Raw genomic sequence first — 57,671 nt, 5'->3', positions numbered from 1 at the left:
GCAAATCTTCCGCAACTCCGGCCGCCACTGGATCGGCAAGGCCCTGACATTCGTTCTGTTCGGTCTGCTCATCGTGTCGTTCGCGATCTGGGGCGTGGCCGACTGGATCACCAATCCCGGCGGCAGCACGGTGGCGAGCGTCGGGAACAGGACGATTTCCGTGCAGGAGATGCGCGACGCCTATCTCAACCAGTTGCAGAACGTGCAGCGGCAGCTGCGCACGCCCGTCAGCCCGGAACAGGCGCGGGCGATGGGCCTCGACCAGCAGGTGCTGGGCCAGCTCGTGGGGCAGGCCGTGCTCGACACCAGCGCCGACGACCTGCGCCTCGCCGTGCCGGACGCGACCATCGTCGCCATCGTCATGCGCGAGCCGCAGTTCCGCGACGGCGACGGCAATTTCAACCGCGCCGCCTTCGACGCCGCGCTGCAGAACGCCGGCATCAGCGAACCGGCCTTCGTGCGGGAGCAGCGCGCCGTGCTGCCGCGCCGCCAGATCGCCGAGAGCCTCACCGGCGACATCGCGCCCCCCCTGCCCATGCAGGCGGCCTTCCACCGCTATGGCGCGGAACGGCGCGAGGCGCTTCACGCCACGCTCGCCCCCGCCGCGGCCGGCGCGGTCGACGATCCCGACGACGCGGCGCTGGAGGCGTGGTTCAAGGAGCGCACCGCGCTCTTCCGCCTGCCGGAATTCCGCGCCCTTTCGGTGCTGACCATCGACCCCGAGACGCTGGCGAAGCCCGAGGAGGTGAGCCGCGAGGCGGCGCTCGCCCGCTACGAGGCCGACAGGGAAAGCCGCTACGGCACGCCCGAAACGCGCCACCTGCAGCAGCTCGTGTTCCCCAACGAGACGGAGGCCGACGCCGTCCACCGGCGCCTGACGGCCGCCGCGACCGCGGACGGCGCCAACGCCGAGCAGGCGCTGGCGCAGGCTTTCGAGGCCATCGCCGCCGAGCGCAAGGTGGCCGAATCCGATTACGACCTCGGCCTCGTGGCACGCAACGCGGTGTTCGATCCGGCCGTCGCCGAGGCCGCCTTCGCCCTGGCGGAGCCGGGCATCAGCGCGCCGGTCAGGGGACGCTTCGGCGCGGTGATCGTGCGGGTGGTGTCGATCACGCCGCCGTCGGTCCAGTCCTTCGGCGAGGTCGAGCAGTCGGTGCGCCTCGCGGTGGCCATCGACGCGGCGCGCGCCGCCGTCGAGGCCCTGCACGACCGCATCGAGGAGGCGCGCGCCACGGCGCGGCCGCTCGGCGAGATCGCGGCCGAGAACGGGCTCCCGTTCCAGACCGTGCCGGCCGTCGACCGCAACGGGCGCGGGCGCGACGGCGCGCCCGTCTCTGACCTGCCGGAAGCCGACGCGCTGATCGCCGCCGCCTTCGCCTCGGACGTGGGGGCCGACAACGCGCCGCTGCGCCGGCAGACCAGCACCGGCACGGGCTATGTATGGTTCGATGTCACCGACGTCGCGCCCGAGCGCGACCGCACCTTCGAGGAGGCGCGCGCGGACGCGCTGGCGCGCTGGCGCGAGGAGGCCGTGGACGACAGGCTCGCGGCGGTCGCGGGCGAGATCGTGGCGCGGCTCGACGGCGGCGAGGCGTTCGAGGCCGTCACGGACTCGCTGCCGGCGGGCGCGCTCGCCTCGCCGGTGTCGACGGCGAGCGACATCGCCCGCGTCGGCGAGGCCCCCGGCCTTGCGCCGGCCGTGGTGCAGCAGATCTTCGCCACCCACAGGGGCAAGGCGGGATCGGCGGCGGTGCCGGGAGGGCGCGTCGTGTTCCAGGTCACCGGCGCGGTCACGCCGCCGCTCGACGCGGCATCGCCGCGCGCGGTCGCGGTCGCCGAGCAGCTCAGCGCCGTCATCGCCGAGGACCTGCTGACGGAATACATCGGCAGGCGGCAGGCGGAGCTGCGCCCCACGGTCAATCCGCAGGCGCTCGCCACCGCCACTGGCCTTTAAGGTAGCGGACATGACCGATACGCACTTTTCGGCGGATTTCGCCGCCCGCTACGACGCCGGGGTGGCGGACGTCGTCTCCGTCACGCTGGTGGCGGACCTGGAGACGCCGGTCGCGGCCTATATCAAGCTGCAGGCGATCGCGCGCGGCCCCTCGCTGCTGCTCGAATCGGTCGAGGGGGGGGCGGCGCGCGGGCGCTATTCCATCATCGGCCTCAACCCGGACGTCGTCTGGCGCTGCCGCGACGGCGCGGTGGAGGTGGCACGCGACGGGGCGCCGGCGGAAGCGGATCCGCACCCGCCGCTCGACAGCCTGCGGGCGTTGCTCGCCGAGAGCCGCCTCGACCTGCCGCGCGGCCTGCCGTCGATGGCGGCGGGCGTGTTCGGCTATCTCGGCTACGACATGGTGCGCCAGATGGAGCGCCTGCCCGCCCCGCCGCCCGACGCGCTGCACGTGCCGGACGCGGTGATGGTGCGCCCGACGCTGATTGCGGTGTTCGATTCCGTCACCGACGCGCTGTCGCTGGTGACGCCGGTGCGTCCGCGCCCCGGGGTGAGCGCGCGCCAAGCGTTCGAGGCGGCACTGGCCCGGCTCGACGAGGCGGTGCTGGCGCTCGATGCGCCGCTGCCGCACGATCCGCCGGTCGATGTCGGCGCGATCGCCCCGCCCGAGCCGGTGTCGAACACGCCGCCCGACGATTTCCGCGCCATGGTGACGCGGGCGAAGGAATACATCAAGGCCGGCGACATCTTCCAGGTGGTGCTGTCGCAGCGGTTCGACGCGCCCTTCGCGCTGCCGCCGCTGTCGCTCTACCGGGCGCTGCGCCGCTCCAACCCCTCGCCCTATCTCGCCTATCTCGACTTCAACGATTTCCAGGTGGTGTGCTCCAGCCCGGAGATCCTGGTGAAGGTCGCGGGCGGCGAGGTCACCATCCGCCCCATCGCCGGCACGCGCCGGCGAGGCGAGACGCCTTCGGCCGATGCCGCGCTCGCGGCGGAGCTCCTCGCCGATCCCAAGGAGAGGGCCGAGCACCTGATGCTGCTCGATCTCGGGCGCAACGACGTCGGGCGGGTGTCGTCCATCGGCACGGTCCAGGTGACGGACAGCTTCTACCTCGAATACTACAGCCAGGTCATGCACATCGTCTCGAACGTCGTGGGGCGGCTCGATCCGCGTCACGACGTCATCGACGCGCTGGCGGCGGGCTTTCCGGCGGGCACGGTCTCCGGCGCGCCGAAGGTGCGGGCGATGGAGATCATCGACGAGCTGGAGCGCGAGAAGCGCGGCCCCTACGCCGGCTGTATCGGCTATTTCGGCGCCGGCGGCGAGATGGACACCTGCATCGTGCTGCGCACGGCGGTGATCAGGGACGGCCGCATGTCGGTGCAGGCGGGGGCGGGCATCGTGCACGATTCCGACCCCGAGAGCGAGCTGCAGGAGTGCATCAACAAGGCGCGCGCCCAGTTCCGCGCCGCCGAGGAGGCCGTGCGCTTCGCGACAAGGGCGCAGCGCGGTCAGTGATGGGCGGCGGGGCGGCGGAGACGATCGCGCTCGATCTGTGCGGGCTGAAATGCCCGCTGCCGGCGCTGCGCACGCGCAAGGCGCTGGCGCGGGCCGTGCCCGGCGCGGTGCTGACCGTCACCTGCACCGACCCGCTCGCCGTGGTCGACATCCCGCATCTCGTGAGCGAGACCGGCCACCGCCTCGAGGCCAGCACCAGCGACGGCCGCGTGCTGACGTTCGTCATCCGGGTCGCGCCCGGCGCATAGAGCGTGCCAGCGTTTCCGTGAAACGATGGCACGCTCTAACTCTTTGATTTTGAGCGAGTTCTTGTCGATCAGATGATACCATCTGATCGGAAAGCGCTTTAGGCCGCGCCAGCGGGGATCTCGCGCCGGCCGTCGCTGTAGACGGTCTGCAACACCTCGAAGCCCTCGAACTGCGGGTGCCCGGCATAGAGCGGCTTGTGCTCGCCGGCATCGCGATGGCTGGCGCGGAACGCCTCCGAGCGGGTCCAGGCCTCGAAATCGGCCCTGGACCGCCAGACCGTGTGGGAGGAATAGAGCGTGTGCTCCTCGTCCCCGGGGCCGCGCAGCAGGTGGAACTCGACGAAACCCGGCACCGTGTGCAGGTGGATCTCGCGCGACAGCCATACCTGCTCGAAAGCCTCCTCCGAGCCCTTGAGCACCTTGAACCGGTTCATGGCGATGAAGGGGATATGCTGGGTATCGGACATGTCGGGCCTCACCTTTCGCGGAACGAAGTCGTCACCGCTTCTGTAAGGGGGCGCGTCAGATAGTCAAGCACCGTGCGCTCGCCGGTGGGGAAGATGATGTCCGCCGGCATGCCGGGGCGCAGACGCGTCTTGAGATCCCCCGGCAGGTCGGTGTCGCGCACCGCGACCAGCGCCAGATAGTAGGGCACGCCGGTCTTCTCGTCGGTCAGGCGGTCGCGGGAGATGTCCTGCAGCGTGCCCATGATGAGCGGCGTGGTGCGGCTGTGGAAGGCGGGGAAGCGCACTTCCGCCTCAAGGCCCGTGTGCACCCTGTCGATGTCCGTGACCTCGACATGCGCCTCGACCACGAGTTCGTCGTCATCGGGGACGATCTCCAGCAGCGTGTCGCCGGGGCGCACGACGCCGCCGACCGTGAACACCTTGAGGTTGTGCACGACGCCGGAGCGGGGCGCGACGACGTCGATGCGGTTGCGCACATCCTCGACGACGCGGATGCGCTCCTGCAGGTCGCCGAGCTTGAGACGCACGTCGGCGAGGCTTTCGCTCACCTGCTCCAGAAACTGCTGCTGCACCTGGCGGATCTGGATCTCGATCTCGCCGATGGCGTTGCGCGCCTTGGCGCTGTCGGCCTGGTTGCGGCCGATGACGCCGTCGAGACGGGCCTTCTCACGCTCAAGCGACGATTCGCGGGTCTTGGAAACGAGGCCCTTCTTGGCCAGCATCTTCACGCCGACGAGTTCGTCGTCGATGAAGAAGAGCTGCTGCTGCGCCGACTCGCGCTCGCGTTCAAGACCGTCGATCTCGGCCCCGTACTGGTTGATGCGGTTCTTCATCACGGAGATCTGCCCGTCGAGCGACGCCCGGCGCTCGCGGAACTGGGTGAGCTGATCATCGAGGGTGCGTGCCACCTCCGGCTCGTTGTTGCGGTGCTGCAACGTCTGCGGAAAAACGATCTCGGGCAGCGAGTCCCGCTCGGCGACGAGGCGCGCCTCGGTGGCCAGCGCCATGTCGAGCTGGTGCCGGGTGGCGGCGTAGTTGGCATCGGAGGACGTGGGGTCGAGCCGGAAGAGAACCTGCCCGAAATCCACCCTGTCGCCGTTGGTGACGTTGATCTCGCGCACGATGCCGCCTTCGAGGTGCTGCACCGCCTTGCGCTTGCTCTCCACCGACACGACGCCGGTCGCCACCACGGCGCTGTCGATGCTGGCGAGCGCCGCCCAGCCCCCCAGCAGCCCGAACGTCAGCACGATCACCGCGTAGCCGAACCGGGCGACGGGCCGATAGTCGCTTGAAAACTTGGGAGCTTCGTCATTCATATCCGGTACTTCCTGCTACCTTGGGAACCCGATCCGATCCCGCCGGACCGGGCCCTGCGATGCTTCGATGTTCGGCCGGCTTCCGGCTGGCGGATGAGCGCCCCCGGATGCGGCTCAGCCCTGCGCGGTTATCGGCCGGTTCGTGGCGACGGTGGCGTCGGAGACGGCCTGCTGGCCACCGGCGGGCTGGGGCGTCACCACCCGCGGCCCCATGACGCGCGCCAGCACTTCGTCGCGCTTGCCGAAGGCCTGCACCGTGCCGTCCGCGATCATCAGGATCGCGTCGCACATGGTCAGGATGTTCGTCTTGTGGGTGACGAGGACGACGGTCCGCTTCGCCGTCTTCAGCGCGCGGATGGTGTTCATCAGCGTCTGCTCGCCGGCCGCGTCGAGGTTGGCGTTCGGCTCGTCGAGCACGATCAGCGCCGGCAGCCCGTAGATCGCGCGGGCGAGGCCGATGCGCTGGCGCTGCCCGCCGGAAAGCGTGTGCCCGCCGTCGCCGATCTCGGTGTTGTAGCCCTGCGGCAGATGCTGGATCATCTCATGCACGCCGGCCATCTGCGCGGCCTGGACGACCTGCGCCTCCTCGATGGAGTCGAAACGGGCGATGTTCTCGGCGACGGTGCCGCCGAAAAGCTCCACGTCCTGCGGCAGATAACCAAGCGAGCGGCCGAGCTGCTCGGGATCCCAGTGCTTGAGATCGGAGCCGTCGAGGCGCACGGAGCCGGCAAGCGCCGGCCAGACGCCGACGATGGCGCGCGCGAGGCTCGACTTGCCGGCGGCGCTCGGGCCGATCACGCCGAGCACCGTGCCCGCCTGCACGCCGAAGGACACGCCCTTGAGCACCGGCAGCTCGCGGCCGGGCGCACGCACCACCAGCCCCTCGACCACGAGCTGGCCCTTGGCGTCGGGCAGGCGCATGCGCTCGGGGCCGGGCGGCACCATGCGCAGCAGCGCCTGCACGCGCTTGAAGGCGCCGCGCATGCCGACGAACCCCTTCCAGTTGCTGATCGCCACCTCGATGGGCTGGGTGCAGCGCCCGACGATGATGGAGGCCGCGATCATCATGCCGGGCGAGATCTCGCGGTGGATGGCGAGATAGGCGCCGATGCCGAGAATGAGGCTGCCCGAGAACGTGCGGTGGAACTTGCTCGCCGCCAGCAGCAGGCCGCCGCGGTCGGACGCATCGGCCTGCCAGCCGAGCGCGGCGTCGCGGCTCGTCTCCCAGCGGCGGCGCAGGCGCCCCACCATGCCCATGGCCTGCAGCACCTCGGCGTTGCGGAACGTGGCCGCCGCCTGGCCGTTGGCCACGATCGAGGCCCGGGTGGCCTTGTCGAGCGTCGGGCGCGTGGCGCGGTCATTGGCGACGGCGATGATACCCGAGATGATGCAGGCGACGATGGCGAAGAAGCCGTACCAGGGATGCAGCAGGAAGGCGACGACCACGTAGATCGGCACCCACGGCAGATCGCAGCCGGCGATGATACCGGCGCCGGTGAAGAACTCGCGCACCGTGTCGACGTCGCGCAGCGCCTGCGTATGTCCCTGCGACGGCTGCTGGATGGTGGCGCGCTGCACGGCGTCGAACGCCTCCGTCTTGACCTCGGCATCGAAGGCGATGCCGCCGCGCACCAGCACCTTCGTGCGCACGGTCTCCAGAATGGCGCCGGTGGCGAACAGCAGGGCGACGATCAGCGTCAGCAGCAGCAGGGTCGTGACGTTGCGGCTCGACAGCACGCGGTCGTACACCTGCATCATGTACAGCGGCCCGACGAGGCCGAGCACGTTGGTGAACAGGCTGAAGAACACCGCGGTGAGGATGGCCGGGCGCGCCGCGCGCAGCGCGGCGTCGAGCGCGCTCTGGCCCTTGCGGCGTGCCGTGGCACCAGAAGCCCCGTCCGCGGCGACAAGCGCACGCCCCTCGCCGGAGGCGCGGCCGGCCCTGCCGCCCCACGTCTGCCCGAACCAGCGCGCAGCCTGCCCGCGTAACCCTACGATATCGATTGCCATATGGAACGCATCCCGCTGTCCAGACCCCATGAACGCCACGCAGACGGCAAGCGCAACAGGGGGAACGCCCCGGACGCCACACGATGCCCAGCCACCACTCTATATCAAATAATAAGCGATCGATGCAACCGACGCAACCAAATGCACTTATTGCAATGAACATTATGTTCAAATCATACTGAATTTTGTATAATAGTATGTTTCGGATCTATATAAACATTTAGCGAACTCACAACGGAGATGCCAGATCGAAATTTTTTACGACTCACTGACGCGAATCGAATTCAATAATTTCAATTTCGACAAATTTCTTTCCTTCAATAAATTTTATTGTACTGTTGACAAATTTAATATACTTGTTATTGATATGTAATTCTGGTCGACTGCTGTTTTTCATGTCGGTCTGCTGGTCCGGGGCGTCGGTGCCGTCCGGTTTCCCGGCATGGAGCGGCAACTTTCTGTTTCGTCTGACATTTTCTCATTCGGTTCCGATGGAACCGCGGGCATCGGCGAGGGTCTGCCGGGGCAGGAAATCGAGGCAGGAGATTCGAGGCCGGAGCGCGAGGCCCGACCCGACCGGATCGGGCGCCGGTGGGGCGTTGCGAAAGGCGGTTCGGAGCGGGGCAAGATGAGCGACAGGGTGATTTTTCCGCCGCAGGAATTCTGCGGCCGACCGGGATGGAGCGCCGGTGACCTGGACGAAATCCGGCAGGCGATACAGCAGCTTGCCCAACCCGACGCAGCGATCGAAACGGGCTGGGGAACATCCGACGAGGGCGACCCGTGGTTCGCCGTCACCGATGCGGGAACCGGCGAACTGATCCTCCATCTCACGCGCCTCAACAATTCCTTCACCGCCATCGCGCCCGGCCTCGGCGGTTCCCTGCATGCGCGCGACCTTCGAACGCTGATCACCGAATCAGTCCGCCGCCTGCTGCACCAGCGCGCGGACGCCTCCCGCCCCGCCTGAGAGCGCTACTCCGAGATGCGCGACAGCAGAACGGACGCGCGACAGCAGAACGGCAAGGCGGGGCGGCGAAAGGCTTACGCAATTCGGGAGACTTGTCCTGATTAGAAAAATAAAGTAATGTATTGATAATTAATCATATACGTAGCGTAACACATGATGCTCGACGTCCACTGGCGCCTGATCATGAAAGAACAATGTCATGCAGATAGTAAGTACAAGTTTCGGACATACGCGGCGCCTGTTAAAATATATAAGTGATAATTTTTATGATATCATTTTTTTGTGAGGATTAAATGTATACGAACCAGAGACAGAACCAGGATACGAAAGAACTCCGCCGCCTCGGCGGCAGGTGGCTGAAGGAGAGGCGGGAGAGCGCCGGCCTGTCGCAGCGGCAACTGGCTGAAATTCTTGGCGTCGAATATTATACTTTCATTTCGCAGATCGAGACGGGGCATGGCCGCATCCCGCCCGACCGTTACGAAGCATGGGCGGGCGCGATCGGGCTGGAACTGGCGGATTTCGTCCGTGAAATCTTGCGTTACTACGATCCGGTGACGTTCTCCATTCTTTTCGGCGCCCCGGCACAGACGGCGGGCAGCGGCCCGACGCGGAGCACGCTCGTCGAGGACACGCGCGCCCGCGACGCGCTCGCCTCCGACAACCGCCAGCTCCAGGAGCAGGTACGGGAGCTGCAGCGGCTGCTCGGCAAGAAGACCATGGAGCTCGAGCAGGTCCGCGAGAAACTGGCCGGCGCCGCGGGCAGGCAGGCCGCCGTCGCTTCCCCCGACCGGCACGCCGCCGCATTCGATATCGACGCCCCCGCCCGCGCGCCGGCGAGCCGCAGGAATGCGGCCGATGTCGCGGCGGTGGCCGGCGAAGCCCCGCCTTATGGAGAGGCCGGCGACTGAAGGAGCTCCCCGAGGCGGGCGCCATCGGGCACCGCGGCCGGCGGCGGTGTCTGGCGGAAAATGCCGGGGCAGTTCCCGTCGTCTTTTACTGCAATCGCCGCCGCCTGTTGCGCGAATTCAACAAACAGGTCTCGCGTTTTTCGGTTCATGCTGTAGTGTGCGGCCGGGAAACTGGTCTGCGCAAATCGATCTTCACACGTCAATCAACGCCGAACGACTAACCTGGCCGAGCGCCGTTGCCGACGCCGGGTTTTTCCGTTGGGCTTTTCATTCGAAGCAGCATGCATGAACGACACGGCTCCGGATAATGGCGACGCGCCGGGTGCGCCTTCATGGACGAAGCGAACCTTGCGGCTCGTGCCGCAACTATGGTTCCGGCTGGGGCTGGTGCGGCTGTGGCGGCTCATCCCGCGCCGTCTGCGCCGGCGCATCGTCGCGCGGCTCATTCCCCTGCCCCGGCGCGCCGGGCAACGGCTGGAGGGGCCGCGCGCGCCGGTCTTCATGTGCGGCTTCCTGTCGAGCCCGCTCGGCCTCGGCTGGAGCGCGCGGCTTAACCGTGCCCTCATCGCCGAAGCGGACATTCCCATCCGCGACTTCGACATCGGCCACGCCTTCGCCACCGGCGAGAAGGGCGCGCTGCCGGAAGCTCGCGGGCCGGCCACCGTGATCTTCAACTTCAATCCGGGACAGTTCGGCTATGCGCTGAATTTTCTGCCCGCGAGCATTCTCGCCGACAAGTACATCATCGGCTACTGCGTGTGGGAGCTGGCGCGCATTCCCGAGGACTGGCTGGAGCCGCTGTCGCTCGTCGACGAAGTGTGGGTGCCGACCGAATTCGTACGCCAGGCCTTTCTCGGCACCGGCGTCACGCAGCCGGTCCGCGTCGTGCCCCACATCATGCGCGCGCCGGTGCACCTCGCGCCCGACCGCCGGCGCTTCGGCCTGCCGCCGGATGCGTTCGTGGCCACCGTCGTGGCGAGCCTGCGTTCGAGCCTCGCGCGGAAAAATCCGCTGGCCGCCGTCGATGCCTTCAGGCGGGCCTTTTCGGCGGCCGACAACGCGGTGCTGGTGCTCAAGCTCGGCGACGCCCATCTCGAGGCGCAGGCGCTGGCGCAGGTGCGCGCCCATATCGGCGACGATCCGCGCATCCGGCTGATGCTGGACACGCTCGACGACGACGCGATGTGGGCGCTGCTCGCCTCCTCCGATGCCATCGTCTCGCTGCATCGCGCCGAGGGTTTCGGCCTCGTGCCGGCGCAGGCGATGCTGGCCGGCCGGCCCGTCGTCGCGACCGCGTGGTCCGGCAACACCGACTTCATGACGCCCGAGAGCGCCTGCCTCGTGCCGGCCCGGCAGGTGCCGGTGAACGATCCGAGCGAGCTCTATGTCGCGCCGGGCCTCACCTGGGCCGATCCGGACATCGACGCGGCGGCGGCGGCGCTGCGCCGCCTCCATGGCGATCCGGCGCTGCGCGAGGCGATCGGCGAACGCGCCAGAGCGCAGATCGCCTCCTACTTCGAGCGCGCGAAGGCGCCGGTGGTTGAATCGATCCGGCAATGGCCGTGCGCGACGACCGGCGCCGGCCCGCGCGTTCAGCCCGAATAACCGGCCCGGTATCGCAATTGTTACAGCCTGCGCCGAATCCGACAACAAAGGGCCTTATTCGACAACAAAGGGCCTTATTGAAGACACACGGGTCTGTCCAAATATCCATGCATGACACGTTGGCGGATCGATTTGTCTCCGTCGCCTTTTCGACAGGGCACGCCGCCGACGGTCCGGAAAACCTTACGTCTCCCGCCTCTGGCCGGGAGCGAGCAGTGGGGAAGTTTTCGTGATGCATGTCCTGACGCATAAACCGTTTGGCTCGAGCCCCGTCCCGCCGCCGCTGTGGCGGCGCGTGGCGCGGGCCGGCCTCGTCGTCCTTCCCGCGCTGGCGATGTCCTTCCTGCCGCTGGCTCACGCCAGCGCCCAGTCCGCCAACGCCCGGCCCGTCTCCGCGACGGTCCAGAACGCCGGCTTCTCCGGCTCCGGGGATTTGCCGATCGTCAATGTCCAGTATCGCCGCCATGGGCCGCCGCCGGGGTTTCATCGCCGTCACGGCCCGCCGCGGGGATACTATGGGCCGCCGCGGCATTTCCGCGGCCACTACCCGCCGCCGCGCTGGCACCGGGGGCCGCCCCGCGGTGCCTGGGTCCCGGCGCCGCCGCCGCGCTACTACTATCACGGCCCGCGCCGCCATTCCTACAATCCCGGCGCGGCCGCTGCGGCCGGCGTCGTCGGGCTCGCGGCGGGAGCCATCCTCGGCAGCGCGCTGGCTCAAGGCGCACCGCCGCCGCGGAGCGATTCATGGCTGAGCTATTGCGCCAGCAAGTACCGCTCGTTCGACCCGGCGACGGGCACCTATCTGGGGTATGACGGCAGGCGCCATCCCTGCCGGTGATGGTGGCCGCCGATCAGCCGAACCGGCGCTCGATGTAATCGTTCACGAGCGCCTTGAATTCGTCGGCGATGCCAGCGCCCTTGAGCGTCATGGCCTTCTCGCCGTCGATGAACACGGGCGCGGACGGCGTCTCGCCGGTGCCGGGCAGGGAAATGCCGATATCGGCGTGCTTCGACTCGCCCGGCCCGTTGACGATGCAGCCCATCACGGCGACGTTGAGCCTCTCGACGCCCGGATAGCGCGTCTTCCAGTCCGGCATCGACGCCGTGATCCAGTGCTGGATGTCGCGCGCCAGTTCCTGAAACACGGTCGATGTCGTGCGCCCGCAGCCGGGGCAGGCGGCGACCAGCGGCACGAACGTGCGGAACCCCATCGTCTGCAGCAGTTCCTGCGCCGCGCGCACCTCGAGCGACCGGTCGCCGCCGGGCTCGGGCGTCAGCGAATAGCGGATGGTGTCGCCGATGCCTTCCTGCAGCAGGATGCCGAGCGCCGCCGACGAGGCGACGATGCCCTTCGAGCCCATGCCGGCTTCCGTCAGCCCCAGATGCAGGGCGTAGTCGGAGCGGCGCGCCAGATCGCGGTAGACGGCGATGAGATCCTGCACCGCCGATACCTTGGCCGACAGGATGATACGGTCGCGCGCAAGGCCGATCTCCTCGGCGCGGGCAGCCGACAGCAGCGCCGACTGCACCAGCGCCTCGCGCGTCACCGCGCGCGCGTCGAGCGGCGTGTCGCTTTTCGAATTGTCGTCCATCAGCCGGGTGAGCAGTTCCTGGTCGAGCGAACCCCAGTTGGCGCCGATGCGCACCGGCTTGCCGTTCTTCGCCGCGAGCTCGACAATGGTCGAGAACTGCCTGTCGCGCTTGTCCTTGAAGCCGACGTTGCCGGGGTTGATGCGGTACTTCGCCAGCGCCTCGGCGCAGGCCGGATGGTCGGCGAGCAGCTTGTGGCCGATGTAGTGGAAGTCGCCGACGAGCGGCATATCAACGCCCTTCACCATCAGCGCGTCGCGGATATAGGGCACGGCGCGCGCCGCTTCGTCCCGGTCGACGGTGATGCGCACCAGCTCCGACCCCGCGCGCGCCAGCGCCGCCACCTGCCTGACGGTGGCGGCGACGTCGGCGGTGTCGGTATTCGTCATGGACTGCACCACGATCGGCGCATCGCCGCCCACGATGACGCCGCCGACATCGACGGCGACGGTGCGATGGCGGGCAGCCGGGCGGGCCTCTGCGGCGAGGGAGGCGGTGGCGACGTTCATCGGCGGTCGAACCTGCAAGGCGGTCTGCAAGGAAGTCTGTAAGCCGTCATCCCGGCAGGGAGGATGAGTCTCTATCTCTATCGCTCATTCAGGCGTGCTCGGCAACCGAATCATCGCGGTTCTCCGCCTTGCCGCCGCAATGGGCGCAGATGCCGGCGATCTCCACCACCCTGGCGCGCGGCGCGAAGCCCGCCTGGGCCAGCACGCGCGCCAGCGAGCCGCTGAAGGCGGGTGACGACACCTCGTCCACGCCCCCGCAGACCTCGCAGATCAGGAACGCCACGAGCTCGCCCGGCTCATGGACGTGGGGGCAGGCGATGAAGGCATTGCGGGTTTCCAGCTTGTGCACGAATCCCTGCTCCAGCAGGAATTCGAGCGCCCGGTAGATGGTGATCGGCGCCACCCGCCGTTCCGCCTCGCGGGCCATGATGTCCGCGATGTCGTAGGCGCCGAGCGGCCGGTGGGTGGCGTAGAGGGCCGAGAGCACGTCGCGCCGGATCGGCGTCAGCCGCACGCTGCGCTCCGCGCAGACCGCCTCCGCCTGGGCCAGCGCGTCGGCCGCGACGGCGGCGCGCTTCGTCGCGTGATCGCAATCGCCATCGTGCGGATGGTCATGGTCATAATCATGGGCATGAGGCCGGCCGGGGCCGGGCGAACTGCCGGAGGCGGGGCGAGCGTTCACGCCTGTTTCCTTCCCTTTCGCCAACCGATCGGCGACGCGCCGATCGCTCAAGGCATACACTATCCATATATGGTATCATAATTTCTGCCGCCATGCGGCCCGCGCGCCGATCCGAGATTGACGCAAGCGTCACATAACGACGGGAAAACAGGCCTATGATGGGCCCGCTGCCCTCGACCACGACGGGCCGATACTGTAACCGGCAATCATTTTGGAGTGCGTTCCGATCGGACGGAATCATCTGATCGACAAGAATTCGCTCCAAATCAAAACGTTGGAGACCGTCATCGTTTCCGTGAAATGATGACATGCTCTGAGGGGTTGTCTTTTCGGTCGGTCTCGGCAAACTCCACCGGGGTCGATCGTGCCCCGGCAGGCGGCGCGGCTCTGTGGCTGGCTGCACCGGACCATTTCCACGGAAAGCCAAGGAGGCTTCTGCACATGTCCCTGAAATCGCGTACCGCCGTCGTCACCGGCTCCACCAGCGGCATCGGCCTCGCCATCGCCCGCGCCTTCGCGCGCGAGGGCGCGAACGTCGTCATCAACGGTTTCGGCGATGTGGCCGACATCGAGAAGGAGCGCCTCGGCATCGAGGACGAGTTCGGCGTCAAGGCCTTCTACTCGGCTGCCGACCTCTCCAAGGCCGATGAGGCGTTCAACCTCGTGGTCGAGGCCGAGAAGGCCTTCGGCAGCGTCGACATCCTCGTCAACAACGCCGGCATCCAGTTCGTGTCGCCGGTCGAGGAGTTCCCGGTCGAGAAGTGGGACCTCATCCTCGCGCTCAACCTGTCGGCGGCGTTCCACACCAGCCGGGCGGCCATTCCGGGCATGAAGGAGCGCAAGTTCGGCCGCATCATCAACACGGCCTCCGCCCACGCGCTCGTCGCCTCGCCCTTCAAGTCGGCCTATGTCTCGGCCAAGCACGGCATCGCCGGCTTCACCAAGACCGTGGCGCTGGAGACGGCGACCTTCGGCATCACCGCGAACGCCATCTGCCCCGGCTACGTCTGGACGCCGCTCGTCGAGAAGCAGATCCCCGACACCGCCAAGGCGCGCGGCATCACCGAGGAGCAGGTGAAGCGCGACGTGCTGCTCGCCGCCCAGCCGACGAAGGAATTCGTCACGGTGGACGAAGTCGCGGCGCTCGCGGTGTTCCTCGCCTCCGACAACGCCCGGTCCATCACCGGCGCCATCATCCCGATCGACGGCGGCTGGACTGCCGAGTGACCCGGATCGTCAGACCGCGCCGGAGCCTGCTGTTCGCTCCCGCCTCCAATACCCGCGCGCTCGACAAGGCGCGCGGCCTCGCGTCCGACAGCATCATCATCGACCTCGAGGACGCCGTCGCGCCCTCGGCCAAGGAAACGGCGCGCGCCGACGCCGGGCGGGCGCTCGCGCAAGGATTCGGCCGCCGCGAGACGGCGCTGCGCATCAACGGGCCGGAGACGCCGTGGTTCGAGGCCGATCTCGCGCTCGCCGCCCACGCCACGCCCGATGCGGTGGTCGTCCCGAAGGTCTCGTCGCCGGATACCGTCCGCCATGTCGCCGCCAGACTCGACGCGCTCGGCGCGCCCGCGAAGGTGCGCGTGTGGACGATGATCGAGACCGCCCGCGGCGTGCTCGACGCCGACGCCATCGCCCGCACGGCGCTGGAACCCGGAAGCCGCCTCGCGCTGTTCATCGTCGGCGCCAACGATCTCGCGCGCGAAACCGGCGTGCGCCCCGGTGTGCACCGCACGCCGCTGATCGCCTGGCTGCAATCGGTGCTGCTCGCCGCGCGCGCCAGCGGTCTTGCGGTCATCGATTCGGTCTACAACGATTTTCGCGATGCGGCGGGCTTCGCAGCCGAATGCGCACAGGGCCGCGATCTCGGCTTCGACGGCAAGTCGCTGATCCATCCCACGCAGATCGAGGCCGCCAATGCCGCATTCGGTCCGACAGCCGCGGAAATCGCCGAGGCGCGCGCCGTGATCGCAACCTTCACCGCGCCCGAAAACGCCGGCAAGGGGGCCGTTGCCCTCGACGGGCGCATGATCGAGGATCTGCATGTCGCCATCGCCCGGCGCACGCTTGCGCTGGCGGACGCCATCACGGCGCTGCATGAACCACAAAGCGCCGGCTGAGGGAGCCGACGCTTCGGGGCGGATCAAACAGTCCCAAAAGAATCACATATGGATGGCGCGCTTGTCGACGGCGAGCGCGGCTTCCTTCACCGCTTCCGAGCGCGTCGGGTGCGCGTGGCAGGTGCGCGCCAGATCCTCGCTGGAGCCGCCGAACTCCATCAGCACCGCCGCCTCGTGGATCATCTCGCCCGCTTCCGGCCCGATGATGTGGACGCCGAGCACCCGGTCGGTGACGGCATCAGCGAGAAACTTCACGAAGCCTTCCGACTGGTGGTTGACCTTGGCGCGCGCATTGGCGGTGAACGGGAACTTGCCGACGTTGTAGGCGATGCCGGCTTCCTTCAGCTCTTCCTCGGTGCGGCCGATGGAGGCGACTTCCGGCGTGGTGTAGATCACCGCCGGGATGACGCCGTAATTGACGTGGCCCGCCTTGCCGGCGAGGAGTTCCACGGCGGCGATGCCCTCCTCTTCCGCCTTGTGGGCGAGCATCGGGCCGGCGATCACGTCGCCGATGGCGAGAATCCCCGGCACGCTGGTGCGATAGTGGTCGTCCACCACCACGCGCCCGCGCTGATCGAGCGCCACGCCGACCGCTTCGAGGCCGAGACCGGCCGTATAGGGCACGCGGCCCGTCGCCACCAACACGATGTCGGCCTCGATCACCTCGGCCGCGCCGCCGGCGACCGGCTCGACCGTGACCTTGGCGCCCGAACCCGTGTTCTCGACGCCCGTCACCTTGGTGGCGAGCTTGAACACAAAACCCTGCTTGGTGAGGATGCGCTGGAACTGCTTCGCCACCTCGCCGTCGTTGCCGGGGATGATGCGGTCGAGGAACTCGACCACCGTCACCTCGGCGCCGAGCCGACGCCAGACGGAGCCGAGTTCGAGCCCGATCACGCCCGCGCCCACGACCACGAGCTTGCCCGGCACCTTGTCGAGGGTCAGCGCGCCGGTGGAGGAGACGACGATCTTCTCGTCGATCTCGACGCCGGGCAGCTTCGCCACGTCCGAGCCGGTGGCGATGAGGATGGTCTTCGCCGCCACGGTCTGCTTGGCGCCGTCGTCCGCCGTCACCTCGACCTTGCCGGCCGCCTCGATGCGGGCGGTGCCGTGGAAGGTGTCGATCTTGTTCTTCTTGAACAGGAAATCGACGCCCCTGACATTGGCGTCGACGCCCTCCTGCTTGAAGGACTGGAGCTTGGCCACGTCGATCTCGGGCTGCGACACCTTGATGCCGAAGTCGGCGAAGGCGTGCCCCGCTTCCTCGAACTTTTCGGAAGCGAACAGCAGCGCCTTGGAGGGAATGCAGCCGATGTTGAGGCAGGTGCCACCGTGGGTCTTGCGCTTTTCGACAACGGCGGTCTTCAGGCCGAGCTGGGCGGCGCGAATGGCGGCGACGTAGCCGCCGGGGCCGGTGCCGATTACCACGAGATCGTAAGACATGCGATTTTCCCGTATGCCGCAGGTCCCACGCGCAGCGGTCGTGCAGCGGTCCTGTCGGTGGTTCAGATGAGACGCGGTTGCACGCGCACGCGATCAGAGGTCGAGCACCAGGCGCGCCGGATCCTCGAGGTTTTCCTTGATGCGGACGAGGAAGGTCACCGCCTCCTTGCCGTCGATCACGCGGTGATCGTAGGAGACCGCCAGATACATCATCGGGCGGGCGACGATCTGTCCCTTGTGGACCACCGGCCGCTGCTCGATGCGGTGCATGCCGAGGATGCCGGACTGGGGCGCGTTGAGGATCGGCGTCGACAGCAGCGAGCCGTACACGCCGCCGTTCGAGATGGTGAACGTGCCGCCCTGCATCTCCTCGATCTTGAGCTGGCCGTCGCGGGCGCGGCGGCCGAAATCGGCGATCTGCTTCTCGATGCCGGCGACCGAGAGCTGGTCGGCGTCGCGCACCACCGGCACGACGAGGCCCTTCTCGGTGCCGACCGCCACGCCGATGTGGTAATAGTTCTTGAAGATGAGCTCGGTGCCGTCGAGTTCCGCGTTGACGGCGGGCACGTCCTTGAGCGCCTGCACCGTGGCCTTGACGAAGAAGCCCATGAAGCCGAGCTTGACGCCGTGCTTCTTCTCGAACACGTCCTTGTACTGGTTGCGCAGATCCATGACGTTGGTCATGTCGACGTCGTTGAACGTGGTCAGCATGGCCGCGTTCGCCTGCGCCTCCTTGAGGCGCCGCGCGATGGTCTGGCGCAGCTTCGTCATGCGCACACGCTCCTCGCGCGCCTCGTCGGCGGGCGCGACCGGCGCGCGCAGCGTCGGGGCCGGCGCGGGGGCGGGTGCGGGCGCCTGCGAGAAGGCGAGGATGTCGCCCTTGGTCACGCGCCCGTCCTTGCCGGTGGCGGGGACGCTCGCCGGGTTGATGCCGGTCTCGGTCGCGATGCGCTGCACGGCCGGGCCATGGTCCAGATCGGCGGCCTTGGCGGGCGCCGCCGCGGGGGCGGCGGGAGCGGCAGCAGGAGCGGCGGGCGCCGGGGCCGGCGCGGGCGCAGCCTCGGCCTTGGGCGCCGCGGGAGCGGCGGCAGCACCGGCGCCGCCGGCGTTGAACGTGCCGAGCAGCGCGCCCACTTCCACCGTCTCGCCTTCCTTGACGGTGACCTCCGCCAGCACGCCGTCCGCGGGAGCGTTGACCTCCAGCGTCACCTTATCCGTTTCGAGCTCCACCAGCGGCTCGTCGGCCTTGACGGCGTCGCCCACCTTCTTGAACCATTGGCCGACGGTGGCCTCGGTCACGGATTCGCCCAGCGTGGGCACGCGGATTTCGGTCGCCATGATCTGTTATCCATTAAGGCCAGCGGCCTGTTACTCGTTGCGGCCCGCACCGTTCGACTGGCGCAGCGCCGGTTGATTGGCAGGATGAAGGCCCGGCCGACACGGGCGGCCGGGCCGGAACGTCAGACGGAGAACGCCTCGTCGAGGAACGCCTGCAATTGCGCCAGATGCTTCGACATCAGCCCCGTCGCGGTGGCGGCGGAGGCCGCGCGTCCCGCGTAACGCGGGCGCTTGGCCTTGATGCCCGAATGGCCGAGCGCCCATTCGATATAGGGCTCGACGAAGGTCCAGGAGCCCATGTTCTTGGGCTCTTCCTGGCACCATACGACATCGGCGTTGCGGAAGCGCGACAGCTCGCCGATCAGCGACTTCACCGGGAAGGGGTAAAGCTGCTCGACCCGCAGCAGATACACGTCGTCGATGCCCCGCTTCTCGCGCTCCTCGTAGAGGTCGTAATAGACCTTGCCGGCGGAGATGACGACGCGGCGGATCTTGTCGTCCTTGACGAGCTTGATCTTCTCCTTGGCGAGCCGCTCGGCGTCGTCGCGGATGATGCGGTGGAAGGAACTCGCTTCCGTGAACTCCTCCAGCCGCGACACGGCCCGCTTGTGGCGCAGCAGCGACTTCGGCGTCATCAGGATCAGCGGCTTGCGGAAGTCGCGCTTCAGCTGGCGGCGCAGGATGTGGAAGTAGTTGGCCGGCGTGGTGACGTTGGCCACCTGCATGTTGTCCTCGGCGCACATCTGCAGATAGCGCTCGAGGCGCGCCGACGAGTGCTCCGGCCCCTGCCCCTCATAGCCGTGCGGCAGCAGCACCACGAGGCCCGACATGCGCAGCCACTTGCGCTCGGCCGAGGAGATGAACTGGTCGAACACCACCTGCGCGCCGTTGGCGAAGTCGCCGAACTGCGCTTCCCACAGGATGAGCGCGTTGGGCTCGGTCAGCGAATAGCCGTACTCGAAGCCGAGCACCGCCTCCTCCGACAGCATCGAGTTGATGACCTCGAAATAGGCCTGCCCCTCGGACACGTGGTTGAGCGGGATGAACCGGCGCTCGTCCTTCTGGTCCACGATCACCGAATGGCGCTGCGAGAACGTGCCGCGCTCGACGTCCTGGCCGGACAGGCGCACGGCGTTGCCCTCCTTCAGCAGCGAGGCGAACGCGAACGCCTCGCCCGTCGCCCAGTCAATGCCCTCGCCGGTCTCGATCGCCTTGCGGCGGTTGTCGAGGAAGCGCTGGATGGTGCGGTGGACGTTGAAATCGCTCGGCACGGTGGTCAGCTTCTCGCCGAGCTGCTTGAGCTCGTCCACCGACAGGCCGGTGGCGCCGCGGCGGGGGTCGTCCTCGTCCTCGCGCACGGCCTTGAGGCCGGCCCAGCGGCCGTCGAGCCAGTCGGCCTTGTTGGGCTTGTAGGCCTGGCCCGCCTCCAGCTCCGATTCCAGATGCGTGCGCCACGCGGCGCGGCGCTCCTCGATCTCGGCCTCGGTGATCACGCCCTCACTGACGAGCTTCTTCGAATAGATCTCCAGCACCGTCGGATGGTTGCGGATCGCCTGGTACATCAGCGGCTGGGTGAACGCCGGCTCGTCGCCCTCGTTGTGGCCGAAGCGGCGGTAGCAGAACATGTCGATGACGACCGGCTTGTGGAACTGCTGCCGGAACTCGGTCGCGATCTTGGCGGCGAACACCACCGCTTCCGGATCGTCGCCGTTGACGTGGAACACCGGCGCCTCGACCATCTTCGCCACGTCCGACGGATAGGGCGACGAGCGCGAGTTGCGCGGGTTCGTCGTGAAGCCGATCTGGTTGTTGATGATGAAGTGCACCGAGCCACCGGTGCGATGGCCCCTGAGGCCGGAGAGGCCGAGGCATTCCGCCACCACGCCCTGGCCGGCGAAGGCCGCGTCGCCGTGCAGCAGCAGCGGGATCACCGACGAGCGCGTCTCGCCGTCGCCGAGCTGGTCCTGCTTGGCGCGCGCCTTGCCGAGCACCACCGGATTGACGATCTCGAGGTGCGACGGATTGGCGGTCAGCGACAGGTGCACCCGGTTGCCGTCGAACTCGCGGTCACTGGAGGCGCCGAGATGATACTTCACGTCGCCCGAACCCTCGACGTCGTCGGGAGCGACGGAGCCGCCCTTGAACTCGTGGAACAGCGCCCGGTGGGGCTTCGCCAGCACCTGCGTCAGCACGTTGAGGCGGCCGCGGTGGGCCATGCCGAGCACGATTTCCTTCACGCCCAGATTGCCGCCGCGCTTGATGATCTGTTCGAGCGCCGGGATCAGCGACTCGCCGCCGTCGAGGCCGAAACGCTTGGTGCCGGTATACTTGAGATCGAGGAACTTCTCGAAGCCCTCGGCCTCGATCAGCTTGTTGAAGATCGCCCGCTTGCCCTCGGGCGTGAAGGTGATTTCCTTGTGCGGCCCCTCGATGCGCTCCTGGATCCACGCCTTCTCGGCCGCGTCCGAGATGTGCATGAACTCGACGCCCAGCGTCCGGCAATAGGTGCGCTTCAGGATCGTCAGCATCTCGTTGACGGTGGCGAACTCAAGCCCGAGCACGTTGTCGATGAAGATCTTGCGGTCGAGATCGCCGGGGCCGAAGCCGTAGCTCGACGGATGCAGCTCCTCGTGGTCGCGTTGCGGCCCTAGCTTCAGCGGGTCGAGATCGGCATGCAGGTGGCCGCGCATGCGGTAGGCGCGGATCATCATGATGGCGCGCACGCTGTCGCGCGCCGCCTGCTGCACGGCCGCGGGAGACAGTTCGACGCCGCTCGTCTGCGCCTTCTGCTTGATCTTGTCGCCGGCCGCCTTTTCGGACGCCGACCAGTCGCCGTCGAGCGCCGACACCAGTTCGCCATTGGCGTGGATGGGCCAGTTCGGCCGCTCCCAGGATGCGCCCTTCGCGTTCTTCTCGACGAGTGTCTTGTCCTCGCTCAAGCCGGAGAAGAACGCGCGCCACTGGGCGTCGACCGACTGGGGATCCCGCTCGAAGCGCGCGTAAAGCTCATCGAGATAGGCGCCGTTGCCGCCGTAGAGAAAGGAGGTTTGAGCAAATGCGTCGTTCAAATCCTGACGTGCCATGACCCTGTATCCTGCCGGAACCCGGAAATACGCCCGGGCGATCGGGCCTCAAAGGCCCTGAACCCATCGCCCCCGGAACGGCGACGGGATGGATGAGCCGCATGATCTGGCGATATGCAGGCCCCGGTTGCGAACCCGGATATGCTTTTCGACAGAAACACATACAGCTTGCCAGAGGCTTAACCGCCCCCTTGCGCCCGGCCGGACCCTCCGCGATCCGGCCGTCCCGACGCGGCATAAGCGCGTCATCGTTAACAGCCGGTTGCGGAGATGCCATGCGGAACGTAACACCTGTGGCGGCAAGGCTCGCCCCATGGACTTGCCGCCCGATTGCGACCTGAACGTGGCGGGAAAGCCCCGGGCGCCTCATATGGGGGCTGTGGGACAATTCCGCCACAGTATTTTCGATACCGGGATCCGCGCACGGATATCCGCGCGGCGGCCCCAGGAGAACTCAGCCCGAACTCAGCCCGAACTCAGCCCTTCAGCACCTCGACCAGCGTCTTGCCGAGACGCGCGGGCGAGGGCGACACGCGGATGCCCGCCTCCTCCAGCGCGGCGATCTTGTCTTCCGCGCCGCCCTTGCCGCCGGAGATGATCGCGCCCGCGTGGCCCATGCGGCGGCCGGGAGGGGCCGTGCGGCCGGCGATGAAGCCCACCGTCGGCTTCTTCCGCCCGCGCTTCGCCTCGTCCTTCAGGAACTGCGCCGCATCTTCCTCGGCCGAGCCGCCGATCTCGCCGATCAGGATGATCGACTCCGTCCTGTCGTCCGCGAGGAAGAGCTCCAGCACGTCGATGAACTCGGTGCCCTTGACCGGGTCGCCGCCGATGCCCACCGCCGTCGTCTGGCCGAGGCCCTCCTGCGTGGTCTGGAACACCGCCTCATAAGTCAGCGTGCCCGAGCGCGACACGATGCCGACGGTGCCGGGGCGAAAGATGTTGGCCGGCATGATGCCGATCTTCGACTCGCCCGCCGTCACCACGCCGGGGCAGTTGGGGCCGATGAGGCGCGACTTCGAGCCGTCGAGCGCACGCTTCACCGTCACCATGTCGAGCACCGGAATGCCCTCGGTGATGCAGACGATGAGCGGGATCTCGGCGTCGATCGCCTCCAGGATCGCGTCGGCCGCGCCGGGCGGCGGCACGTAGACGACGGAAGCGTCGGCACCCGTGGCCTCGCGCGCTTCCGCGACGGTGTCGAACACCGGCAGGCCGAGATGCGTCGAGCCGCCCTTGCCGGGCGACGTGCCGCCCACGACCTGCGCGCCATAGGCGAGCGCCTGCTCGGAATGGAACGTGCCGTTCTTGCCGGTGAAGCCCTGGGTGATGATCTTCGTCGACTTGTCGATCAGGATGGACATCAGGCTGCTCCCTTGACAGCGTTGACGATTTTCTGGGCGGCATCATCGAGATCATCGGCCGGGACGACGTTGAGGCCGGATTCGCTGATGATCTTCTTGCCGAGTTCGACGTTGGTGCCCTCGAGGCGCACGACGAGCGGCACGGTGAGGCCGACTTCCTTCACGGCGGCGATGACGCCCTCTGCGATGACGTCGCACTTCATGATGCCGCCGAAGATGTTGACGAGGATGCCCTTCACGTTCGGGTCCGAGGTGATGATCTTGAACGCCGCCGTCACCTTCTCCTTGGAAGCGCCGCCGCCGACGTCGAGGAAGTTCGCCGGCTCCTCGCCGTAGAGCTTGATGATGTCGAGCGTCGCCATGGCGAGGCCCGCGCCGTTGACCATGCAGCCGATGTTGCCGTCGAGCGCGATGTAGGCGAGGTCGTACTTCGACGCCTCGATCTCCTTGGCGTCCTCTTCCGTGGTGTCGCGCAGCTCGAGGATGTCGGCGTGGCGGTATAGGGCGTTCGAGTCGAACGACACCTTGGCGTCGAGCGCCACGAGCCGCTCGTCCTCGGTGACGATCAGCGGGTTGATCTCGAGCAGGCTGATGTCCTTGTCGAGGAAGGCCGCATAGAGGCTCTCGACCAGCTTGCCCGCCTGCTTGGCGAGATCGCCGGAGAGGCCCAGCGCCTTGGCGACCTTGCGGCCGTGGAACGGCTGCACGCCGGTGGCGGGGTCGATGGAGAAGGTGACGATCTTCTCAGGGGTGTTGTGGGCCACTTCCTCGATGTTCACGCCGCCTTCCGTCGAGACGACGAACGCGACGCGGCTCGTGGTGCGGTCGACCAGCGCCGAAAGGTAGAATTCCTTGGCGATGTCAGAGCCGTCCTCGATGTAGAGGCGGTTCACCTGCTTGCCGGCAGGACCGGTCTGCTCGGTCACCAGGGTGCGGCCGAGGATCTGGCGGGCGAATTCCTCGACCTCCTCCACGGAGCGGGCGAGACGCACGCCGCCCTTCTCGCCGGCCTCAGGCTCCTTGAACTTGCCCTTGCCGCGGCCGCCGGCATGGATCTGGGACTTGACGACCCACAGCGGCCCGCCAAGTTCTGCTGCTGCGGCGGCGGCCTCGTCGGCGGAGAAGATCGCCTTCCCGCGCGACACCGGAACACCGAATTCCTTCAGTACGGCCTTGGCCTGATATTCATGAATATTCATTTCGTCGTCCCAAATGGCTCGGCAAATGACTCTGGATGATGGTGATCGTCGGAGAGTCCGGGATGGCGAAACGGCGGCCCTTGCGGGGCCGCCGTCCTGGGATCAGCCGGCGAGCGCCGGATTGATGGTTTTGGAGGCCTCGATCAGCGTCTTGACCGAGGAGACCGACTTGTCGAACTCGGCCTTTTCGGCCTCCGACAGCTTGATCTCGACGATGCGCTCGACACCGTTCTCGCCGATCACCACCGGCACGCCGACGAAGAGATCGCTGTGGCCGTACTCGCCCGACAGGTAGGCGGCGGCCGGCAGCACGCGCTTCTGGTCCTTCAGATAGCTCTCCGCCATGGCGATGGCGGAAGCGGCGGGCGCGTAGAAGGCCGAGCCGGTCTTCAGCAGGTTGACGATCTCGCCACCGCCCTTGCGGGTGCGCTCGACGATGGCGTCGAGCTTCTCCTGGGTGGTCCAGCCGAGTTCGACGAGGTCGGGCAGCGGGATGCCGGCGACCGTGGAATAGCGGGTGAGCGGCACCATGTCGTCGCCGTGGCCGCCGAGCACGAAGGCGGTCACGTCCTTCACCGACACGTTGAACGCGTCGGCGAGGAAGTGGCGGAAGCGGGCCGAGTCGAGCACGCCGGCCATGCCGATGATCTTGTTCTTCGGCAGCCCGGACGCCTTCTGCAGCGCCCAGACGGCGGCATCGAGCGGGTTGGTGATGCAGATAACGAAGGCGTTGGGCGCGTTCTCGCGGATGCCCTGGCCGACGGATTCCATTACCTTCAGGTTGATGCCGAGCAGGTCGTCGCGGCTCATGCCGGGCTTGCGCGGCACGCCGGCGGTGACGATGATCACGTCCGCACCCGCGATGTCGGCGTAGGAGTTGGCGCCCTTGAAGGCCGCGTCAAAGCCGTCAACCGGCGCCGACTCGGCGATGTCGAGGGCCTTGCCCTGGGGAATGCCTTCGGCGATGTCGAACAGCACGACGTCACCGAGTTCCTTCAAACCGACCAGATGGGCGAGCGTTCCGCCGATCTGTCCGGAGCCGATCAGAGCGATCTTCTTGCGGGCCATTGAAACCAATCCTTGAACTGGAGGGATGAAAAACCCCGTTAGCGCCGTCTACTTGACTCAAAGCGTCGCAGCCTTCAAGCGGGCCTCGGGGGGGCGAAGACGACCGGCCCGTGACGGAGATCCGGAACCGATCGCGAAAGCATTGGCAATCTTCCTTCATACACAAGGCGTTGAGGGAGATCATGACCGACGGATGACATCTCGTTACACCAGAAACCGCCGAGTTTCAAAATTTGTTTTCTGTAACTCTGCTGCAAAAACCCCATTCGGCCGGATGACGCCCCCGGGCGCGCGCCTCAGACGAAGCCGCCGACCAGCGTGCGAAGCGCGACGTTGATCAGCACCGAGAAGCGCTGCTCCATCACCTCGCGCGGCCGCCCGATGTCGAGCAGGATGGCGGAGGGATGGGAAAACCGGAACAGGATGTCGGTCAGGAACGACATCGCCGTTTCCCGGTCCCGCAGCCGGAAGACGCCGATGCCCGCGCCCTCGTCCACCACCCGCTCGACGAACATGAACACCCGCCCCCTGTGCCGGCGGGCGACGGAGCGGTTCTCGGCGGCGATGTCGGCGTAGAGCTCGAAGATCGCCCGGTCCTTCTCGGCGAGGTCGCGATAGGCGTGCGCCAGCGCCACTGTCAGACGCTCCAACTTGTCATCGGCCGGGTCCGGCGCGCCGGCGATGTCGGCCATCATCAGCTCGACGGGCTTCAGCGCATCGGCGACCACGGCATCGATCAGCGCCTCCTTGGAGGGGAAGTACCGGTAGACGTTGGCGTGGGTCATGCCTGCCTCCCCGGCGATGCCGACCACCGTCACGCGCCGCGCCCCGACCCGCCGGATGTGCTCGGCCGCGATGGTGACGAGGCGCACGTCGACCCGTTCGGGCACCGGCTCCAGCGTCCGGCGCAGATGGCTCATGTCTCGACCAGCCCCGTGCTGTCGCCCGACGCCCGCGAGTCGCCGCGCCCGTGCGGCAGCGCCAGATAGTCCTCCGACCGCATCTCGATGAGGCGCGAGACCGTGCGGTCGAACTCGAACGCCTCGCGCCCGTCCTCGGCGAGATAGAGGCCGGCGGCGTCCGCCTCCGCCGAGGCCACGAGCTTGACATGGCGGTCGTAGAGCGTGTCGATCAGGGTGATGAAGCGCTTGGCCTCGTTGCGCCGGTCCCCGTTCAGCACCGGAATGTCGTCGAGCACGATGGAGTGATAGAGCTGGGCGAGATAGAGATAGTCGGCCGCGCCCAGCGCTTTCGAGCACAGGTCGGCGAAGGAGAAGCGGGCGACGCTCCCCGCGGCGAGCGGCACGTGCAGCTTGTGGCCCTTGACGTCGAGATCCACCGGCGCGGCCTGCGCCCCCCCGGCGAGGCGCCGGAACGCCTCGTCGAGCGCCGCGCGCGCCGCCGCATCGTTGGGCGTATGGTAAACATCGGCGCCCGAGAGCTTCTCCAGCCTGTAGTCGGTGCGCGAGGCGAGCTCGACGACCTCCATCCGCTCCGTCAGCAGGGCGATGAACGGCACGAACAGCGCCCGGTTGAGGCCGCCCTCGTAGAGCCTGTCCGGAACGACGTTGGAGGTGGCGACGATCGTCACCCCGAGCCCGAACAGGGCGGAGAAGAGCCGCCCCAGGATCATCGCGTCGGCGATATCGGTGACCGTGAACTCGTCGAAGCACAGCAGCGTGGCTTCGGAAGCCAGTTGTGCCGCGACCCGGGGGATGGGGTCGGTGTCCTTCTCCTTGCCCTCCCTGACGCGCTGGCGGAAGCGGAAGATGCGCTCGTGGACGTCGCTCATGAAGTCGTTGAAATGAGCGCGTCGCTTGCGTTCCACGGGAGCGGCCTCCATGAACAGGTCCATCAGCATGGTCTTGCCGCGCCCCACGGACCCCCAGACGTAGAGGCCGCGCGCCGGCTCGGTCCTGGCTTCGCGTCCGCCGAGCAGGCGGGCGAGCCGGCCGCCGCGGACCGGGCGGGGAGCCTTGAGCGCCGCGACCAGCTCGTCCAGCCGCCCGACGAGCCGTTCCTGCGCCGGATCGCGCTCGATCGCGCCCGACGCCACCAGCGCCTCATACCGCGATCGCACCGGGGCGGAAGCTGTCGTCGAGGACGCGGAGACCCTGGCCGTCATGCAATAATCCTTGCAGTAATCCTTGCCGAAACCCTTGCAATAACCCTTGCGTCCATGCGTGCAATCGCTCCTTGCTGGCGCCCTGGGCACGGGCCGTCCGCGGGGTGGCGAACGGGCCGCTGCCCGCCTGCTGTAAACCTTCGCCACGACAACCGCAATGCCGCGGAACGGGATTTCTATATTGTACATAGTAAAAAAGATGAATTAACGCGCTGCAATACTTAAATCTTTTATGGATACTCCAACCCGTACTCCAAGCCGTACTCCATGTCGCGCGGGTTCGACGCAACCGCAACATGCCGTGCGGCATTGCGGTAACAGGGCGGCGAAATCCGCCCCGTGGCGTCGGGGGCGCGCCCGTCGCCATGTCATTGGCACCGGGACCACCCTATGATATGCAGCGCGGCCCCGTGACGGGTGTTGTCTCGAAAGGTGTCCGATGGCGGAAAACGTCGCCGATCCGGCGGACAAGGCGGATTCCCAGTCCGAGAGGGCCGAAACGGCGCCGCAACGGCTGCGCGTGCTCGTGCTCGGCGCGATCGGCGTCGTCTTCGGCGACATCGGCACGAGCCCGCTCTATGCGCTGCGCGAGTCCGCGCTCGCCGCCTCCGACGGCGGCCCGCTGCTGCGCTCGGCGGTGGTGGGCGTGCTGTCGCTGATCCTGTGGACGCTCATTCTCGTCGTCACCTGCAAATACGTGCTGATCCTGCTGCGCGCCGACAACAAGGGCGAGGGCGGCACGCTGACGCTCGTGGCGCTGGCGCAGCGGGTGATGGGCCGGGGGCGGCGCTCCATCCTGCTGCTCGGCATGCTGGGGGCGGCGCTGTTCTACGGCGACGCCATCATCTCGCCGGCCATGTCGGTGCTCTCCGCAGTGGAGGGCGTGAAGCTCGCGACGCCGGCGCTCGACCCCTATGTCGTGCCGCTCACGATGCTGATCCTGCTCGTGCTGTTCGTCTCCCAGCGCTACGGCACGGCGCGGGTCGCAGCGTTCTTCGCCCCGGTGATGGTCGTGTGGTTCCTCGCCATCGGCATTGCCGGGCTCATCCACATCCTGGACGATCCGGGCGTGTTCGCGGCCTTCAACCCGTATTTCGGCGTGCGCTTCCTCTTCCAGCATCCCGACGTCGCCGTCGTGGTGCTCGGCGCGGTGTGTCTCGCGGCGACGGGCGCCGAGGCGCTCTATGCCGATCTCGGCCACTTCGGCCGCAAGCCGATCAGCACCGCCTGGCTCTACTTCGTGTTTCCGGCGCTCGCGCTCAACTATCTGGGCCAGGGCGCCATGCTGATGGCGCGCCCGGAGGCCATCGACAACCCGTTCTACCGCATGGTGCCGGAATGGGCGCTGCTGCCCTATGTCGTGCTGGCGACGCTCGCGACCGTCATCGCCTCGCAGGCCGGCATCACCGGTGCCTATTCGCTCACCCGGCAGGCGATCCAGCTCGGGCTCCTGCCGCGCATGGAGATCCGCTACACCTCGGAGGAGCACGCGGGGCAGATCTACATGCCGAACGTCAACCGCCTGCTGCTCATCGGCGTGCTGGCGCTCGTCGTGTCGTTCCAGACGTCGAGCGCGCTCTCGCACGCCTATGGCATCTCGGTGTTCGGTGCCATGCTGATGGACGGGCTGCTCGCCATCCTCGTGGTCTGGAAGGGCTGGAAATGGGGCCTCGCGGCCGCGCTGGCGCTGCTGCTGCCGTTCGTCGTCATCGATGCCTCGTTCCTTGCCGCCAATCTCGGCAAGCTCGTCTCCGGCGGCTGGGTGCCGGTGGTGCTGGCGGTCTTCCTCGTCGTCCTCATGTCGACGTGGCGCAGGGGCACCGCCATCCTGTTCGCCAAGACGCGCAAGACCGACGTGCCGATGCGCGAGCTCGCCGACATGCTGAAGGCGAGCAAGCCGCATCGCGTGCCGGGGCTCGCCATCTTCCTCACCAGCGACCCGCAGACCGCGCCCTCCGCCCTGCTGCACAACCTCAAGCACAACAAGGTGCTGCACGAGCGCAACGTCATCCTCACCGTGGAGACCGACGACACGCCGCGCCTGTCGGACAGCGAACGGGTGTCGCTGGAGCCGCTCAACGAGGACTTCTGGCTGGTCACCATGCGTTTCGGCTACATGGAGACGCCCAACATCCCGCGCGGCCTCACCATCCTGCGCAAGCTCGGCTTCAAGTTCGACATCATGTCGACGTCGTTCTTCCTGTCGCGCCGCTCCATCCGCCCGGCGGCGAAATCGGGCATGCCGCTGTGGCAGGACCACCTGTTCATCTCGCTGGCGCGCAACGCCGCCGACGCCACGGACTTCTTCCAGATCCCGACCGGCCGCGTCGTCGAAGTGGGCACGCAGGTGACCGTGTAGACGGCAAACCGCGCGAGAATGCTGTGCATAGATGAAGGACGCGCCCGCCGCGTGCTTTCCTGTCATGCGCCATACGTAAACGAATGCTTATCGTTGGTCGCAATATCGTGTTAGAATGCGAGCCGGTGATGAGTGGGGGCCTTCCTCAAAACGCATTGCAAAGCTGGAACGTGAAGAAAAAAGTATACGTCAAATCATACGGCTGCCAGATGAACGCCTACGACGCGGAACGCATGGCGGACGTGCTCGCCCCCCAGGGCTTCGTCGAGACGGACAGCGCGGAAGAGGCCGACCTCATCGTTCTCAACACCTGCCACATTCGCGAGAAGGCCGCCGAGAAGGTCTATTCGGAGCTCGGCCGCCTGCGCGTCATGAAGGACGAGCGCAAGGCTGAGGGGCGCGACGCCACCATCGTCGTCGCCGGCTGCGTGGCGCAGGCCGAGGGCGACGAGATCCTGAGGCGCGCGCCGGCGGTCGATCTCGTCGTGGGGCCGCAGAGCTATCACAACCTCCCCTCCCTGCTGGCGAAGGCGAAGGCCGGGCCGGTCGTGGACACCGAATTCCCCGTCGAGGACAAGTTCGACCACCTCCCCGCCCCCTCGCGCGACAAGATCCGCTCGCGCGGCGTCTCGGCCTTCCTCACCATCCAGGAAGGCTGCGACAAGTTCTGCACCTTCTGCGTCGTGCCCTACACGCGCGGGGCGGAGGTGTCGCGGCCTGCGGTCAAGATCCTGGCCGAGGCCGAGCGGCTGGCACAGGCGGGCGTACGCGAATTCACCGTCATCGGCCAGAACGTCAACGCCTATCACGGCGAGGGGCCGGACGGGCGCATCTGGTCGCTGGGGCGGCTGCTGCACCGGCTCGCCGAGGTACCCGGCGTCGCGCGCCTGCGCTACACCACGAGCCACCCGCGCGACATGGATGACGACCTCATCGACGCCCATCGCGATCTTGACGCGCTGATGCCCTATCTGCACCTGCCCGTGCAGTCGGGATCGGACGCCGTGCTCGCGGCCATGAACCGCAGGCACACGGCCGACGACTACCGGCGCATCATCGAGCGCACGCGCGCGGCGCGGCCCGACATCGCGCTCTCGTCCGATTTCATCGTCGGTTTCCCCGGCGAGACCGACGCCGATTTCGACGACACCATGCGGCTCGTGCGCGAGATCGGCTTCGCCAGCGCCTATTCGTTCAAGTACAGCGCCCGCCCCGGCACGCCGGCGGCCGAGATGGCGGAGCAGGTGCCCGAGGCCGTCAAGAGCGAGCGCCTCGCGGTGCTGCAGCAGGCGCTGGAGGAGGACCGGCAGAAGTTCAACCGCGCCGCGGTCGGCCGCACGGTCGACGTGCTCGTGGAGCGCAAGGGGCGGCACGCGGGCCAGATGGCCGGCAAATCGCCCTGGCTGCAGGCGGTTCAGTTCGACGACGATCAGGTCGCCATCGGCGACATCGTATCGGTCGAAATCACCGGAACGGGCACCAACAGCCTGTTCGGACGGCGTATGGGCGTACCATCGGCAATGCAGAGGCCGCCTTCGACAGGAGCGAACGCGGCATGACCATTCCAGCCTGAACCCTAGGAGGACACATGGGCGCGAGAGTCAAGGAACTGCCGCAACGACAGCAACGTTTACGCCATGCTCTCCCGCCTTTTCCCGTCGATCCAACCCGACCGGCCCTCATGAACGCAGAGTTGAAATCCCAAGGATTGAAAGCCCAAGGATTGAAAGCCCACTTGCCGCACGCCATCGATTCCGATTCCACCGACGTGTCCCTGACCTTCGACGACAACCGCCTGGCGAGCCTCGTCTTCGGTCTCTACGACCAGAACCTCGCCCATATCGAGCGCCGGCTCGGCCTGCAGATCACCGCCAACGGCAACCATGTCGTGATCAAGGGGCCGGCCTCCGTGGCGGAGCAGGCGCGCCACGTGCTCGAAGCCCTCTACGAACACGTGCGCGAGGGCGGCAGCATCTCGACAGGCGACGTGGACGGCGCCATCGAGGAAAGCAGCCTGCAGGGGTCGCTGTTTCCGGCCGATGCCGAGCCCGCCGCCAAGGCGCCCTCGGGGCGGGCCAACTTCGAGCAGATCGGCACCCGCAAGCGCGGCAACGTCAAGGCGCGCAACGCCGCCCAGGACGCCTACCTGCGGGCGCTGCGCCGCCACGAGCTCGTGTTCGCCGAAGGGCCGGCGGGCACCGGCAAGACGTGGCTCGCCGTCGGCCACGCGGTCCAGCTCATGGAGCAGGGCGTCGTCGAGCGGCTCATCCTGTCGCGCCCGGCCGTGGAGGCGGGCGAGCGGCTCGGCTTCCTGCCCGGCGACATGAAGGAGAAGGTCGATCCCTACCTGCGGCCGATCTACGACGCGCTCTATGATTTCATGGAAGCGCGCCATGTCGAGCGCGGGCTCGCGACCGGCGTCATCGAGATCGCGCCGCTCGCCTTCATGCGCGGGCGCACGCTAACCAACGCCGCCGTGCTGCTCGACGAGGCGCAGAACGCCACCTCCATGCAGATGAAGATGTTCCTCACGCGCCTCGGCGAAGGATCGCGCATGATCATCACCGGCGATCCCTCGCAGATCGACCTGCCACCGGGGCAGAAATCCGGCCTCGTGGAGGCGACGCGGGTGCTTGCGGGCGTCGAGGGCGTGGGCCATATCCGTTTTCGCGATGTCGATGTGGTGCGTCATCCGCTGGTCAGACGCATCGTCCATGCTTATGATCAGGAGAGTGCGCGTCTGGCCGAGAGACCGAAGGGCGGGCGCGCCGAGCCTTCGGCGTGGTGAAGGCCGACCGGCGACAACAGGTGCCGGCATCTGTCGTGAGTGCTGTTTGGTGGAGTTGATGGCGGAGACGTTGTCGATCGACGTGCTTGTACAATCGCCGCAGTGGTCGGCGCTGACCGGGGCGGAGCGGCTCGCGGAGCGCGCTGTCGCCGCAGCCCTCTCCCGCGCGGGCGTGCCCGTGCTGGCGGGGGCGGAGCTCAGCGTCGCGCTGGCGGACGACGCGGCCGTGCGGCAGCTCAACGCGCAGTGGCGCGGCTTCGACAAGTCCACCAACGTGCTGTCCTTCCCGGCCGCCGGGCCGGACGAACTTGCCCGCGCTCCCCATGTCGGCGACATCGTGCTCGCTTTCGAAACGGTGGAGCGCGAAGCGCGCGACGACGGCAAGACGCTTGCCGACCATACCACGCATCTCATCGTGCACGGCACACTGCACCTTCTCGGCTTCGACCATGAAACCGAGGCGGAGGCCGAGGCGATGGAAGCGCTGGAAATCGCGGCGCTCGCCGATCTCGGCGTCGCCGACCCCTATACCGATCTTGAACTGGAGACCTGAAGACGCCATGAGCGACGACCGAAGTTCGCCCTCCAAATCCGACGATGCCGGATCGAGCCGCGAGGGCGACAGTTGGATAGACCGACTACTCACCGGTCTTGGCCTGCGTAACGACACCTCCGTGCGTGAAGCACTGGAGGAAGCGCTGGAGGAAGGATCCGCCGCAAGCGACTTCACCGCGCTGGAACGCTCCCTGCTACAGAACGTGCTCGACGTGAGCGAACTGCGCGTGGTCGACGCCATGGTGCCCCGCGCCGACATCGTCGCCCTGCAGCAGGACGTCTCGCTGGCCGAGACCATCCGCGCCTTCCGCGAGGCCGGGCATTCGCGCCTGCCCGTCTACGGCGAATCCCTCGACGATCCGCGCGGCATGGTGCACATCCGCGATTTCCTCGAATACATCGCCGCACGCGGCGCAGCCGCCTTCACGCCCGAAGCGGAAGGCGAGCTGCCGACGCGGCTCGAGGTCGACCTCACCGCCCCGCTGTCCGGGGCGGCGGTGCTGCGGCCCGTGCTCTACGTGCCGCCCTCCATGCCGGTCATGGACCTGTTGGTGAAGATGCAGGCGACGCGCACCCATATGGCGCTCGTCATCGACGAATACGGCGGCACGGACGGCCTCATCTCCATGGAGGACATCATGGAGATGCTCGTCGGCGACATCGAGGACGAGCACGACCACGAGGAAGCTCCGGAAATCACCCAGACCGGCCCGCGCACCTACATCATCGACGCGCGCGCCGATCTCGACGAGGTGTCCGAAGCCGTCGGCTTCAATTTCGACACCATCGAGGTGGCCGAGGAAGTCGACACCATCGGCGGGCTCATCGTGACCCTGGCCGGACGCGTGCCGGACACGGGCGAGCGCATCCCCGGCCCCTACGGGCTGGTGTTCGATATTCTGGATGCCGATTCCCGCCGCCTCAAGCGGCTGCGCCTGTCTCTCAGCGAGGAGGACGCGGTCGCCGGCAGCGGCGACTGGCGGCAGAACCCGCCCCGCGACCATGAGCCCGCCGCCGTGTTCGATCTGACCCGCGCCGACCGGAAGGAGGGCAAGCTGCCCCCGGCGGCCGAGTCCGCCGATCCGCGTGCCGGCAATCCGCACGCCGTCACGCCGCCCGAAGCATGACCGCGGATCGTGTCCGGCCGGGGAGCGTTCGGCCCTCTGCCCGGCCGGGGCGGCCGGCGATGCCCCCCGCATGAGCGCGCCGCGCGTGGCATTGCCCCTGCCCGCACCCGCATTGCCGGCCGTGCGGCTGGCGGGCGCACGGACGCGGCTGCGCTGGCTGATCGCCTTCCTCGCCGGCGCGCTTGGCGCGCTGGCCATGCCGCCTTTCAGGCTGTGGCCGGTCCTGTTCGTGTCCTTCCCCGTTGCCGTCTGGCTGATCGATGCGGTATGCATCGGCGACGGCGCGCGCGCCCACCGCGGCCGCCTCGCCCGCGCGCGTCTGGCCGCGGCGTGCGGATGGTGGTTCGGCTTCGGCTACTTCCTCGCCGGGCTGTGGTGGCTCGGTTCGGCGTTTCTGGTCGATGCCGACGAGTTCCTGTGGGCGCTGCCGCTCGGCGTCGTCGGCCTGCCGATGGTGCTGGCACTGTTCCCCGCCCTGGGCTTCGGGCTCGCCGGCGCGCTCTGGCGCCCCGACCCGTGGCGCGTGCCGCTGTTCGCGGCCGTGCTGTCGCTTGCGGAATGGCTGCGCGCCACCCAGTTCACCGGCTTTCCGTGGAACGCCTTCGGCATGGCCTTCGGCCAGGGCGACGGGCTCGCCCAGGCGGCGGCGCTCGGCGGGCTGCACTGGCTGACCCTGCTCGTGGTCTTCATCCATGCCGCCCCGGCGACGCTGGCGGATACGGGCACCCGCGCGGCGCGTCTTGCCATGCCGGCGGCGGCGGCGGCGGTGCTGGCGCTCGTCGCCGGATACGGCCTGTGGCGCGTGCCGCGGGAGCCCGCGCCGGTGGAGCCCGGCGTGCGCCTGCGCATCATGCAGCCGAACATCGACGAGGCCGAGCGGGCCGACGCGGCGTTTCGCGCCTCGATCATCGCCCGCTATGCCGCCATCAGCGCGCAGGAGGGAACGAACGGCGAGAAGCTTGAGGAGGCGACGCACCTGATATGGCCGGAATCGGCCTTTCCGTTCCTTGTCGACCACACGCCCGAGGCGCTCGACGACATCGCCCGCCTGCTGCCCGATGGCGTCGTCCTGATCACCGGCGCGGCGCGGGCCGACATGCCCCTGCCCGGCGAGGAACGCTACCGCTTCTTCAACGCCATCCGGGTCTACGACAGCAACGCCGACGGCCTCGCCACTTATGACAAGGTGCATCTGGTGCCGTTTGGTGAATATCTTCCATTCGACGACTGGCTGCGCCGGCTCGGCATCCGGCAGTTCGTGCACACGCCGGGCGGATTCGAGGCGGGCGAGCGGCGCGAGGCGCTCCGCGCGCCCGGCCTGCCGCCCATCTCCGCCCTGATCTGCTACGAGGCCATCTTCCCCGAGGAGGCCATCCTGCAGCCGCCGTCGCGGGAGAATCGCGGGCTGCTGCTCAACCTCACCAACGATGCCTGGTTCGGTATAACGCCCGGCCCCTACCAGCACTTCGCGCAGTCGCGGCTGCGCGCCATCGAGCAGGGACTGCCGCTGGTGCGCGCCGCCAACACCGGCATCTCGGCCGTGATCGACCCGTTCGGGCGGCCCGTCGCACCGATACTGGAGCTGGGCCGTGCCGGCGTCGTCGATGCCGACCTGCCCCGGCCGCTGGAGCCGACCCCGTTCGTCAGGCTGCATGGCCGGGCGGGACCAATCCTTTTTTGGATCAGCACGATGTGCTTCCTCGCCGCCGGGCTCGCCGCACCGCGGCAACGCGCCCGAGCGGGACTGCTCCCGCCGGAGAGCCATCCCGATCTATCCATTTGATCCCGCGCCGAATTCCTTATCGCAACGGGCGTTGCGGTTTTTTTGGTTTGATGCTCCAGGCGCATGCCGGTATTAAGTTGGATGGTAACTTCGCCACACGATGTACATAATGTGTTATGCACATGCACGGCATGTGTGAGGTGCGTTATGTACGTTATGTATCGCGATTGGAACCATTTGCTCGCCTGCCGCGTTAATGTCGCATTTCCATGACAGTCAAAAGGAGCGAATGTGCCGTGATCGGACGGCGATTCCGAGGCATGGCTGCGTTGCGGCAAGGCAGGTTACATCCTGGGGGCAATAGGCGTTTCCCTAGAAAAGCGCAATGTACCCGCAATTGGAATCGGGCTAGTTTCAGATGATGTCGACCCTCTCCGCTTCGTTTTTCTTCGAGAGGCACATGTGACGAATAACGCGAACAAGGTCGACAGACATGTCGGCAGCCGCGTCAAGGCCAGGCGCCAGGTATTGGGCATAAGCCAGGAAAAGCTGGGCGGCGCTCTCGGCGTCACGTTTCAGCAGATCCAGAAGTACGAAAAGGGCACGAACCGCATCAGCGCCAGTCGGTTGCAGCAGATCGGCGCCGCTCTTGGCGTGCCCGTGGGATACTTCTTCGAAGGACTGCAGGAAGCGGTCCCCAGCGCGCCGGGCTTCGCCGAGGCCCCACCCCCTCCCTACACGGGGGGCGAAACCGCCTCCACGGACGAGGGGCTGCGGCTGATGCGCGCATTCCTGCGCATCGAGGATCCGGGCGTGCGCCGCCGAATCATCGAACTGGCGGAATCCATCGCCGGAGCGCGGGATATCCTTCCGACCGCCGACGAAGGGTGATATTTTTGACATAGCTCCGTTCTTTTTAGAGAACGAGTTCGATATCCCGGCTTGACCCCACCGCCACATACTGCCAAGAGTCGAAATCTTTGAGGAGACCAGAGGCTGTCTTTCCGCCACACCGGATCCGCCCTGCGCGCTGGTCCGCGGCACGGTCGGACTGATGCGGCCCGGTGGTATCCCCTTAGAGCATGTCGTCGTTTCATGGAAACGACGACATGCTCTAAGTTTTTGATTTTGAGCGGATTGTTGTCGATCAGACGGTTCCGTCTGATCGGAACACGCTCTAGGGCGGCCTTGCTCCCTCCGGACGGTCGGGCGGCTCTATCCAAGTTTGTGCGTGACCTTTCCGGAAGGCGACAGCCGCTTTTCGGGGTCGTGCGCAAGGGACAACGTCAGGCAACAGGGATATTGGATCGTGTCGCGTCTCAACTATCTTTTCACCAGTGAATCGGTTTCCGAGGGCCATCCGGACAAGGTGTGCGACCGCATTTCCGACACCGTCGTCGACGCCTATCTGTCCGCGGCGCCGGAAGCGCGCGTCGCCTGCGAGACGCTTGCGACCACCAATCGGGTGGTGATCGCCGGTGAGGTGCGCGGCCCGACCGAGATCACCGCGGACTACATCACCCATCTCGCGCGCCTCGCCATCAAGGACATCGGCTACGAGCAGGACGGCTTCCACTGGAGGGACGCCGACATCGAGGTGCTGCTGCATGCCCAGTCGGCCGACATCGCCCAGGGCGTCGACGCCGCGGGCAACAAGGACGAGGGCGCGGGCGATCAGGGCATCATGTTCGGCTACGCCGTCCGCGAGACGCCGGAGCTCATGCCCGCGCCGCTCTATTACGCCCACAAGATCCTGAAGCGCCTGTCCGATGCCCGCCGCTCCGGCGAATCGGGCGTGCTCGGCCCGGACGCCAAGAGCCAGGTGACGGTGCGCTACGCCGACGGCAAGCCGGTCGGCGTCACGCAGATCGTCGTCTCGACCCAGCATCTCGACGAGACGCTGAGCTCGCACGACGTGCGCTCCATCGTCGAGCCCTACGTGCGCGAGGCCCTGCCGGACGGCTGGATCGACGCGGGCACGGTCTGGCACGTCAACCCCACCGGCAAGTTCGTGATCGGCGGGCCGGACGGCGACACCGGCCTCACCGGCCGCAAGATCATCGTCGACACCTACGGCGGCGCGTCGCCCCACGGCGGCGGCGCCTTCTCGGGCAAGGACCCGACCAAGGTCGACCGCTCCGCCGCCTACGCGGCCCGCTATCTGGCCAAGAACGTGGTCGCCGCCGATCTCGCCGACCGCGTCACCATCCAGCTCTCCTACGCCATCGGCGTGGCGCAGCCGCTGTCGCTCTACGTCGACACCCACGGCACCGGCCGCGTCGACGAGGCGAAGCTGGAGGACGTGCTGCTCAACATCGTCGACCTGTCGCCGCGCGGCATTCGCGAGCACCTGTCGCTCAACCGGCCGATCTACGCCCGCACCGCCGCCTACGGCCACTTCGGCCGCGCGCCGGAGGCGGACGGCGGCTTCTCCTGGGAGCGCATCGACCTCGTCGACGCGCTGCGCGCGGCACTCGGCTGATTTTTTCAACGGTCGCTTTTCACGATGATCGCATCCGATGATCCCTCCGCCACGGCGGGGGGAGACGGTCCTTCAGGCCCCCGTCCCGGCGCCTTCTACGGGCGGCGCAAGGGCAAGCGCCTGCGCGACCGGCAGGCCGACCTCGTCAGCGATCTGCTGCCGCGGCTGCGGCTGCCCGAAAGCGGGCCGCTCGCCCCCGCCGGCCTGTTCGCCGGACCCGTGGACGACGTGTGGCTCGAAATCGGCTTCGGCGGCGGCGAGCACCTCACGGCGCAGGCCCTGGCGCACCGGCACGTCGGCATCATCGGCTGCGAGCCCTTCATCAACGGCATGGCCAAGCTTCTGGCGCGCGTCGAGGACGCGGACATCCGCAACGTGCGCCTGCACGACGCGGACGCGATCCCGCTCCTCGCCCGCCTGCCGATTGCGAGCATCGGGCAAGTTTTCATCCTCTACCCCGATCCATGGCCCAAGCGGCGTCACCGCAAGCGGCGCATCGTCTCCGACGCCACGCTGGCAATGCTCGGCCGGGTGATCCGCCCGGGCGGCGTGCTGCGATTCGCCACCGACATCGACGATTACGCTGCCTGGACGCTGGCACGCCTCGACCGCTCGCCGGACTTTGTCTGGCAGGCCGAACGCGCCGACGACTGGCGCCAGCCGTGGGACGGCTGGCTCAGCACCCGCTACGAGCAGAAGGCGTTCCGCGAGGGACGCAAGCCGACCTATATCACCGCCATCCGGCGCTGATTTTTGCCGGCGCTGATTTTTTGGACCTGCCGCAGCGGCGGAACATCGACGCGGTCCCCGCCGGCAGCCCTTAGAATTTTCGCGATGCCGTGAAACGGGCGGCGGCGCGCAGGATGTCGGCCTTCGCGCCGAAGGAGGCCAGCGCGCCGATGGCGGCCTCCACCAGCGTGTCGCGCTCCTGGCGCGCGCGCTCCAGCCCCAGCACCGCGGCCAGCGTCGCCTTGCCCTTGTCGGCGTCCTTGGCCGCACGCTTGCCGAGCGCTTCGGTGCTCGATTCGAGATCGAGCAGATCGTCGGCCACCTGGAAGGCCGCGCCGACGGCCCGGCCGTAGGCGCCGAGCGCCTGCCGTCCGGCAACCGGCGCCCGGCCGATCGTCGCCCCGGCATCGACCGCGAAAGCGAACAGGGCGCCGGTTTTCATGGCCTGAAGCCGGCGCACGCGCGCCTCGTCGAGCAGCACCTCGCCGTAGCGGCCTTCCGCCGCCAGATCCATCATCTGGCCGCCGACCATGCCGCCGACGCCGGCGGCGCGCGCCAGCCCCTGCACCAGCGCCGTCCGCACCGCCGGATCGGCGTGGCTCGTCTCATCGGCGGCGACGTCGAACGCGAGCGTCAGCAGCGCGTCGCCTGCCAGAATGGCCGTCGCCTCGTCATAGGCCTTGTGCACCGTGGGGCGGCCACGCCGCAGGTCGTCGTCGTCCATGGCCGGCAGGTCGTCGTGGACCAGCGAGTAGCCGTGGACGAGCTCGAGCGCGCAGGCGGCGTTGAGCGCGTGGGCGAACGGCACGTCGAACAGCGCCGCCGTCTCGATGACCAGGAACGGCCGCAGCCGCTTGCCGCCGCCGAGCATGGCGTGGCGCATGGCGGCGACGAGGCGCGCCGGCCGCGCCGTCTCGCCGCGGCGCGGCGCATCGTCCAGCAGCGCCGCGAGGCGTCCTTCCACGGCCAAGGCGACGGCGGCGAGACGCCGCTGGAACGCCGCCTCGGGATCGAGATCCGTCCCTATGATATGCGTCGCCTGCACTTCCATGCCCCTGTCTTTCCCCAGTTCCCGGCGCGTGCGCGCCCCCCGCGCCCTCAACCGGCTTCACAACCTCGGCCTGTACGCGCTATCATCCCGCCGCATCCGGGAAAGAGTGCCGCGCCTGCCCGGCAAGGAAACCGTCTTACTTCTCTCAGCTTCGGCGGTCCGTGTCCATATGGGGTGTCCCCCGTCGTGGACGCGGCGCGCGGGAGGCATGAGGGAGGCAGCGGGGGGGCGCATTGAGTTTGGGGCGCCGTGCAGAAACCGCCTGGGGGGCCATGGCAACCACACGCCGGTCGACGCGACACAGGATCGCCGACACCCCGCGCCTGTCGTTCGCGTGGCTGGGGCGGCTCGTGCGCCGTCTCGTCCTGATCCTGCTGCTCGTCGCGGCACTGCCCTTCGCGCTGCTGGCGCTTTACGGCTTCGTGCCGCCCGTCTCGACGCTGATGATCGGCCGCTGGCTCACGCTCCAACCCGTGGATCAGCAGTGGACGCCGCTCGATGCGATCTCGCCCGCGCTGGCGCAGGCGGTGATCGCGGCGGAAGATTCGCGCTTCTGCCTGCACGGCGGCGTCGACTGGAGCGCCCTGCGGCAGGTCATCGACAGCGCGGGCGACGGCGGCCCGTCGCGCGGCGCGTCCACCATCCCCATGCAGACGGTCAAGAATCTGGTGCTGTGGCCGGGCCGGTCCTATCTGCGCAAGGGCGCCGAACTGCCGCTGTCGCTCTACGCCGACATCATCTGGTCGAAGCGGCGCATGATGGAGAACTATCTCAACGTCGCCGAATGGGGCGAGGGCGTGTTCGGCGCGCAGGCCGCCGCCCGGCGCCACTTCGGCAAGGACGCCGCCAACCTCACCCGCCGCGAGGCGGCCCTGCTCGCCGCCGCCCTCCCCAACCCGCGCCAGCGCGACCCGGCGAAGCCGAGCCGCTTTCACGCCCGCACCGCCAATAACATCCTCGCGCGGATGCCGAACGAGGACACGCGCTGCCTCGCCCCTCCGGGCAAGAGCGCCTGACAACACCCCGGGGCCGAGCCCGGCCGCCGGCAACGCGCTCCCGGCAAGGCGCGCGCCAAAAAATGACTAGCCAAGCGGGGCAGAATCGAGTAGAAGCCCGCATCCCATTGAAATTTGAGCACGGATGGGTTGCGCCCGGTTTCGCCGTGCACTCGCCATTGATCGGAGTTGAACCATGGCCGTTCCAAAAAGAAAAACCTCGCCGGCAAAGCGCGGCCATCGTCGTTCCGCCGATGCGCTGGCGAACCCCACCTACGTCGAGGACAAGGACTCGGGCGAACTGCGTCGTCCGCACCACGTGGACCTCAAGACCGGCCTCTATCGCGGTCGCCAGATCCTGAAGCCGCGCGACGACGCGTAGGACCGGCTCTCAATGAGCATGGCTCATTGAGGATTGGGCCAGTCCGTGCGGCGCGGGAATCCATGCGCCCCGCGCGGGCCGCTCTATATGATCATAATGCTTAACGCGCCGCCCATGAGCATATGGGCGGTGCGTTTTCGTCTGGCATGAGGCGTTGTGCCGGCCCGCATCGATCGACCGGCGGCGAGTCCGCCCGCGTATCGTGGCGTTCTACTGGCCGAAGCGGGCGACGGGCAGCGGCTTCACGGCGGGGCCGCTGAAGCTGTCCGTCGAGAGGTCCGTGACGCTGTTGCTGCGCGTGAACTCCATCTGCACCACGACCGCCGGCGGAGCTGCCGGGACGGGGGCAGGCGAGCGGGCCGGCGGCGCGGCGGCCACCACTTTGGCGGTGCGCACCCTGGCGCTCGGCGAAGGCTTGGCCTCCGTCGCCACACTGGCGAATAGTTGCGTCAGCGCCCGCCGCTCGTCGTTTACGGCCTCGGGCGGCAGCGACGGCGACAACCGCATGGCAGAAGCGGGAGCGGCGGCTACGGGAGCGGCGGCAGCGACAGCCTGATGCGGCCGCGCCGGCGGCAGCGGCGGGGTAACGGCCCCGGGTGCGGGCGCATAGGCCAGCGCCGCAGTCTGGATGGTGGCATCGGCCTGTCCCCCGCCCCACGCGCCCGAGGCAGCCGCGATGGCAGCCAGCGCATCCCGATCCCCGCCCGCAACGGGCGCGAGTTCCGGCGGACGCGAGGGTGGCGCGGGGATGGCCGGCAGGCCGACCGCCGCCATGACCGTCGGGACCTCAGGCTCAGGCGCGGGCGCGCCGGGTCGGGCCGGCGGCAGCGCGGCGATCAGCGCCGGAAGCGCGTTGGCCGGTTCCGGCGCCGGCGGTTCGGCAGTCGGGACGACGGGGGTGAGCGTGGGCACCGGGGCTGGAGCGGGAGCCGCAGGCCGCGCGACCGGCATCGGGCCGTCGAACAGCTTGTCGGGCGTCTGGGGCGCGGGAGGCGGCGGCACGTCGGGCAGGATCTGGACGGGCCTGCCCGGCGCGGCGGTGGTCGTCGCCTGCGGCGCGGCGGCAGGAGCAGGAGCCGGGGCAGGCGCGGAAGCCGGGATAGATGCGGCAGCAGCGGCGGGCGCGGGAGCAGGCGGAGGAGCGGCAGGGGCAGGGGCAGGCGCGGGAGCAGCCGGAGCCTGCGCCGCCGGACGCGTGTTGGCGGCCGTGTTCCGGTTCTCGCGCAGGAAGAAGCGCCGCGGATCGCTGTCGTCATCGTCCGCCACGGCGACCTGCTGCTGTTGCTGCCGCTGCTGCGTGTTGCTGCGCGCAGCCACCTGGCGGCGTGCGGAGGTGTCGACGACGTCGGCGTCCTCCGCTTCGTCGGCACCGCCGAAAAGCGTCGCCCAGAGGCTGCGCCGCCGCTCGGGCTGGCGCGCCGCTTCCGCCACGACCGCGGCGCTGACGCCGGGCACCAGATCGCCGCGCGCGAGGATCGTCTGCCTCGCCGCCTCATAGCCGGGCAGCGGCTTGCCGTCGGCCGGCAGGTGGACCGTGCGGCCGTCCGGGAACAGCCGCTCGAGCTGGTTGCGCGGCATGCGGGGCCAGGAGCGGACCGACCCCGAATCGAGATGGACGAACGGAACGTTCGGATAATAGCCCACGCCGCCGCGCTGCAGGCGCATGCCGATGGCGCGCACCTTGCCCATGTCCGCATCCGGCAGCGAGAAGTCGAGCGCCTTGCCCTGCATGTGCTGGCTGTTCTTCGCCACGGCGCTGGACCGGCGGCGGAGCATGGCGTTCGTCTTGGGCGAACGGTATGCCGACAGCACGCGCACCGTGCCACGCGAGCCCGCTTCCCGCTGCGCCGCCCAGACGATGTCGAACAGCTTCGGGTCCATGGAAACGGCTTCGTCGTTGCGCCAGTCGCGCAGGAACCAGTTCAGTTTCTGCAGCTCGGCGCGGTCGTAGCGGCCGTTGCGGCGAAAGGTGACGGTGAGCGATTCGCGGGTGTGGGCGTGGTAGAGGGACAGCGTGCGGGTGTCGCCGTTGGCAATGGCGTTCTGCAGCCCGCTCGTGCCGGCGAGCAGCGCGCCGAGGGCGGTCGTAACGCCGAGACACCCCAGCAGGGCGCTCCGAAGCCAGGATGAACGGGACGCCGCTCCCCTCCCACCCGGCGAAGGAATGGTCAGGGCAATCCAGCCGTTGAAACGTGGCCTCAGCCGTGTGCGCGTCGAATGCAAAAGAATACTCGCCCGTTGCACAACCACCCGGCGATGCGCGGCGGCCGTCGTTACGATGGATCGTGATGAGGGAGGCGAAGCCCGCCCCCGATCATCCCACTCTTGCTGAGATGCGTTAACGCGAGGTTAGCTGTAGACGAAAAAATCATCAACCTGTTGCACACAGGAAACAGCGTAAAATGCACAGATTTGCGCCAAACTATACGCGATTACAGGCCGACGCCTTTTTTATCAAAGCCGTCGAGCGCCGCCTTCAACCGTTGATCGTAACCGTACACGTCGGGCAGTGTACTGATTTTTCCTTCTGAATCAACAGTCAGTGTGAAATACGTCAGATGGATCGGCAGCGGCGTCTCCAGGCGCAGGCTGCGCTCGCGGCCGCCGATCTGGCGGCTGAGGCGGTCCTCGGTCCAGCCGTTGCCGACCACAACCTCCGCGAGCTTCATCGGATTCTCCACCCGGATGCAGCCGTTGCTCAGCGCCCGCTCCTTGCGCTGGAACACCCCGCGGTTGGGCGTGTCGTGCAGGTAGATGGCGAGATCGTTGGGGAACATGAACTTGACGCGCCCGAGCGCGTTGCTGGCGCCGGGCGGCTGCCGCACGCTGATGGTGTTCCCCTGGCGGATCACCTCGTAGCCGCGCCTGGCGGCGTATTGCGGATCGCGCGCGAGCCCGGGCAGGAACTCGGACTTGAGGATCGACGGCGGCACATACCAGGAGGGATTGAGGACGATATAGGCCATGACGTCGGAGAACACCGGCGTCGGCGTCGCCAGCTTGCCGATGACGCCGCGCGTGCGGTGGATCGTCCGGCCCGCCTCCACGACCTTGACGTCCTGCTCGGGAATGTTCACCAGGACGTGGCGTTCGCCGAGATCGTGCGGGAACCAGCGCCAGCGCTCCATGTTGACGCGGATCGCGGCCTCGAGGCGGGCGGTGTCGATGACGCGCCCGACCGGCACCGCAGCATCCCCCACCCCGGCGAGCGCCAGCACGGTGCGGCGATTCAGCGCGCCGTTCCCGGGCAGGCCGTGCTCCTTCTGGAACTCCGCCACCACCTCGGCCAGCCGCGCGCTGTAGACGCGCGCATCCTCCTCGTCGTCGGCCGGCGTGAGGCCGAGACGCGCCCGGATCAGCGGCACGCGCTCGTCGCGCATGCCGATGGTGATCGTCGGACCGTCCGGGACGCGCGCCATCGGCGCGGGCGTCCGTTCGCGTCCGCCGCGCAGCTCGATCAGCTTCTGCCGCAGCGCGTAGTACTGTGGCGCGCGCGGATGGTAGACGGAAAGCGCCTCGTCCGCCTTGTCGCCGGCTGCGAAGACCGCCTCCAGCACCGCGTCCGCCTCCGGCAGGTCGAGCTTCGGCATGGCGAGGGCGCCGATCTTGTTGCGATCGATGCGCGCCCCGCGCGCGTCGCGGGCATAGCCGGCAACGGCCACGGAGAGCGCCGTGTCGGCCCCGGCCAGCGCCTCCAGCCGATCGGGAACGATGGCGGGAACGGCGTAGCGCGCCGGCGACAGGCCGTGGGTGTCCGCGTCCGCCAGCACGTCCAAGGCGGCACGGGCGGCAGCGTTCCAGGCGCCGTCCTCGATCCAGAACGGCGCGAAGCCGCGCTGTTCGTAGGCCCTGACGACCGCCTCGCGCTGCAGGCGCGGCAACGTGGAGCCGAGCGTGTTCTCGTCGCCCAGCAGCCGCACGCCGATGAGCGTCGTCAGGTCCGGGGCGGGAATGTCGACGGGTGGCGGCAGGCCGGGCAGGGGCATGCCTATCTCGTTCAGCGCGCCGCTGAACGCAGGCTCTTCCTTCACGCTGTAATGAGCGGTGGAGGGCAGCAGGCTATCCTCGCCGACGGCTATGCTGCCAGGCGGCCGGGGCATGTCCACGCGCGAATCGATGGAACCGGTGACGACCGGGTCCACGCCCGGCGCAGCCGGAGACGCCGCCGGCGGAGAGCCCGCGAAAGTGGGCGTGACAAGAGACATGAAGACGGCAACGGCCGCGGCTCCGGACAGCGTCGCCCTGCTCGCTCGCCCGCGCCCCGCCTCTCCGATCCGGCCAACCCGTGCCATATCCGCAAGTCCTCCGCATTCGCCCGCGCCAGCATGGCTCCGTTCCACGAAGCTTCCACGTCCACGGGCGTATAACCGAAGTGCCGCCGGCCACACCGGACGGCCATCGGGGCGTCCAGGATGCCATCCGCATCCGCGTGCCCGATCGCAACAGCAGGCAACGACACCACCCTGTCCCCATCAGAGCAGAAATTCTTAACTTTTCGGTAAAGTATCGAAATGCCGCTTCCGTTGCCTATATACCGATCGTGGACTAAGGTGAATCGCGCATTCACCATTCCGAGCCAAACACCTGTGATTTCATGTGGGTAAGTCGGCTAAGGCCGTTCTTCCATGTGGAATGATTCAGTGTGAATTTGTTCATTCCGAGATCCGCATAGCCGCCCGAACGGAGAGTCGTCATGCCTTCGAAGACCGCATCTTTCGCCATCCGGAACGGGATCATGGCCCCTACCCCGGCCGCCGCCGGGACGTCCGCCTCCGGCGCCGGTCTGCCCTCCTCCCTGGCGGGTCTGCCGGAATGGGATCTCGGCGACCTCTACGCCGGCATCGACGCGCCCGAATTCTCCGCCGACCTCGCGCAGGCCCAGGCGCAGGCAGCCGCGTTCCGGCAGGACTACGCGGGCAAGCTCGACGGATTGCTGCGCGGGGACGATCCGAGCGAATCGCTGGGCGAGGCCGTCGCCCGCTACGAGGCGCTCGAAGACCTGCTCGGCCGGCTCATCTCCTTCGCCAGCCTCGTCTACGCCGGCGACACAACCGACCCCGCGCGCGCCAAGTTCTATGGCGACACGCAGGACAAGCTCACGGCCATCAGCTCCGATCTGCTGTTCTTCCCGCTCGAACTGAACCGCCTCGACGACGCGCTGCTGGCGGAAGCGACGAGCCATGCGCCGCTGTCGCGCTGGCGGCCGTGGATCGAGGATCTGGCGAAGGACAAGCCCTACCAGCTCGACGACGCCATCGAGAAGCTGTTCCACGAAAAGTCCGTCACCGGACGCGGCGCCTGGAACCGCCTCTACGACGAAACGCTGGCCTCGCTGCGCTTCGACCTGCGCGGCAAGTCGCTGACGCTCGAGGAGACGCTCGACAAGCTCCAGGACCCCGACGAGACGCTGCGCAGGGACGCGAGCGAGGCGCTCGCCAAGGTGTTCACCCAGAATGCGCGCGTCTTCACCCTGATCACCAACACGCTCGCCAAGGACAAGGAAATCTCCGACCGCTGGCGCGGGTTCAGGGACATCGCCGATTCGCGCCACCTCGCCAACAGGGTCGAGCGCGAGGTGGTGGAGGCGCTCGTCGAGGCCGTGCGCGCCGCCTATCCGCGCCTGTCGCACCGCTATTACAAGCTCAAGGCGCGCTGGCTCGGCAAGGACGTGCTGGAGAACTGGGACCGCAACGCGCCGCTGCCGGAAACGGACAACCGCGTCATCGGCTGGGACGAGGCGCGCAGCACCGTGCTCGACGCCTACGGCGACTTCTCGCCCCTCATGGCCGACATCGCGGGCCGGTTCTTCGACCGCCGCTGGATCGACGCCCCCACCCGGCCCGGCAAAGCGCCGGGCGCGTTCGCGCACCCCACCGTGCCCTCCGCCCATCCCTACGTGCTGCTGAACTACCTCGGCAAGCCGCGCGACGTGATGACGCTGGCGCACGAACTCGGGCACGGCGTCCACCAGGTGCTCGCGGCGGACAACGGCGCGCTGATGGCGCCGACGCCGCTGACGCTGGCCGAAACGGCTTCCGTGTTCGGCGAGATGCTGACCTTCCGCAAGCTCCTCGCCGCCACGACGGATCCGGTGCAGCGCAAGGTGCTGCTCGCCACCAAGGTGGAGGATATGATCAACACCGTGGTGCGGCAGATCGCCTTCTACCAGTTCGAGCGCAAGGTGCACACCGCGCGCCGCGAGGGGGAACTGACCACCGGACAGATCAACGATCTGTGGCTTTCGGTGCAGGGTGAGAGCCTCGGGCCGGCGATCCGCCTCAACCCCGGCTACGAGACGTTCTGGACCTACATCCCGCACTTCATCCATACGCCGTTCTACGTCTACGCCTACGCCTTCGGCGACTGCCTGGTGAACTCGCTCTACGGGGTGTACCAGAAGGCCGAGGACGGCTTCGTGGAGCAATATTTCGCGCTGCTGTCGGCCGGCGGATCGAAGGGCTACCGGGAACTGCTCGCGCCCTTCGGCCTCGATGCGGGCGATCCCGCCTTCTGGCAGTACGGCCTCAACATCATCGACGGCTTCATCACCGAGCTCGAGGCACTGGGCGCGTGAAGGCGAAGGCGGCAAGGGACTTCCCTCCCGCCCCGCCGCTCCGTGTTGCAGCGCACACCGGCGTCCGTCGACGGCGGACGCGTGCTTGACTCTCGATGCGCGCATAATAATAACCGTTCGGTCGGAAATCTCCGCCCCGGGCACGGCACCGGTCCGGCCTCGCCCGTTCGGCCCGGCCTGCCGCCCGGACGGGCATGCGGCGCAGCTTTCGACCCCCTGACTGAGGACATGGAATGGCCCGGCATCGGACAATCACACGCGAGCAGGTGCTCGACGCGGCCCAGGCCGTGGTTCTGCGCGACGGCGCGGGACAGATGACGCTCGGCGCCGTGGCGCGGGAGGCCGGCATCAGCAAGGCGCGCGTGCTGTACGACTACAAATCCAAGCAGGAGCTCATCAAGGCGCTGATCGAGCGCAGCATCGGCACTCACCGGCGCAAGATCGAGGAACTGGCCGAACGTCTCGACGGCACCTCCTCGCCCGGCAGATGCATCCGGGCGCGCATCGAGGCGGTGCGCAACCTCACGGACGAGGAACGGGCGGTCACGACCAGCCTGTGCGCGGCCATGACGAACGATCCGGACCTGCGCAAGCCGTTGCTGGAGCTGTTCGATCTCATCATCGACAATCTGCGCACGACATCGCGGAAGCCGCGCGGGGCGCTGCTCGCCTTTCTGGCGACGGAAGGGCTCGCCCAGCTCGAATGGCTCGGCTACCAGTCCTGGCGGGAGAGCGAGAGAGAGGCGCTTCTGGCCGATATCGGCTGGCTGGCGGAGCAGGATCCCGGGCCCCCTCGCGAGACCGCGCCGATCCGGGAGCCTTCGGCGTCCTCCCCGGCCGGGCTCTACGCCGGGGAACAGCGGTCCGCGCCGGCGGAATGGACGGGACGCCCCGGCACGACATATTCCGACGGTCCCTCGACCGTCGTCACCTTTCAACCAGTGAATGAAACCGAGGACTGATTCATGCAAGTCCCCTCGTCACTCAGGGCCTTTCTCGTCGGCATGTCGCTGATGGCCCCGCTCGCCCTCGCCGCGTGCTCGGACGAGAGCCAGCAGCAACAGCAGAGCGGCGGACCGCCCGCCATGCCGCCAATGCCCGTCGGCATCGTGACCGTGAAGTCGGAGGCCATCCCGATCGTCAACGAACTGCCCGGCCGCGTGACGCCGACCCGCATCGCCGAAGTGCGGCCGCGGGTGTCGGGCATCGTGATCGAACGGGTCTTCACCCAGGGCAGCCATGTGAACGAGGGCGACGTCCTCTATCGCATCGATCCCGAGCCGTTCCGTCTGCAGGTGGAGAGCGCCGAGGCGACACTGAAGCGCGCCGAGGCGACGCGGCTTCAGGCCCAGCAGCAGGCCAACCGCAGCAAGGAACTGCAGGCACGCAACGTCGCCAGCACCCAGGCGCTGGAGAACAGCGTCGCCGCTCTCGCCCAGTCCGAAGCGGATGTCGCCTCGGCCAGGGCCGCGCTGGCGACGGCGAAGCTCAACCTGGAATATGCCGACGTGAAGGCGCCGATCAGCGGTCGCATCGGCCGCGCGCTGATCACCGAGGGCGCGCTCGTCGGCGCCGGCACGCCGGAGATACTCGCCACCATCCAGCAGCTCGACCCGATCTACGCCGACTTCACCCAGTCCGTGAACGAACTGCTCAACCTGCGCCGCGCGGCGGCAGCCGGCAGGCTGACCGGGGCCAACGAAACCGAGGTGCCCGTGCGCCTGCTGTTCGACGATGGCACGCCCTACGACCATATCGGCCGCCTGCTGTTCGCGGAAGTGACCGTGGACGCCACCACCGGCCAGGTGACCATGCGCGGCCAGTTCCCCAACCCGAGCGACGATCTGCTACCCGGCATGTACGTGCGCATCCAGATCGAGCAGGGCGTGGAGACCGCCGCGATCGCGGTGCCGCAGCAGGCCGTCCAGCGCGACACCGGCGGGCAGGCGCTCATCTATGTGGTCGATGGGGACTCCAAGGTCGCGGTGCGGCCGGTGCAGACGGGCCGCGTCGTCGGCGAGCGCTGGGTGATCAGCGAGGGGCTGAAGCCCGGCGACAAGGTCATCGTCGAGGGCTTCCAGAAGATCCGCCCCGGCGCGCCCATCGCGCCGCAGGACTGGAAGCCGGAAACCGCGTCGGCGACGCCCACGCCCGCGCCGGCGTCCGCCTCCGCCGCGGATGGCCAGTGAGGAGCGCCAGCAAGGAGCGCCAGACATGCCCAGTTTCTTCATCGACCGCCCCGTCTTCGCCTGGGTGGTGGCGATATTCCTGATCCTCGCCGGCGCGATCGCCATCCCGCTGCTGCCGGTGTCGCAGTATCCCGAGGTGGCGCCGCCGCAGGTCGAGGTGACGACGGCCTATCCGGGCGCCTCGCCCGACCAGATCTACGAGAGCGTCACCAGGCTCATCGAGGAGGAACTGAACGGCGTTCAGGGCCTGCTCTACTACGAATCGACGTCCGACAGCACCGGCGCCGTGCAGATCACCGCGACCTTCGCGCCCGGCACCGACGTGAACTTCGCCTCGACGGAGGTGCAGAACCGGGTGCGGCGCGTCGAGCCGCGCCTGCCGCAGGCCGTCGCCCAGCAGGGCATCCAGGTGGAGCAGGCGAGCGCCGGCTTCCTGCTCGTGATCACGCTCACCTCCCTCGACGGCTCGACCGACGCCATCGGCCTCGGTGACTTCCTGACCCGCAACGTGCTGAGCGAAATCCGCCGCGTGCCCGGCGTCGGCAAGGCGCAGCTCTTCGCCGCCGAGCGCTCCATGCGCATCTGGATCGATCCGGAGAAGCTCATCGGCCTCAAGCTCTCGACCACCGACATCACCAACGCGATTCAGGCGCAGAACGCGCAGGTGTCGGCCGGGCGCATCGGCGCGCAGCCGAACCCCATCGACCAGCAGATTTCCGCCACCGTCCTGGTGCGCGGCCAGCTCACCTCGCCGGAGGAATTCGGCGCCATCGTGCTGCGCGCCAACCCGGACGGCTCGTCGGTCAGGCTGCGCGACGTGGCACGCGTCGAGGTCGGCGGCCAGGACTACAACTTCTCGTCGCGCCTCAACGGCAATCCGAGCGCCGCCATCGGCGTGCAGCTCGCGCCCGGCGCCAACGCCATGGCGACCTCGGAGGCGATCCGCAACCGCATGGAGGAGCTCGGGCGCTTCTTCCCCGCCAACCTGGAATGGGGCATCCCCTACGACACGGCGCCGTTCGTGGAGGTGTCGATCGAGAAGGTGTTCCACACGCTGCTCGAAGCCGTTGGGCTGGTGCTGGTGGTGGTGTTCCTGTTCCTGCAGAACTTCCGCTACACGCTCATTCCGATCATCGTCGTTCCCATCGCGCTTCTGGGCACCTGCGCCGTCATGCTGGCGACGGGCTTCTCCATCAACGTGCTGACCATGTTCGCCATGGTGCTCGCCATCGGCATCCTGGTCGACGACGCCATCGTCGTGGTGGAAAACGTCGAGCGCATCATGTCGGAGGAAGGGCTTCCGCCGCGCGAGGCCACGCGCAAGGCGATGAAGCAGATCACCGGGGCGATCATCGGCATCACGCTGGTGCTCACCGCGGTGTTCGTGCCGATGGCCTTCTTCCCCGGCGCGGTGGGCGTGATCTACCGCCAGTTCAGCCTCACCATGGTGGTGTCGATCCTGTTCTCGGCGCTGCTGGCGCTGTCGCTGACGCCGGCGATGTGCGCGACCCTGCTGAAGCCGGTGGCCAAGGGCCATCACGAGGAGAAGCGCGGCTTCTTCGGCTGGTTCAACCGCACCTTCGACCGCACCGCGCGCGGCTACCAGGCCATCGTCGGGTTTCTGGTGCGCCGGGCCGTCCGGTTCATGGTGATCTACGCGGTGCTGTTCGCGGGGCTCGGCTATCTGTTCGTGCAACTGCCCTCGGCCTTCCTGCCCAACGAGGATCAGGGGTACATCATCATCAGCATGCAGGGGCCGCCCGAGGCGACCAACAACCGCATGATGGAGGTTATCCGCACCGTCGAGACCATCTTCGAGGGCGAAGAGGCGGTCGAGAACCTCATCGTGATCAGCGGCTTCAGCTTCGACGGCTCGGGACAGAACGCCGCGCTCGCCTTCGCCACCCTCAAGGACTGGTCGCTGCGCGGGCCGGAGGATTCCGCCAATGCCATCGCCGGACGCGTGAACATGCAGCTCTTCGGCATCCGCGACGCCATCGCCTTCGGCCTCTCGCCGCCGCCGATCCAGGGGCTCGGCACCACGAGCGGCTTCTCGTTCCGCCTGCAGGATCGCGGCGGCCAGGGCCTCGAGGCGCTGGCGGCGGCGCGCGACCAGCTCCTGAACGGCGCTGCGGCGAGCCCCATCCTGGCCGGTGTGCGCGTCGAGGGACTGCCGGACGCGGCGCAGGTGAACATCACCATCGACCGCGAGAAGGCGAACACGTTCGGCGTCACCTTCGCCGACATCAACCACGCCATCTCGACCAACCTCGGCTCGTCCTACGTCAACGACTTCCCCAACGTGGGGCGCATGCAGCGCGTGACCGTGCAGGCGGACCAGGACCGGCGCAAGCAGGTCGTGGACCTGTTGAACATCAACGTGCGCAACGCCAATGGCGGCATGGTGCCGCTGTCCTCCTTCGCCATGGCCGAATGGCGCAAGGGGCCGGCGATGGTGGTCGGCTACAACGGCTATCCCTCCATCCGCATCTCGGGCGAGGCGGCGCCTGGCTACTCGTCGGGCGATGCCATCGCCGAGATGCAGCGGCTCGCCGCCGAGTTGCCGGAAGGCTTCGGCTACGAATGGACCGGCCAGTCGCTGCAGGAGATCCAGTCCGGCTCGCAGACGCCGTTCCTGCTGGCGTTGAGCGTGCTGGTCGTCTTCCTGTTCCTGGCCGCGCTTTACGAGAGCTGGTCCATTCCGCTCTCCGTCATGCTGGTGGTGCCGCTCGGCGCCATCGGCGCGGTGGCGGCGGTGATGCTGCGCGACATGCCGAACGACGTGTACTTCAAGGTCGGCCTGATCGCCATCATCGGTCTCTCGGCCAAGAACGCCATCCTCATCGTGGAGTTCGCCAAGGACCTCTACGCCGAAGGGCGATCGGTGATCGACGCCACCATCGAGGCGGCGCATCTGCGCTTCCGGCCGATCATCATGACCTCGCTCGCCTTCACGCTCGGCGTGCTGCCGCTCGCCATCGCCAGCGGCGCCAGCGCCGGCAGCCAGCAGGCCATCGGCACCGGCGTGATGGGCGGCATGATCTCGGCCACGCTGCTCGCGGTGTTCTTCGTGCCGGTGTTCTTCGTCTTCGTGATGCGCCTGTTCGGCGGACGCAGGACGGAAAAGCCGGGCGGCGCGGAACACGGCGCGCCCTCGCCCGCGGAATAGGGCGTGGAATAGGGATTGCGCGATCGTCGGATTTCGCGTTGAAATAGCCGCATCCCGGAAGCGCCCGCCGCCTCCGGGATGCGTTTTTATTGTGTCATGTGATGATTGGGAGACCGCCATGTCGCAGACCTCCGCAGCACCGAAGCCGGAAGTCACCTACGACGTTTTCGCCAGCCTCGACATCCGCGTCGGGCGCATCGTCGAGGTGCAGCCGTTCCCGAAGGCGCGCAACCCCTCCTACAAGATCGCCGTCGATCTGGGCGAACTCGGCATCCGCTGGTCGAGCGCGCAGATCACCAGCTACGCCATCGATGCGCTTGTCGGCACGCAGGTCGTCTGCGTCGTCAATTTCCCGCCGCGCAATATCGCGGGCTTCCAGTCGCAGGTGCTGATACTGGGCGTCGAGGACGAGGCCGGCCACGTCATCCTGCTCAGCCCGCGTTCGGAAGTGCCGAAGGGCAACGCCATTTACTAGGGGAATTCACCGCGCCCGGACGCCTGCGGCGCGGCGACGACAAAAGAGGTGACGGACGCCGTCCGTGGCACCTAATATTCATCCGGCTGCAGAGAACGAGAACATGACCATGGGATGGAACGATCAACGGGCAAGAGAGGCGCTGCGCCAGCTCTTCGACGCGGCCGTCGCGAGCGCGGACCCGGCACGGGCGGTCCTCGCGCATCTGCCGGCGCCGCCTGCCGGGCGCGTCGTCGTCGTGGGCGCGGGCAAGGCCTCCGCCGCCATGGCCGCGGCCCTCGACGCCGCCTGGCCGGATGCCGATCTCGGCGGCGTGGTCGTGACACGCTACGGCCATGCCGTGCCGGCGGGACGCATCGAGATCGTCGAGGCCTCGCATCCCGTGCCGGACGAACGCAGCGCGGAGGCTGCCAAAAAAATCCTCGCCGCGGTCCGGGGCCTTGGTCCCGACGACCTCGTGGTGGCGCTGATCTCCGGCGGCGGCTCGGCGTTGATGGTCGCCCCCGCCGGCGACATGACCGTCGCGGACAAGCAGGCAGTGAACCGCGCGCTGCTCGCCAGCGGCGCGGCCATCGCGGAGATGAACGCCGTGCGCAAGCGCCTGTCCCGCGTCAAGGGCGGGGGGCTGGCGCGCGCCGCCCGTCCGGCCAGGGTCGTCACCCTCGTCATCTCCGACGTGCCGGGCGACGATCCGTCCGAAATCGCCTCCGGCCCCACGGTGCCCGATCCTGCCTCCATCGCCGAGGTGCGCGAGATCGTCGCGCGCTACCGGCTCGACCTGCCCCCCGCCGCGCGGGCGGTGATCGACCACGCCCAGGATGCACCGGAGGAGGACGCGCCAGCGGCTGGGGAACTGTCGTCGGACGTGCGCATCATCGCCGCCCCGCGGCTGGCGCTCGACGCGGCGGCCGAGGCGGCCCGGCAGCTGGGGCTCGCGCCGCTCGTGCTCGGCGACGCGCTGGAGGGCGAGGCGCGGGAAGTGGGCCGGGTGATGGCCGGGATCGCCACATCGGCCCAGGTCCACGGCCTGCCGGTGCAGGCGCCGGCGGTGCTGCTGTCTGGCGGCGAGACCACGGTCTCGATCGGGTCCGGCCCCGCCGGCCGGGGCGGGCGCAACATGGAATTCCTGCTGAGCCTCGCCGTCGCCCTCAAGGGCCGGGACGGCCTGTGGGCGATCGCCGGCGACAGCGACGGCATCGACGGCATCGACGACGCGGCGGGCGCCATCGTCACGCCCGACACCCTCGCGCGCATCCGCGCGACGGGTCTCGACCCGCGCGCCCTGCTCGCCGGCCACGACAGCTACACCGCCTTCGAGGCGATCGGAGACCTCGTGGTCACGGGCCCCACCCTCACCAACGTCAACGACATTCGCGCCATTCTGATCACGTGAGAGAGCGCCATGGCCGCCGGGCCGAAAGGCGCGCGCGTTTCGCGGCCGATCTGCTATAGTGAAGGACGCGGCGGCTGGCGCAGGATGGGCTTGCCTCGAAAGGTTGACCTGCCTCAACGACTGCCTGTCCGATCCTCGCCTAGCATTCGTGGGAGAACGGTTGGCCGCTCCGGCGGAGGGGGTGTCACATGCAGGCGAAATCGCGACAGACGGAAGGGACCGAAAACGAAGACGGGCCCTTGCTGACAATCTCTCCGGAGAAGGTCTGCTTCATCATTCTCAAGGCGCGGGAATTCGACGCCAAGGACGAGGTGACGGATCCCGACTCGGGCTCGAACCCCACCGACGACGGGGACATCGGCGTTCTGGAGGACCACGGGGACGATCCCGTGGAGGAGGAACTGACCTCCCTCATCCGCTCGCTGTCGGAGGACGAGCAGATCGATCTCGTCGCGCTCGCCTGGCTCGGCCGGGAAGACTACGCGGCCGAGGACTGGCCGAACGTGCGCGCCGAGGCCGCCCGCGCCCACAATCGGCGCACAGCCGAATACCTGCTCGGCACGCCGCTCCTCGGCGACTTTCTCGAAGAGGGGCTGTCGATGCTCGGCTATTCCTGCGCGGAGTTCGAATCGAACCGGCTGTGACTGAGCCGCCCCGCGAACGTGAACCCTCGGCCCCGTCGGATTGCCGACGGCGTACCTGCTGACGGCGTACTTGCCCGCGATGAGGAGACGTGTCACGACATCGGCCTCCGCTGTCCGAACGACGAGAGACCGATGGTGACCATGACGCGAAACGCGACCGGGGTTCTGGCCGCAATCTGCCGCATCGTGCTCGGTGTGGCCGTGGTGGGGCTCGGCCTTTTCTGCGCGCTGGCGATCCATTACTGGCTCGGGTGGCCCGACTGGGTGCGCAGGGCGGGCAGCTGGACGTTTCCCGTCGTCATCTGGGCGCTGTGGTTCATTCCCGGCGGATGGCTGTGGCGTCGGCGCGCGGTCGCCCTGGCGCTCATCGCGGCGCTGCTCGCCGCCTATCTCGCCAAGGAGCCCGTCGAGCGGGACTGGATCGACCTGCAGAGCAGGAGCGCCTCGGTCGTCATCGACGGCGAGCGCGCCACCATCGTCAACTTCCGGGACGCGGTGCATCGCCCAGGCGAGCCATCGGAAGCACGCTGGACCACGGCCACGTTCGATCTCTCGCAACTGACGGGCGTCGACCTGATCATCCAGCCCTTCGGCGGGGTGAAGGCCCTTGCGCATGTCATGCTGTCCTTCGGCTTCGCGGACGGCCGGCACGTCGTCGTGTCGATCGAGGCGCGCCGCGTCAAGGGCGGCCGTTTCGACGCGCTGGCCGGCCTGTTCCGACACGAGCAGATCTACCCCGAGCTCGGCACCGAGCGGGACCTGTTCTGGCAGCGGCTCGCGCGGGTGCCGCCCGACGAGATCCAGATCTATCCCGTGCTTGCGTCGCGCGAGGCCATGCGGGCGTATTTCGAACGGGTTCTGGCGTTCGTCAACGCGGTTCACGAGCGACCGCGGTTCTATTCGACACTGCGCGAAAGCTGCATGACCACGCTGATGAACCTCGCACCCGAGAGCTTCCTGTCGGTCCCGTGGCACGACATCAGGCGCTGGGTGCCGGGCTACTCGCTGAGCCTGTTCCAGCAAGTGGGGCTGGTGGACGGCACCCTGCCGGCGGACGAGCTGCGCCAGACACGGCGGCTGCGCGATGACATCACGCCGCCCTTGCACTTCCCCTCGGACGCGGCATGGAGCGCCTATCTGCGGGACGGCTTCTGACCGCGCCGCAGCATCAAATTGTCTCTAACCGGAATGCGGGATCAGCCCTTTCTGCCCACGAGGCCGTTGTCGATGGCGTAGCGGATGAGGCCCGCCGTCGTCGCGATGCCGAGCTTCTTCTTGATGTTCTTGCGATGCGTTTCCACCGTCCGCTCGGAGATTTCGAGCGCCTGCGCCGCGTCGCGGTTGCTCGCCCCCTGCGCGAGGAGCAGCAGCACGTCCTGTTCGCGGGTCGTCAGCGCCGCCGCCGACGCCGGAGCGCCCCTGCGCTCCAGGAGGGCGTCCTGGACGCCGGCGGAGAAATACGTGCCCCCCGCCGCCACCGCGTCGATGGCGGCGACGATCTCGTCCGTCGAGACA

The 57,671-nt window shown here is 68.0% G+C and carries 45 protein-coding genes (1 of these 45 running past the window's edge); 28 read left to right on the top strand and 17 right to left on the bottom strand.

All coding sequences use genetic code 11. The features are described from left to right. The 3 genes in view from ACUSIJ_RS20860 to ACUSIJ_RS20850 are tightly spaced (at most 10 nt apart) and all read left to right on the top strand, a layout consistent with a single transcriptional unit that may run on beyond the window. On the top strand, positions 1-1,954 hold the 3' portion of the coding sequence (locus ACUSIJ_RS20860; protein WP_449310347.1) for a SurA N-terminal domain-containing protein. Its footprint begins 5 nt before the window's first position; the window shows 1,954 of its 1,959 coding nt (coding positions 6-1,959); its start codon lies beyond the left edge, outside the window; the stop codon is at positions 1,952-1,954. A 10-nt stretch (positions 1,955-1,964) separates the two neighbouring features. Further along, positions 1,965-3,473: an anthranilate synthase component I gene (gene trpE, locus ACUSIJ_RS20855; RefSeq protein ID WP_449310346.1), complete on the top strand. Its 1,509-nt coding sequence runs from the start codon at positions 1,965-1,967 to the stop codon at positions 3,471-3,473. Next, entirely contained in the window at positions 3,473-3,721 is a 249-nt protein-coding gene (locus ACUSIJ_RS20850; protein ID WP_449310404.1) for a sulfurtransferase TusA family protein, read from the top strand. Before trpE ends, ACUSIJ_RS20850 begins: the two co-directional genes overlap by 1 nt. Before the next feature lie 98 nt (positions 3,722-3,819). Here the strand turns inward: ACUSIJ_RS20850 and ACUSIJ_RS20845 are convergent, their stop codons facing one another. From ACUSIJ_RS20845 to ACUSIJ_RS20835, 3 genes are all read right to left on the bottom strand, one after another. Then, positions 3,820-4,188, bottom strand: coding sequence for an antibiotic biosynthesis monooxygenase family protein (locus ACUSIJ_RS20845; RefSeq protein WP_449310345.1), 369 nt, complete (start codon positions 4,186-4,188; stop codon positions 3,820-3,822). A gap of 8 nt (positions 4,189-4,196) precedes the next feature. After that, positions 4,197-5,504, bottom strand: a complete 1,308-nt coding sequence (locus ACUSIJ_RS20840) for an HlyD family type I secretion periplasmic adaptor subunit (RefSeq protein WP_449310344.1) — start codon at positions 5,502-5,504, stop codon at positions 4,197-4,199. A 114-nt stretch (positions 5,505-5,618) separates the two neighbouring features. Further along, positions 5,619-7,514, bottom strand: a complete 1,896-nt coding sequence (locus tag ACUSIJ_RS20835) for a type I secretion system permease/ATPase (RefSeq protein WP_449310343.1) — start codon at positions 7,512-7,514, stop codon at positions 5,619-5,621. 628 nt (positions 7,515-8,142) lie between these two features. On the opposite strand from ACUSIJ_RS20835, the gene ACUSIJ_RS20830 reads away from it, so the two are divergent. The 4 genes from ACUSIJ_RS20830 to ACUSIJ_RS20815 all read left to right on the top strand — a co-directional run bounded on the left by ACUSIJ_RS20830 (position 8,143) and on the right by ACUSIJ_RS20815 (position 11,838). Further along, positions 8,143-8,484 carry a hypothetical protein gene (locus ACUSIJ_RS20830; protein ID WP_449310342.1) on the top strand — a complete coding sequence of 114 codons (342 nt, stop codon included), beginning with the start codon at positions 8,143-8,145 and terminating at the stop codon, positions 8,482-8,484. Between the two features lie 293 nt (positions 8,485-8,777). Beyond that, on the top strand, positions 8,778-9,395 hold the full coding sequence (locus ACUSIJ_RS20825; RefSeq protein ID WP_449310341.1) for a helix-turn-helix domain-containing protein: 618 nt from the start codon (positions 8,778-8,780) through the stop codon (positions 9,393-9,395). 285 nt (positions 9,396-9,680) lie between these two features. Further along, positions 9,681-11,000 carry a glycosyltransferase family 4 protein gene (locus ACUSIJ_RS20820; RefSeq protein WP_449310340.1) on the top strand — a complete coding sequence of 440 codons (1,320 nt, stop codon included), beginning with the start codon at positions 9,681-9,683 and terminating at the stop codon, positions 10,998-11,000. Positions 11,001-11,232: 232 nt separating this feature from the next. Continuing rightward, complete coding sequence (locus ACUSIJ_RS20815) at positions 11,233-11,838, top strand: BA14K family protein (RefSeq protein ID WP_449310403.1); 606 nt, start codon at positions 11,233-11,235, stop codon at positions 11,836-11,838. A 13-nt stretch (positions 11,839-11,851) separates the two neighbouring features. Here ACUSIJ_RS20815 and ispG read toward each other — a convergent pair whose 3' ends face one another. Both ispG and ACUSIJ_RS20805 read right to left on the bottom strand, forming a co-directional pair. After that, positions 11,852-13,099 (bottom strand): flavodoxin-dependent (E)-4-hydroxy-3-methylbut-2-enyl-diphosphate synthase, encoded by a 1,248-nt coding sequence (ispG, locus tag ACUSIJ_RS20810; RefSeq protein WP_449310339.1) that lies wholly within the window; start codon positions 13,097-13,099, stop codon positions 11,852-11,854. A gap of 88 nt (positions 13,100-13,187) precedes the next feature. Then, positions 13,188-13,781 (bottom strand): transcriptional repressor, encoded by a 594-nt coding sequence (locus tag ACUSIJ_RS20805; protein WP_449310338.1) that lies wholly within the window; start codon positions 13,779-13,781, stop codon positions 13,188-13,190. Positions 13,782-14,222: 441 nt separating this feature from the next. On the opposite strand from ACUSIJ_RS20805, the gene ACUSIJ_RS20800 reads away from it, so the two are divergent. Then, positions 14,223-15,008 (top strand): 3-hydroxybutyrate dehydrogenase, encoded by a 786-nt coding sequence (locus ACUSIJ_RS20800; RefSeq protein WP_449310337.1) that lies wholly within the window; start codon positions 14,223-14,225, stop codon positions 15,006-15,008. Then, positions 15,005-15,904 (top strand): HpcH/HpaI aldolase/citrate lyase family protein, encoded by a 900-nt coding sequence (locus ACUSIJ_RS20795; protein WP_449310336.1) that lies wholly within the window; start codon positions 15,005-15,007, stop codon positions 15,902-15,904. Before ACUSIJ_RS20800 ends, ACUSIJ_RS20795 begins: the two co-directional genes overlap by 4 nt. A 42-nt stretch (positions 15,905-15,946) precedes the next feature. Here ACUSIJ_RS20795 and lpdA read toward each other — a convergent pair whose 3' ends face one another. The 8 genes from lpdA to zapE all read right to left on the bottom strand — a co-directional run bounded on the left by lpdA (position 15,947) and on the right by zapE (position 27,521). Beyond that, positions 15,947-17,347 carry a dihydrolipoyl dehydrogenase gene (gene lpdA / locus ACUSIJ_RS20790; RefSeq protein WP_449310335.1) on the bottom strand — a complete coding sequence of 467 codons (1,401 nt, stop codon included), beginning with the start codon at positions 17,345-17,347 and terminating at the stop codon, positions 15,947-15,949. A gap of 93 nt (positions 17,348-17,440) precedes the next feature. Continuing rightward, the gene (gene odhB, locus ACUSIJ_RS20785) at positions 17,441-18,685 is read right to left on the bottom strand and encodes a 2-oxoglutarate dehydrogenase complex dihydrolipoyllysine-residue succinyltransferase (protein WP_449310334.1); all 1,245 of its coding nucleotides are present in this window, start codon (positions 18,683-18,685) and stop codon (positions 17,441-17,443) included. Positions 18,686-18,807: 122 nt separating this feature from the next. Beyond that, positions 18,808-21,768, bottom strand: a complete 2,961-nt coding sequence (locus tag ACUSIJ_RS20780) for a 2-oxoglutarate dehydrogenase E1 component (protein WP_449310333.1) — start codon at positions 21,766-21,768, stop codon at positions 18,808-18,810. Between the two features lie 476 nt (positions 21,769-22,244). After that, the gene (gene sucD / locus ACUSIJ_RS20775) at positions 22,245-23,129 is read right to left on the bottom strand and encodes a succinate--CoA ligase subunit alpha (RefSeq protein WP_449310332.1); all 885 of its coding nucleotides are present in this window, start codon (positions 23,127-23,129) and stop codon (positions 22,245-22,247) included. Beyond that, entirely contained in the window at positions 23,129-24,328 is a 1,200-nt protein-coding gene (sucC, locus tag ACUSIJ_RS20770) for an ADP-forming succinate--CoA ligase subunit beta (RefSeq protein ID WP_449310331.1), read from the bottom strand. The genes sucD and sucC overlap by 1 nt, the downstream gene beginning before the upstream one ends. A gap of 102 nt (positions 24,329-24,430) precedes the next feature. Then, complete coding sequence (mdh, locus tag ACUSIJ_RS20765) at positions 24,431-25,396, bottom strand: malate dehydrogenase (protein WP_449310330.1); 966 nt, start codon at positions 25,394-25,396, stop codon at positions 24,431-24,433. A gap of 296 nt (positions 25,397-25,692) precedes the next feature. Beyond that, on the bottom strand, positions 25,693-26,316 hold the full coding sequence (locus tag ACUSIJ_RS20760; RefSeq protein ID WP_449310329.1) for a TetR/AcrR family transcriptional regulator: 624 nt from the start codon (positions 26,314-26,316) through the stop codon (positions 25,693-25,695). Beyond that, a complete protein-coding gene (gene zapE, locus ACUSIJ_RS20755) occupies positions 26,313-27,521 on the bottom strand; it encodes a cell division protein ZapE (protein ID WP_449310328.1) in 1,209 nt (402 codons plus the stop codon). Before zapE ends, ACUSIJ_RS20760 begins: the two co-directional genes overlap by 4 nt. A gap of 439 nt (positions 27,522-27,960) precedes the next feature. On the opposite strand from zapE, the gene ACUSIJ_RS20750 reads away from it, so the two are divergent. The 9 genes from ACUSIJ_RS20750 to trmB all read left to right on the top strand — a co-directional run bounded on the left by ACUSIJ_RS20750 (position 27,961) and on the right by trmB (position 39,305). Beyond that, the gene (locus tag ACUSIJ_RS20750) at positions 27,961-29,880 is read left to right on the top strand and encodes a potassium transporter Kup (protein ID WP_449310327.1); all 1,920 of its coding nucleotides are present in this window, start codon (positions 27,961-27,963) and stop codon (positions 29,878-29,880) included. Between the two features lie 128 nt (positions 29,881-30,008). Beyond that, positions 30,009-31,439, top strand: coding sequence for a tRNA (N6-isopentenyl adenosine(37)-C2)-methylthiotransferase MiaB (gene miaB, locus ACUSIJ_RS20745; RefSeq protein ID WP_449310326.1), 1,431 nt, complete (start codon positions 30,009-30,011; stop codon positions 31,437-31,439). Between the two features lie 122 nt (positions 31,440-31,561). Then, positions 31,562-32,668 carry a PhoH family protein gene (locus tag ACUSIJ_RS20740; protein ID WP_449310325.1) on the top strand — a complete coding sequence of 369 codons (1,107 nt, stop codon included), beginning with the start codon at positions 31,562-31,564 and terminating at the stop codon, positions 32,666-32,668. Between the two features lie 58 nt (positions 32,669-32,726). After that, the gene (ybeY, locus tag ACUSIJ_RS20735) at positions 32,727-33,221 is read left to right on the top strand and encodes an rRNA maturation RNase YbeY (RefSeq protein ID WP_449310324.1); all 495 of its coding nucleotides are present in this window, start codon (positions 32,727-32,729) and stop codon (positions 33,219-33,221) included. 7 nt (positions 33,222-33,228) lie between these two features. Beyond that, positions 33,229-34,350, top strand: a complete 1,122-nt coding sequence (locus ACUSIJ_RS20730) for a hemolysin family protein (RefSeq protein WP_449310323.1) — start codon at positions 33,229-33,231, stop codon at positions 34,348-34,350. A gap of 70 nt (positions 34,351-34,420) precedes the next feature. Continuing rightward, positions 34,421-36,133, top strand: a complete 1,713-nt coding sequence (lnt, locus tag ACUSIJ_RS20725) for an apolipoprotein N-acyltransferase (RefSeq protein WP_449310322.1) — start codon at positions 34,421-34,423, stop codon at positions 36,131-36,133. 402 nt (positions 36,134-36,535) lie between these two features. Beyond that, positions 36,536-36,964 carry a helix-turn-helix domain-containing protein gene (locus ACUSIJ_RS20720; protein WP_449310321.1) on the top strand — a complete coding sequence of 143 codons (429 nt, stop codon included), beginning with the start codon at positions 36,536-36,538 and terminating at the stop codon, positions 36,962-36,964. 418 nt (positions 36,965-37,382) lie between these two features. After that, positions 37,383-38,555: a methionine adenosyltransferase gene (metK, locus tag ACUSIJ_RS20715; protein WP_449310320.1), complete on the top strand. Its 1,173-nt coding sequence runs from the start codon at positions 37,383-37,385 to the stop codon at positions 38,553-38,555. Between the two features lie 24 nt (positions 38,556-38,579). Then, on the top strand, positions 38,580-39,305 hold the full coding sequence (gene trmB, locus ACUSIJ_RS20710; protein WP_449310319.1) for a tRNA (guanine(46)-N(7))-methyltransferase TrmB: 726 nt from the start codon (positions 38,580-38,582) through the stop codon (positions 39,303-39,305). 70 nt (positions 39,306-39,375) lie between these two features. Here trmB and ACUSIJ_RS20705 read toward each other — a convergent pair whose 3' ends face one another. Next, on the bottom strand, positions 39,376-40,335 hold the full coding sequence (locus ACUSIJ_RS20705) for a polyprenyl synthetase family protein (protein WP_449310318.1): 960 nt from the start codon (positions 40,333-40,335) through the stop codon (positions 39,376-39,378). Positions 40,336-40,607: 272 nt separating this feature from the next. Between ACUSIJ_RS20705 and mtgA the strand changes: the two genes are divergently transcribed. Both mtgA and rpmF read left to right on the top strand, forming a co-directional pair. Further along, positions 40,608-41,351 (top strand): monofunctional biosynthetic peptidoglycan transglycosylase, encoded by a 744-nt coding sequence (gene mtgA, locus ACUSIJ_RS20700; protein WP_449310317.1) that lies wholly within the window; start codon positions 40,608-40,610, stop codon positions 41,349-41,351. Between the two features lie 175 nt (positions 41,352-41,526). Beyond that, positions 41,527-41,712, top strand: coding sequence for a 50S ribosomal protein L32 (gene rpmF / locus ACUSIJ_RS20695; protein ID WP_449310316.1), 186 nt, complete (start codon positions 41,527-41,529; stop codon positions 41,710-41,712). A gap of 210 nt (positions 41,713-41,922) precedes the next feature. On the opposite strand, the gene ACUSIJ_RS20690 is transcribed toward rpmF, so the two are convergent. Both ACUSIJ_RS20690 and ACUSIJ_RS20685 read right to left on the bottom strand, forming a co-directional pair. Further along, positions 41,923-43,935, bottom strand: coding sequence for a DUF882 domain-containing protein (locus ACUSIJ_RS20690; protein WP_449310315.1), 2,013 nt, complete (start codon positions 43,933-43,935; stop codon positions 41,923-41,925). A 209-nt stretch (positions 43,936-44,144) separates the two neighbouring features. Next, on the bottom strand, positions 44,145-46,004 hold the full coding sequence (locus tag ACUSIJ_RS20685) for a L,D-transpeptidase family protein (RefSeq protein WP_449310314.1): 1,860 nt from the start codon (positions 46,002-46,004) through the stop codon (positions 44,145-44,147). Positions 46,005-46,447: 443 nt separating this feature from the next. On the opposite strand from ACUSIJ_RS20685, the gene ACUSIJ_RS20680 reads away from it, so the two are divergent. The 8 genes from ACUSIJ_RS20680 to ACUSIJ_RS20645 all read left to right on the top strand — a co-directional run bounded on the left by ACUSIJ_RS20680 (position 46,448) and on the right by ACUSIJ_RS20645 (position 57,311). Further along, positions 46,448-48,286 (top strand): M3 family oligoendopeptidase, encoded by a 1,839-nt coding sequence (locus ACUSIJ_RS20680; RefSeq protein WP_449310402.1) that lies wholly within the window; start codon positions 46,448-46,450, stop codon positions 48,284-48,286. 233 nt (positions 48,287-48,519) lie between these two features. Continuing rightward, entirely contained in the window at positions 48,520-49,248 is a 729-nt protein-coding gene (locus tag ACUSIJ_RS20675; RefSeq protein ID WP_449310313.1) for a TetR/AcrR family transcriptional regulator, read from the top strand. A gap of 3 nt (positions 49,249-49,251) precedes the next feature. Then, positions 49,252-50,475, top strand: a complete 1,224-nt coding sequence (locus tag ACUSIJ_RS20670; RefSeq protein WP_449310312.1) for an efflux RND transporter periplasmic adaptor subunit — start codon at positions 49,252-49,254, stop codon at positions 50,473-50,475. Positions 50,476-50,500: 25 nt separating this feature from the next. Then, a complete protein-coding gene (locus tag ACUSIJ_RS20665; RefSeq protein WP_449310311.1) occupies positions 50,501-53,644 on the top strand; it encodes a multidrug efflux RND transporter permease subunit in 3,144 nt (1,047 codons plus the stop codon). Between the two features lie 118 nt (positions 53,645-53,762). Beyond that, entirely contained in the window at positions 53,763-54,119 is a 357-nt protein-coding gene (locus ACUSIJ_RS20660) for a tRNA-binding protein (RefSeq protein ID WP_449310310.1), read from the top strand. A 109-nt stretch (positions 54,120-54,228) separates the two neighbouring features. Then, positions 54,229-55,512, top strand: coding sequence for a glycerate kinase type-2 family protein (locus ACUSIJ_RS20655; protein ID WP_449310309.1), 1,284 nt, complete (start codon positions 54,229-54,231; stop codon positions 55,510-55,512). Between the two features lie 188 nt (positions 55,513-55,700). After that, entirely contained in the window at positions 55,701-56,156 is a 456-nt protein-coding gene (locus ACUSIJ_RS20650; RefSeq protein WP_449310308.1) for a DUF3775 domain-containing protein, read from the top strand. Positions 56,157-56,288: 132 nt separating this feature from the next. Next, entirely contained in the window at positions 56,289-57,311 is a 1,023-nt protein-coding gene (locus tag ACUSIJ_RS20645; protein ID WP_449310307.1) for an Lnb N-terminal periplasmic domain-containing protein, read from the top strand. Positions 57,312-57,352: 41 nt separating this feature from the next. Here the strand turns inward: ACUSIJ_RS20645 and ACUSIJ_RS20640 are convergent. Next, on the bottom strand, positions 57,353-57,671 hold a 319-nt coding region (locus ACUSIJ_RS20640; protein ID WP_449310306.1), incomplete at its 5' end, for a response regulator transcription factor.

Source organism: Pseudochelatococcus sp. B33 (assembly GCF_053570585.1).
This window is presented reverse-complemented; position numbering and strand designations above follow the sequence as displayed.

Coding starts and splice junctions, on each gene's coding strand:
- trpE (WP_449310346.1), top strand. CDS start 1,965: ATGACCGATACGCACTTTTCGGCGGATTTCGCCGCCCGCTACGACGCC.
- ACUSIJ_RS20850 (WP_449310404.1), top strand. CDS start 3,473: ATGGGCGGCGGGGCGGCGGAGACGATCGCGCTCGATCTGTGCGGGCTG.
- ACUSIJ_RS20845 (WP_449310345.1), bottom strand. CDS start 4,188: ATGTCCGATACCCAGCATATCCCCTTCATCGCCATGAACCGGTTCAAG.
- ACUSIJ_RS20840 (WP_449310344.1), bottom strand. CDS start 5,504: ATGAATGACGAAGCTCCCAAGTTTTCAAGCGACTATCGGCCCGTCGCC.
- ACUSIJ_RS20835 (WP_449310343.1), bottom strand. CDS start 7,514: ATGGCAATCGATATCGTAGGGTTACGCGGGCAGGCTGCGCGCTGGTTC.
- ACUSIJ_RS20830 (WP_449310342.1), top strand. CDS start 8,143: ATGAGCGACAGGGTGATTTTTCCGCCGCAGGAATTCTGCGGCCGACCG.
- ACUSIJ_RS20825 (WP_449310341.1), top strand. CDS start 8,778: ATGTATACGAACCAGAGACAGAACCAGGATACGAAAGAACTCCGCCGC.
- ACUSIJ_RS20820 (WP_449310340.1), top strand. CDS start 9,681: ATGAACGACACGGCTCCGGATAATGGCGACGCGCCGGGTGCGCCTTCA.
- ACUSIJ_RS20815 (WP_449310403.1), top strand. CDS start 11,233: ATGCATGTCCTGACGCATAAACCGTTTGGCTCGAGCCCCGTCCCGCCG.
- ispG (WP_449310339.1), bottom strand. CDS start 13,099: ATGAACGTCGCCACCGCCTCCCTCGCCGCAGAGGCCCGCCCGGCTGCC.
- ACUSIJ_RS20800 (WP_449310337.1), top strand. CDS start 14,223: ATGTCCCTGAAATCGCGTACCGCCGTCGTCACCGGCTCCACCAGCGGC.
- lpdA (WP_449310335.1), bottom strand. CDS start 17,347: ATGTCTTACGATCTCGTGGTAATCGGCACCGGCCCCGGCGGCTACGTC.
- odhB (WP_449310334.1), bottom strand. CDS start 18,685: ATGGCGACCGAAATCCGCGTGCCCACGCTGGGCGAATCCGTGACCGAG.
- ACUSIJ_RS20780 (WP_449310333.1), bottom strand. CDS start 21,768: ATGGCACGTCAGGATTTGAACGACGCATTTGCTCAAACCTCCTTTCTC.
- sucD (WP_449310332.1), bottom strand. CDS start 23,129: ATGTCCATCCTGATCGACAAGTCGACGAAGATCATCACCCAGGGCTTC.
- sucC (WP_449310331.1), bottom strand. CDS start 24,328: ATGAATATTCATGAATATCAGGCCAAGGCCGTACTGAAGGAATTCGGT.
- mdh (WP_449310330.1), bottom strand. CDS start 25,396: ATGGCCCGCAAGAAGATCGCTCTGATCGGCTCCGGACAGATCGGCGGA.
- ACUSIJ_RS20760 (WP_449310329.1), bottom strand. CDS start 26,316: ATGAGCCATCTGCGCCGGACGCTGGAGCCGGTGCCCGAACGGGTCGAC.
- zapE (WP_449310328.1), bottom strand. CDS start 27,521: ATGACGGCCAGGGTCTCCGCGTCCTCGACGACAGCTTCCGCCCCGGTG.
- ACUSIJ_RS20750 (WP_449310327.1), top strand. CDS start 27,961: ATGGCGGAAAACGTCGCCGATCCGGCGGACAAGGCGGATTCCCAGTCC.
- miaB (WP_449310326.1), top strand. CDS start 30,009: ATGAGTGGGGGCCTTCCTCAAAACGCATTGCAAAGCTGGAACGTGAAG.
- ACUSIJ_RS20740 (WP_449310325.1), top strand. CDS start 31,562: ATGAACGCAGAGTTGAAATCCCAAGGATTGAAAGCCCAAGGATTGAAA.
- ybeY (WP_449310324.1), top strand. CDS start 32,727: ATGGCGGAGACGTTGTCGATCGACGTGCTTGTACAATCGCCGCAGTGG.
- ACUSIJ_RS20730 (WP_449310323.1), top strand. CDS start 33,229: ATGAGCGACGACCGAAGTTCGCCCTCCAAATCCGACGATGCCGGATCG.
- lnt (WP_449310322.1), top strand. CDS start 34,421: ATGAGCGCGCCGCGCGTGGCATTGCCCCTGCCCGCACCCGCATTGCCG.
- trmB (WP_449310319.1), top strand. CDS start 38,580: ATGATCGCATCCGATGATCCCTCCGCCACGGCGGGGGGAGACGGTCCT.
- ACUSIJ_RS20705 (WP_449310318.1), bottom strand. CDS start 40,335: ATGGAAGTGCAGGCGACGCATATCATAGGGACGGATCTCGATCCCGAG.
- mtgA (WP_449310317.1), top strand. CDS start 40,608: ATGGCAACCACACGCCGGTCGACGCGACACAGGATCGCCGACACCCCG.
- rpmF (WP_449310316.1), top strand. CDS start 41,527: ATGGCCGTTCCAAAAAGAAAAACCTCGCCGGCAAAGCGCGGCCATCGT.
- ACUSIJ_RS20685 (WP_449310314.1), bottom strand. CDS start 46,004: ATGGCACGGGTTGGCCGGATCGGAGAGGCGGGGCGCGGGCGAGCGAGC.
- ACUSIJ_RS20680 (WP_449310402.1), top strand. CDS start 46,448: ATGGCCCCTACCCCGGCCGCCGCCGGGACGTCCGCCTCCGGCGCCGGT.
- ACUSIJ_RS20675 (WP_449310313.1), top strand. CDS start 48,520: ATGGCCCGGCATCGGACAATCACACGCGAGCAGGTGCTCGACGCGGCC.
- ACUSIJ_RS20670 (WP_449310312.1), top strand. CDS start 49,252: ATGCAAGTCCCCTCGTCACTCAGGGCCTTTCTCGTCGGCATGTCGCTG.
- ACUSIJ_RS20665 (WP_449310311.1), top strand. CDS start 50,501: ATGCCCAGTTTCTTCATCGACCGCCCCGTCTTCGCCTGGGTGGTGGCG.
- ACUSIJ_RS20660 (WP_449310310.1), top strand. CDS start 53,763: ATGTCGCAGACCTCCGCAGCACCGAAGCCGGAAGTCACCTACGACGTT.
- ACUSIJ_RS20655 (WP_449310309.1), top strand. CDS start 54,229: ATGGGATGGAACGATCAACGGGCAAGAGAGGCGCTGCGCCAGCTCTTC.
- ACUSIJ_RS20650 (WP_449310308.1), top strand. CDS start 55,701: ATGCAGGCGAAATCGCGACAGACGGAAGGGACCGAAAACGAAGACGGG.
- ACUSIJ_RS20645 (WP_449310307.1), top strand. CDS start 56,289: ATGGTGACCATGACGCGAAACGCGACCGGGGTTCTGGCCGCAATCTGC.